This is a genomic window from Gordonia sp. LMA484 (assembly GCF_058129505.1).
Map to the genome: position 1 here is coordinate 2988672 of NZ_CM176700.1, position 57671 is coordinate 3046342.

Sequence of the window (57671 nt, forward strand, 5' to 3'; positions counted from 1 at the left end):
ACGTGGATGTAGGTGGATCTACTCCGACTCCGACGTCCTCGGATGGTCCGCAGATCAAGTCGTTGCAAACTTCGACAGCCTGGACTCGTACAAGAAGGACAACTTGATCTTTAATTGGAGAGATGATGTGGTAATTGATGGGCGCAAAGTTGGCGTCGCATCAGTCAATTCACTCAATTGCTTCACGTATGTCCAGTCGCAGAATGCTGGAGTTACGACCGGAGTGAGCTACATAGGCTCGCCCGAGCCACCCGTGGCCGAGGTGTGTCAACGTGCTATCGATTTGACCCGCGCGACAATCGATCTTATCCCACGATAGGTTCGTCGCTGAGGTATCGAAGACCGCCACCCCATCACGGCTCATCCGGCAGCCGCAGCTCCGGCTTCTCGAGCTCCTCGATGTTGACGTCCTTGAAGGTGATGACACGGACCTGCTTGACGAAGCGCGCGGGCCGGTACATGTCCCACACCCAGGCATCGGACATGCGCAGCTCGAAGTAGATCTCGCCTTCGGTGTTGCGGGGCACCAGCTCCACGGCATTGGCGAGGTAGAAGCGCCGTTCGGTCTCCACCACGTAGGTGAACTGACCGACAATGTCCTTGTACTCGCGGTACAGGGAGAGTTCCATCTCGGTTTCGTACTTCTCGAGATCCTCAGCACTCATTCGATAAGCCTATCGTGGTCGGGTCGGGGCCGGAGGTCACGCGGGACGCGACATTCCGGTAGGACATGCGGTGTTGCGGGGATGGTCCGTGACGGTCGATGCAGGCCATGTGGTGGGCGGTGCTGTACCCCTTGTGAACTGCGAAATCGTACCCTGGCAGGTCACCGTCCATGGCCACCATGATGCGGTCACGGGTCACCTTCGCGATGATGCTGGCAGCAGCGATGCAGGCGGCCGCACCGTCTCCCCCGATCACCGGCAGCGAGGGCACGGTGAGCCCGGGGACGACGAAGCCGTCGGAGAGCACATAGCCGGGCGTGACGTCGAGGCCGGCCACCGCCCGGCGCATGCCTTCGATGTTCGCGACGTGGATCCCGATCCGGTCGATCTCGTCGGCGGGTATCACCACCACACTCCAACTCAGCGCGTACTTGGTGATCGCCTTGTACAGGGTTTCACGTACCGCTTCGGTCAGTCGTTTGGAGTCATCCAGATCCGCGAGTGACGCCAGCTGAGTCGGTTTGAGCACACACGCCGCCACCACCAGGGGGCCTGCGCAGGCTCCCCGGCCCGCCTCGTCGACGCCGGCGACCGGGCCGAGCCCGTTGCGCTGCAACGCGAACTCGTAGGTTCGCAGGCTGGCGGCCCGGCGTATCGGAAACCGCGGCGGCCAGCGGCTCATCGTCGTAGTCCCCACATCATTCGACCTGCGCCGTCATAGCTGGGGGTTATACGAGGACACACCACCGATTCGCGAGAAGGGATAGATGATGAAACGAACCTTGCCGCGGATGTCGCTGACCGGGACGGTGCCCTGGTACTCGTCCTCCATGTGGAATCGGGAATCGGCCGAATTGGCGCGGTTGTCCCCCATCACCCACACGTTGCCCTCCGGCACCTTGATCGGACCGAAATCGGGTCCGTAGCACGAGTTCGGCTGACCGTCCGGACCCGCAGCGAACTCGTTGCCGGCGGCCACGTCCTGGGCCTGCAGCGTCTTGTCCACATAGGGTTCGGTCAGCGGCTTGCCGTCGACCTTCACACCTACATTCTCGGCGTTGTGGCACTCGACGGTCTGTCCTCCCGTCGCGATCACACGCTTGACGAGATTGTTCTCGTCAGGCGGTGCGAAACCGAACCAGGAGAGCGCATTCTGGATGCCGTGCACCACGGTGTTGTCCGACCGCGGCGAGAGCCATGCGCCGTCCCAGGACTCGGTCGGCGCCTTGAACACGACGACGTCGCCGGGATGCGGCTCACCGAAGCGATAGGTCAGTTTGTCGATCACGATCCGGTCGTTGCTGCAACCCGCACAACCATGCAGGGTCTGCTCCATCGACTCCGACGGGATCACGTACTGCCGTCCCACAAAGGTCTGTAGCAACCAGGTCAGCAGAAGAACGCAGCCGATGATGATGACGGCTTCGCGCAGCAACGAGCCACGCTTTTGCGGTTTGTCCTTCTTGCTGTGCCAAGGGCGCTCGTCCGGGTTGTCGCCGTCCGGACCCCGGTCCCGCTCCTCGGCAGAGGAGGTGTCCGCAGTCGGTCGCTGCCAGTCGGAATTTGAGTCGCTACCCGAAGAATGAGTGTCGGCCACGTCGTCAGGGTAGACGCGTCAGCGCTTTTCCTTGATCTTGGCTGCCTTGCCACGCAGATCGCGCAGGTAGTAGAGCTTCGCGCGACGCACGTCACCGCGGGTGAGGACGTCGATCTTGGCGATGTTGGGGCTGTGCACCGGGAAGGTGCGCTCCACGCCGACACCGAAGGACACCTTGCGCACGGTGAAGGTCTCGCGGACGCCACCACCCTGGCGACGGATCACGACGCCCTTGAACACCTGGACGCGTTCCTTGGTGCCCTCGATGACCTTGACGTGGACGTCAAGGGTGTCACCGGGTCCGAATGCGGGGATGTCGTCGCGGAGCGACTGCTTGTCGAGGAAGTCGAGGGTGTTCATCGTGGTTGGTCCAATCTGGCGTTCGCGTGAACAGAGGAACCTGGCGGCCCCGCACCCGACCTCCCGAGTAGATCGGGTGGTCACCTGTGGGGTTCGACCGGTTCGTGCTCCGAGTCATGGGTTGTGCCCGGGCCGCGTCCCGCCGAAGTACTCTTTCGGGCGGGGACATCGTCGCCAGGCAACCCGACTATTGTGCCAGATAGACCCCTGTGCGGCGAAATCGCCGGTGGCGGCGGCGCCGGATGAACCACCTGATCGAGGCGATCCTCGGTGGCCGCCCGCACATGTGGCAACACATCAGGTGTCCCGGCGATCAGGTCCTGCACGAAGATCTTCGCGCGGATGAACGGGCGACGCAGCTTGCGCTCCCGTTCGATGGCCCGTTCCAGTTTGCGTGGACGCGACAGATACCGCCACCGCGCCCACGGCGAGGTGGGGCGCGCCAGACGGATGACCCCGACGATGAGCAGCGGCCATGCGAAGACCCCGACGACCCCGGTCCACACCTTCCCCTTGAACACGACGACCGCGGCGAGTCCGAGATTGATCACCGCCGCGACGACGTCGATGACGACCGTCCGGCCCACCCGGACATCGCGAAGAGCATCGAAGTAGAGGTCGAGTGGCCGGAAGCCGAGCAGGATCATGCCGGTGGCGGCAACGGCGATGAACACCGCATCCACCGACGTGCGGCCTTCATGTGACCAGTACACATCGCGTAGGTAGAAGATCAGCGCGAACTCGTCGAGGATCAGTGCGGCGCCGATCCCGAACAGTCCGGCCAATGCCGACATCGCCGCCTGGTCGTCGCTCAACCCGAAAGCGATGAGTCCCAGTCCGGACAACAATGTCAGGACCACCCCGAACACGACGTGATGCACATGGGTGTCGCCGGAGGTCACATTCGAGAACCACCACCGAGTATCGGCGCGGATCAGGCGCACGCTGATCCGGATCACGATGAACCCGATGATCAGTCCGAGAAAAAACACCAACAGCGGAAGGCGACCACGCTCGATGATGTCGTGGTTCATCCAGTCCCCGGCTCGATGCGAGAGCCAATGGTGCACTACACCAGACTAGGGCGTCAGACACGCCCCCGTGGGCCGCCGCTCAGCCTGCGTACCGGCTCAGCACGCTCTCCACCGCGGCAGGCCCCCGAAAGGCGACCGCCGCCTCGTAGGCGGCCTCACGCAGCCGGTCGCGTGGCTCGCGGCCCGCGGTGCCCGCGCCGATCACGTGGGCCACGCAGTTGAGTGCTCGCGCCTGGAAGAACGCGCGGTCGCGCGCATCGAGATCGCCTCGCCGTCTGGCCGCAAAAGCGCGTTGCTCATACTGCGCGAGCAGGCTGTTCACCTGGAGCTGACCGCTCGCCGACACCGTGCCCCGCTCGCGCAGTTCGGTCAGCGCGGCCGTGACGTCGGTGCTGTCTCCGATGTCGACGGCCGACATCACCGTGATCGCCAAGAAATACAGGCACTGCCGTAGGTCTTCCGCGGGTACTCGCTCGACCAGATCGCCGAGACCACCGCCCATCCGAGCGATCCGACTGTTCATGCCTCGTCCACCCGGACATCACCAGCGATGTCGAACACAGGGTCGTGAAAATCGCTCGGCGCGATCAGTTCGGCATCGAGATCGGTGAGCGCCGCGAGGGTGCCCGGCTCCATCGGCGTCGCCGCAGCGATGGCCGCGAGCATGGCGCCCGACCGGTTCATGTGGTCGACGATGGCCAGTTCGGCTGCACGGCCGTTGCCGACCAGGATCTCGTCGGCGGCGATTCCCACGCCCTCCCGCTCGTAGGGGTAGGGGTCGTCGCTGCCCACGACGACGGTGCGCGACCCGTCCGGTCCGAGTCCGATCCCGATCGCCATCCGCACCGCCCCGGCGACCGACGCCGGCAATCGCGACTGCAGCTGCGCGGCGCGGCGCTGCAACCATTCGGTGTCGGCGGTGGACAGCGCCGACACGTCGTCCCGTTCGGTCGCGGCGTGCCCCCCGGCGAGCGCCCCCGCGCCGGCGGCCAAGCCGCCCATCGCCGAGAAGGGCATCATGCCACTCGTGGCCGCAGGAGTCGGTTGATCACCGTCGTCATGACGATCCCCGGCCTTCTCGGCCTGTCCGGTGAACTCCTCGCCCGCCGCGGTCAGCGCCAGACGTCCGGCACCGGCAGCCATCACCCTCGCCGAGTCGTCGCCCAAGGTGGTCAGCAGATCGCCCCGCAGCCGCTCACGATCGGCCACCGACGCGACCACAGCCATCTCGTTGTGGGCGTGCACCGCGGCGTCCGCGTAGTCGTCCAATGCGGCCGCAGCGGCCTCGAGCCGCGTGACCGCGCGGTCGACGCCGGTGCCCGGAGTCCCGCTCAGCAGACGTTGCGCAGCGACGACGCCGTCGTGAAAATGACCCGATCCGCGCGCGAGATCGCGGTGGGCGGCAGCGATGTCGTCGGCCGCGACGGACGCGCGGGCGGCGAGATCACGGCACCGTGCCGCGGCTTGGCGCAGAGCCGGCACGTCGGCCGTCGGCCAGACGCCGGGCGCAAGGTCGTCGGCCAGCGCCCGGACCTCGGGCGGCACAGGTACCGGTACCGGGCCGGCGGATGATGCGGCGGGTCCCGTCATCGTGCACCCGAATCCAGCCGCAGGCCCAGGTCGCGGTCGGTGCCGCCGATTTCGCGCACTCCCCGGGCGATCAACGCCTGGTGATGGGATGTCGCGGTCCGTGCGTCGCCGACCGAGGAAGCGACATCGGCAGCCAACTGGGAGAATCTCCGACGGAAGGCGCGTGCGCCGTCATCGACACCGATCGCTGCGTCCGCCTCGCCGAGCACAGCGCTCACCTCATCGACAAGGCGTCCGAGATCGGCGGCGGCCGCCGACATCCGCGACGAGAGTTCGATCATCGCGGAGACGTCCGTCTGTAGTCGCGCGCCGGCGCGTCCTCCTGCTGTTTCCGGTGTCGGCATCCCGTCACCGACCGGCCCTTCACTCATCCAACTCCCCCTGATGGTCTCGGTCAGGCGTGCCGCTCAGCCCGAATGTCGGCGTAGTCGGGTGAGGGTTGGACGGCCGCAGCCAGGATCTGGTTCCGTCGGTCATGCAGATGCCGGTCGGCTTCGGTGACCAACGCGGTGATCTGAGCCGACAACTGCTCGGCGCGGTAGCGGCGCATCGCGCGCGGGTCGATCTCCAGGTCCACCAGCAGTCCGCGGGCATCCACGGTCACCGACACGAGTCGATCAGTACTCACCGCACGGGCCGTCATCTGTGCCATCGCGTCTCCGACCCGACTGAGCTCGGCACGCTGCCGTGACAGTTCCTCGAGCATGTCCGACCACCGATCCACCATGAGCCCCCTCCGCCGGTGCGACGATCCTATCCGGCGGTGTTGCCGGGCACGTCGCGGTGGGCCGAACCGTCGTCGGCGCCGCCGCCGGCCAGCAGGTCAGGACGTCGCTCTCGGGTACGCGCCAACGACTGCTCGTGACGCCAGGCAGCCACCTTCGCGTGATTGCCGGACAACAGGACCGGCGGCACCTCGAGTCCGCGCCAGGTCTCCGGTCGGGTGTAGCTCGGACCTTCCAGCAATCCGTCGGAGAACGAATCCTCTTGGTGTGATTGGGGATTGCCCAACACTCCGTCGATCAACCGGACGGTCGCCTCGATCATCGCCATCGTCGCGACCTCACCGCCGATGAGGACGAAATCCCCCAGGGAGACCTCCTCGACGCGAACACGTCGTGACGCATCGTCGAAAACCCGTTGGTCGATTCCCTCGTAGCGCCCGCAGGCAAACACCAGGTGCTGCTCGCGACTCCACCGCTGCGCCGTCTGCTGGGTGAACGACACCCCGGCCGGCGTCGGGACGACCAGCAGCGCATCGTCGGGACACACCTCGTCCAGGCACGGACCCCACACGTCGGGCTTCATCACCATGCCCGGGCCGCCGCCGTAGGGGGAATCGTCGACGCTGCGGTGCACGTCGTGGGTCCAGTCGCGCAGATCGTGCACGTCGACACTGATCCGCCCCTTGTCGATCGCCTTGCCCAGCAACGCAACTCGCAGCGGCGTCAGGTATTCGGGAAAGATCGAGACGACGTCGATACGCACCGTCACGCCTCGGGGTCGAGCAGGCCGTCCGGCGGATCGATGACGAGGCCGTCCGCTGTCACGGTGGGCACGATCTCACGGACGAACGGTATGAGCACCTCACGGCCATCCGGGGTTCGGACGGCGAGAATGTCGTTGGCCGGCAGGTGCAGCACCGACGACACCGCGCCGACCTCGGCACCCGTCACGGTCGATACCGGCAGACCCTCGAGTTCGTGGTCGTAGAACTCGTCGGGATCGGACCCGGAGTCGACCTCGGAACTGTCGATGAGGAACAGGGTGCCCCGCAGCGCGTCCGCGGCGGTGCGGTCGGCCACCTCGTCCAGCGACAGCAACAGCCGCCCGGCGTGTTCCCGGGCGGCTGTCACGGTGAAATTCTTCTCGCCCCCACCGCGCGGCAAGCGTGCACGGAGGGCGGTTCCCGGCGCGAACCGCGCGTCGGGATCATCGGTGCGGACGTCCACGACGACCTCGCCCCGCACGCCGTGCGATTTGGCCACACGGCCAACCACGAGATCCATCGCGGAGCGTTCGCTCAGCGGTCGGTGTCGACGATGTCCACACGCATCCCACGGCCACCGATGCCGGTGACCAGGGTGCGCAGGGCAGTCGCGGTGCGGCCGTTGCGGCCGATCACCTTGCCGAGATCATCAGGGTTCACATGAACCTCGACCAGACGTCCACGACGGCCGGTGATCATCTCCACCCGCACATCGTCGGGGTTGCCGACGATCCCGCGGACGAGGTGTTCGACGGCGTCGGCGACAACTGCGCTCACGCGTCCGCCTTGGCGTCGCCCTCGGCGGCCGGGGTCTCGTCGGCAGCTGCCTCGGCAGGCGCCTCGTCGGCCTTCTTGGCAGCCTTCTTCTTCGGCGTGGTGGCCTCGGCGACCGGGGCGCTGTCGGCCGCGGCCAGGGCGGCGTTGAAGAGGTCCAGCTTGGACGGCTTGGGCGCCGGGGTCTTCAGGGTGCCCTCGGCACCCGGCAGGCCCTTGAACTTCTGCCAGTCTCCGGTGACCTTGAGGATGGCGGCGACCGGCTCGGTCGGCTGCGCGCCGACTCCCAGCCAGTACTGGGCGCGCTCGGAGTCGACCTCGATCAGGCTCGGCTCTTCCTTCGGGTGGTACTTGCCGATGGTCTCGATCACCCGGCCGTCGCGGCGGGTCCGAGAATCAGCGACGACGATGCGGTACTGCGGGTTGCGGATCTTGCCGAGACGGGTGAGCTTGATCTTGACTGCCATGTCTTCTTCCTTCAGTGGTCACTGCGCAATTCAGCGATCCGCCCGTGTGGCGAACCCGGTTTTGCGATCTGTTCCGGTGTGACCGTCGGTCGGTACGTAACCGGGTCCGACGAACCAGCGTGCAATTCTGCCAGACGAGGGGGTCGGACCGGAAATCGTCATCTGCGCCGAAGGCGCGACAGGTACCGGCCGAGCACGAGAAGGTGGGGCGGGTTCGACATGTGGTTACCCACCCCGCTGAAGGTAACCACATGTCCGCGCACTCGACCGCTGAGGTCTCGACGCCCGGTCTCGTCGGCGGCCCTCCCCTGACCTGCTGCGACGTGACACTGGGCGTGGTCTCAGACGCCCGCGAACCCTGCAACGCTACGGCTACTTTACCAGCCGGTAAGTTAGCAAAACCAGCTCGCCGAACGTGGTTTACATCACACGAATAGGTCACATTCGTGCCGCCGAACTGGGATTTTCCGCGGCGTGACGCCTAGGAGATGGTTAGCCCGGAGCAAACGATCGAGCGAGGGCGACGCAACGTGGTCAGGTCTTCGCGGGGATCGTCGTGCAGAACGATGAAGTCGGCCCGGTCGCCCTCGCCGAGCAGTCCCGCGCCGAGCCACTCGCGGGGCGCAACACTGGCCGCGCGCAGCGCCGCCTCGGCACCGAAGCCGACCGCCGCCATCGCCTCGATCTCGTCGACGATGCGCCCGTGCTCGACGAAACCACCCGCGTCGGTGCCGGCGAACATCTGCACACCTGCCTCGCGTGCGGCGGCGAACACGGCCTCGGCGTTGCTGTACAGCTTGCGCATGTTGGCCTGGTAGCTCGGGAACCGGTCCGCGCCGTCGGCGATGCCCGGGAAGTTCTCCACCTGGATGAGGGTGGGCACCAGGGCGATCGAGCGTTGCACCATCGCATCCATCAGGTCGGTGGTCAGGCCGGTTCCGTGTTCGATGCAGTCGACGCCTGCGTCGATGAGATCAGGGAGGGCGTCCGAGCCGAACACATGCGCGGTGATCCTCGCCCCTTCGGCGTGCGCCGCGGCCACGGCGGCCCGGAGCTGACCAGGGGTCCACAGCGGTGCCAGATCCCCGACCTCGCGATCGATCCAGTCGCCGACGATCTTCACCCAGCCGTCTCCGGCCCGGGCCTGCCGGGTCACCTCGTCGGCGAGTTCGTCCGGATTCTCCAGGTCGATTCCGTAATCCCGCAGGTAGCGCTTGGGCCGCGCGATGTGCTTTCCGGAACGCAGGAAGCGCGGGCATGACGGGTCGGCGTCCAGGGGGTGGGTGTCCAGCGGGGATCCGACCTCTCGGATGAGCAAGGTGCCCGCCCGCGCGTCGGCCCGCGCGTACTCGCGGGCGCGGTCGATCGTCACACCGAGCCCCGGCGCGATACCGACGTGGTTGTGCGCATCCACCAGGCCCGGGATGATCCAGCCGTCGTCGATGACCGTGTGCGCCGATGCCACGGGCTCCCGGGTGATCGTGTCACCGACCACCCAGAGGTCCAGCTGTTCATCGGTGAACGGATCGCGCCCCCGGTAGTGCCGTACCTGATCGTCCGTGGTCGCTGCGATCCCCAATGAACTGGCCTCCGCGTCTACTTCTTCTTCGGCTGCTGGAACTGTGAGACGTCGATTCCCTCGAGCCCCGGCGGGAGCTCGTCGAGACCGGCCGGCATGTTCGACAGGTCGGGGAAACCGCCTGGCATCCCGGGCATTCCGGCCATGCCCGGGAACCCGCCCCGCACCTTCGGTGGGGTCGGCCCCCGGCTCTTGCCCTTGCCCTTCTTGCCCTTGCCCTTCTTGCGGTTGACCTTGCGGCCGCCGCCCATGCCCATCCGGCCCGACATCTGCGACATCATCTTGCGGGCTTCGAAGAATCGGTCGACGAGCTGGTTGACCTCGCTGACCGTGACTCCCGATCCGTTCGCGATGCGCAGCCTGCGCGACGCGTTGATGATCTTGGGGTTGTCGCGTTCGGCCGGGGTCATACCGCGGATGATCGCCTGCACACGGTCGAGTTGCTTGTCGTCGACCTGTGACAGCGCGTCCTTCATCTGACCCGCGCCGGGCAGCATGCCGAGGATGTTCCCGATGGGGCCCATCTTGCGGATCATCAGCATCTGGTCGAGGAAGTCCTCGAGGGTCAGGTCACCCTGGGTGATCTTCGCCGCGGCCGCTTCCGCCTGTTGCGCGTCCCAGTGCTGTTCGGCCTGCTCGATGAGCGAGAGCACGTCGCCCATACCGAGGATCCGGCTCGCCATGCGGTCGGGATGGAACACGTCGAAGTCGTCGAGCTTCTCCCCCGACGACGCGAACATGATCGGTCGGCCGGTCACCTCGCGGACCGAGAGCGCCGCGCCGCCGCGGGCGTCACCGTCGAGCTTGGTGAGCACGACGCCGGTGAAGCCCACACCCTCCTGGAAGGCCTCGGCCGTGCTGACCGCGTCCTGACCGATCATCGCGTCGACGACGAAGAGCACATCGTCGGGTGAGGTGGCCTCGCGGATGTCGGACGCCTGCCGCATCAGCTCTTCGTCGATACCCAGACGGCCGGCGGTGTCGATAACGACCACGTCGTAGTGCTGCGCCGTCGCCTCGGCCACACCGGCACGGGCCACCCCGACGGGGTCGCCCGAGGTGACACCGAGCTCACCCGCCCCGCCGACACTCGTACCGGGATGAGGCGCGAAGACCTTGACGCCCGCCTGCTCACCGACGATCTGCAACTGGGACACCGCTCCGGGGCGCTGCAGGTCACAGGCCACGAGCAACGGGGTGTGCCCCTGCTTCTTCAGCCAGTGACCGAGCTTGCCTGCCAGTGTCGTCTTACCGGCACCCTGGAGGCCGGCCAGCATGATGACCGTCGGCGGCTTCTTGGCGAAGCTGATGCGCCGGGTCTCGCCGCCCAGGATGCCGACCAGTTCGTCGTTGACGATCTTGACGACCTGCTGGGCCGGGTTGAGCGCACCCGAGACCTCGGCACCCTTGGCCCGTTCCTTGATCTTGGCGATGAAACCGCGCACGACCGGGAGCGAGACGTCGGCCTCGAGGAGCGCCAGACGGATCTCACGGCAGGTGCGGTCGATGTCGGCGTCGGACAACCGGCCTTTGCCGCGAAGGTCCTTGAGGGCACCGGCCAACCGATCGGAAAGCGAATCGAACATTCCTCTAGTCTTCCATGCTCGCGGCGAGAAGCTGATGCCGTGGCCTCGGTCAGCTGATGGGGACCCCGGATCGCGCCGTGCCGCCGTAGCCCTCCGGACCGTCTCCGCCGTTCTCGGACCGGGGTTGCGGGGGTGGGCAAACGGAGATGACGTCGTCGGCGAGCGCCGTACGTGCGGCTTCCCCGTCGTTCGGCAAGAGCAGGCAGAAAGTGTCGATGACGGTGTTGCCCAGGGTGGTCACCTTGGCCCAGCGGACCTGGGCCCCGTGCCGTTCGATCACGGCGCTGACCCGGCTCAACAATCCGATCCGGTCATCGGTGCGCAGTTCCATCAGGATCGCGCCGTCGTCGGTCCCGGCGTAACTCTGGGATTCCTCGCCGACGACCGGCTCTACCCAGAGGACCCGCGGCGGGGCGACGGCGAACAAGGCCGGGACGGCATTCTTGGGATGTCCACCGCCGTCGACTGCCGGGTCGGTGCTGCCGGCCGATGCCGCGGCACCCGCCACGCCGGGTACCGAGGCGATCGTCGGGATCGGCGATTCGGCCTCGCGGGCGTCGAGCCGCGCGATCACATCGATCTTGCCGTCCACCGCGGCCATCAACTGCTGCCGCATGAGCCCCGCCTCCGGCGGGCTGCCGAACAGCGGGACCACGACAAACGTGTTGACCGCACTGCCCGCATGACCCTGCACGGTCGCCGCGTGCGACCGAAGTCCGTTGAGCCCGAGGACACCGGCCATCTTGGACAGCAAGCCCGGCACGTCGGGCGCCACCATCGTCACCCGGAAGGTGTGGGAACCGTCCGCGGGCTCCATCTCCACCGAGTACCCGCCGGCCTCGGCGAGCGCGATCAGTTCCGGCGACAGCGGATCCGGCCGCGCGAGTTCATCGCCGTCGATCAACCGGAACGCGCGACGCACGAGATCGTTGATGAGCGAGGCCTTCCACTCACCCCAGACTCCCGGCCCGGTTGCGAGCGAGTCCGCCTCGGCGAGCGCGGCCAGCAGCTCCAGCAGCACGCGGTTGTAGCCGAGGGTCTGTGCCACCGATTCCGCGGTGGCGGGGTCGTCGAGGTCGCGTCGGGTCGCGACGGTCGGCAGCAACAGGTGGTGTCGCACCATCTCGGACAGGATTGTGACGTCCTGAGGCCACAACCCGAACCGGTTGCCGACCTGGATGGCCAGGTCGGCACCGACGATGCTGTGATCGGCTCCGCGTCCCTTGCCGAGATCGTGTAAGAGCGCGCCGAGGACGAGGAGATCCGGTCGCGACACCCGGGTGGTCATCGATCCGGCGTGGGCGGCGGTCTCCACAAGGTGACGATCGACCGTCCAGGTGTGGATGGCGTCCCGGGGTGGCAGGTCGCGGACCGCTCCCCACTCCGGTAACAGCCGGCCCCACAGACCGGTACGGTCGAGGGCCTCGATCGGGTCGACCATGTGATGCCCGGAACCCAACAACACCAACAGGTCGCTGAGCGCCTCCCCGGGCCACGGCTCGCGCAGCTCGGGCGCGTAGTCGGCCAGGCGGCTCAACGTCGACGCACTGATCGGCAGGCCGGTACGTGCCGACGCCGCCGCCACCCGCAAGATCAGACCCGGGTCCTTACTCGGAATGGCGTTGCGCGCCAACACGATCTCACCGTTGTGCTCGACCACTCCCTCGTCGAGCGGTCGCCGGATCGGTGACCGCCGCAACTTCGCCAGGCCGCGTCGGGGCAGCGCATTGCCCGCCGTACGCAACCCGACGTCGATGGAGTAGCTGATGGTGCGCGCCGAGTCGCTGATCACCCGGGCGAGATCGAAGCGATCCCCGATCCGCAGCGCGGCGCCGATCTCGTCGGCGTCCTGCGCACGGACCTGCTCGCGGGGGCGTCCCGCGATCCGATGCAGTTCGGTCCGGATGTCGAGGAGCCGGCCGTAGGCCACCTGCGGACCCGCACCGGGCGAATCGGGGCGCAGACTGGCCATGCCATCGGTGAGCTGGGCGATCGCCAAGGCACCCAGCAGCTGCACATCACGCAATCCGCCCCGCCCGTTCTTCAGGTCCGGTTCGGCCCGGTGCGCGATGTCGCCGGCGCGACGCCACCGGTCCTGCGCATGCGCGACGACCGCAGGGAACCGATCGCGGATCTCGGTGCGCCACTGCTGACGCACCCCGCTGATCAGCAATGCGGACAGGTCCTCGTCACCCGCGATGTGGCGTGCCTCCAGCAATCCCAGTGCCGCGCTGACGTCCTCGGCGGCCACCTGCAGCGCCTGCGGAACCGTCCGAACACTGTGATCCAACGGAATGTTGGCGTCCCACAACGGATACCAGAGTCCGTCGGCCACCTCGGCCACCTGATCCGGCGGCATCGCATCGTGCAGCAGGATCAGGTCGAGGTCTGAGAACGGAAGCAGTTCGCCGCGTCCGAGCCCACCGACGGCGACGATGGCGTAGCCACTGTCGGACCGGACCCCCAATTCGGCGCCCTTGCTGGTCAGCCAGAACTCGTGCAGATCGACGAGCACCTGCCGAAGTCCGGGCGCGTCGAGCTTGCCCGCCCGACCGGACTCCAGGAGCTGCCGGCGTGTCGCCGCGAGATCTGTTGCTGCCACGAGGGTTTCGCACTTCCTTTGTGATGGACGCGGCCCCGCGCCTGAAACGTCAGACGCGGGGCCGTGTACTTGTTGTCCAAGAGGGCATCTGCCCCGATCTCAGAGCGCGTCGGCGCCGCGTTCTCCGGTTCGCACGCGTACGACCGATTCGACCGGTGAGACCCACACCTTCCCGTCACCGATCTTTCCGGTGCGGGCCGCCTCGACGATCACGTCGACGACCTTGTCCACCGCCGCGTCGTCGACGACGACCTCGACACGTACCTTGGGTACGAAATCGACCGAGTACTCGGCGCCGCGGTAGACCTCGGTGTGACCCTTCTGCCGTCCGTAACCCTGGACCTCACTGACGGTCATACCCAGGATTCCGGCCTGTTCCAGTCCGGCCTTGACGTCCTCAAGCGTGAACGGTTTCACGATTGCGGTGATCAGCTTCATGAGTTATCCCTCTCCACGAGAGTCAGCGTAGTGGTGAATGTGTGAGGTTTCATGCCAGTTCATATGCCGTCTCCGCATGTTCGGCCTCATCGATGCCGCCGTGCTCGTCCTCGGTGCTGACCCGCCAGCCGAGCGGCTTGAGCGCGAGCGCGATGATCGTGGTCAGAATTCCGGTGAATGCCAATGCGAACAAGGCGATCACGAGCTGCACGACCAACTGCTTGTAGTCGCCGCCCCAGAACAGACCGGTGTCCTTGGCGAGGAAGCCGATGCCGATGGTTCCCCACAGGCCCGAGACCAGGTGCACACCCACGACGTCGAGCGAGTCGTCATAGCCGAACTTGAACTTCAGCCCGATGGCCAGCGCCGAGAGAATACCGGCGATGACGCCCAGGATCATCGATCCGACCGGGGTGAGAGCCCCACACGCGGGAGTGATGGCGACCAGACCGGCGACGATGCCCGAAGCGGCTCCGACGCTGGTCATGTGCTTGTCTCGGAAGCGCTCGACGGCGAGCCAGCCGATCATCGCGGCTGCGGTGGCGGCGGTGGTGTTCACCCACACCATGCCCGCGGTCATGTCCGCGGCGAGTTCCGAACCGGCGTTGAAGCCGAACCACCCGAACCACAGGATCGCAGCGCCCAACATGACGAACGGGATGTTGTGCGGACGGTAGGCGGTCTTGCCGAAACCGCTGCGGATACCGATGATCAGCGCGAGCACGAGACCGGCCATACCGGCGTTGATGTGGACCACGGTGCCGCCGGCGAAGTCGATCGGAGCGACGTTGGCCTCCCCATCGGTCGACCCGAACATCCACGACGCGAAGCCCGTCTCGGCGCCCGACATGATGCCACCGCCCCACACCATGTGGGACAGCGGGAAGTACACGATGGTGGCCCAGATGACACTGAAGACCAGCCAGGTCGAGAACTTGACTCGTTCCGCGACCGAACCGCTGATCAGGGCAACCGTGATCACGGCGAAGGTCAGCTGGAATGCGAGGAACACGAACGACGGAATCGATCCGCCGCCGGTCACGACCTTGTCATCCCCCATGGTGTCGGCCAACTGGCCGGAACCGAACAGAGCAAACGGATTGGAGAACATCCCCCAGATGTCGTCATCGCCGGTGATGCCGTTGCCGAAGGACATCGAGAATCCCCACAGCACGTACACCACGCTGACCGTGGCGATCGACCCGAACGACATCATCATCATGTTCAGGACCGACTTGCCTCGAGAAAGCCCCCCGTAGAAGAAGGCCAGGCCCGGTGTCATGAAGAGCACGAGCGACGCGCTGGCGAGCATCCAGGCGGTGTCACCTGTATCCGGTACGCCAAAAGCGTCTTCTGGCAGCGCCAAAAACACTGTATAAACCTCCCTAGAATGCGCCGACGGCTCGGCGCCTCCAAAGAGACTGTCCGTACTCGGTTTCATCCGTGGTGCCCTGATGTTTCCGGAACGTGAACCAGTGGGCGCTTTATATTGCGGCTACGTAAAGTCGCAGTTCGGACCTCAGCCCGTTCTCAGGGTCTCCGAAGCATCTGGCGCAGGCGGTTCACAGTCGTGAAACACGTTGGCACTACAGCAAAGCGTCGACGAACGCTTCCGGTTCGAACGGTGCCAGATCGTCGGCGCCCTCACCGAGCCCGACGAGCTTGACCGGCACACCGAGTTCCTCCTGCACGTGGAAGACGATGCCGCCCTTGGCGGTGCCGTCCAGCTTCGTCAGCACGACACCGGTGATGTCGACGACTTCGGCGAACACGCGCGCCTGCGTGAGTCCGTTCTGTCCGACCGTCGCATCGAGTACCAGCAACACCTCGTCGACCGGCGCCTTCTTCTCGACGACCCGCTTGACTTTGCCGAGTTCGTCCATCAATCCGGTCTTGGTGTGCAGTCGCCCGGCGGTGTCGATCATGACGACGTCGACACCGGTGTCGATGCCCTTGGCGACCGCGTCGAACGCCACCGAGGCGGGATCGGCCTGTTCCTTGCCGCGCACCACATCGGCACCGACCCGCTCGCCCCATGTCTGCAGCTGATCGGCGGCGGCGGCGCGGAAGGTGTCGGCGGCACCGAGCAACACCCGGCGCCCGTCCGCCACCAGGACACGTGCCAGTTTGCCTGTCGTGGTCGTCTTGCCGGTGCCGTTGACGCCGACGACGAGCACCACGGCGGGTCGACCGGCATGCGGCAGGGCCCGGACCGAGCGATCGAGCTCCGGCCAGAGCTGGTCGACGAGGACCCGTCGCAGCAGCGCCCGCGCCTCGTCCGCGGTGCGCACGTTGCTGGTCGCGAGTTCACTCCGCAGGCGATCGACGACGGCCATCGTGGCGGTCGTGCCGAGATCGGCCATCAACAGCGTGTCCTCGATCTCCTCCCAGCTCTCCTCGTCGAGGTCGCCGGCACCGAGCAACCCGAGCATGCTCTTGCCGATCGCGCCCTGCGACCGCGACAGCCGACCCCGGAGGCGGCCGAGACGTCCGGCGGTGGGCGCGATCTCCTCGCGACGTTCCGGTGCGGGGGCGACCTCGGGCTCGGGTTCGACCACCGGAGTCGGTTCCGGTGCCGGGGCGAGCTCTGAGACCGGAGCCTCCGGCTCCGCCTCCACGGTTCCGGCGTCGATGCCGGTCTCCAGCGTGCCGGATTCCAGGGTGTCGGATTTCACCGCGCCGTCCGTGACGGAGGAGGTGTCCTCGTCGACCACGGGTGACTCGAAGAGCTCGGCCGGGGTCTCCGGCACCTCGACGGACGTGTCCGCTTCGGTCAATCCAGGGGTGTCGACTCCGGCCGTGTCGGTATCGTCCGTGTCGGTATCGGGCAGCGCGACGTTCTGGATGCCGCGTCGGACCGAGTCACGCGGAACCGACGCATCGTCACCGACGCCCGGCTGTCCGTCGACCTCGGTTCGTTCCACCGGCGGTGTCGGCGCGCCGGGCGCGGCAGGCGGCTCGACCGGTTCCGGCGGCTCGGCCAGGCCGACTCCCCCGGCGCCGCCCTGGCTGAAGCTGAAGCCCGTGCCGGCCTTGTAACCCCCCGATTTGTCCACCTGTGGGGTCGTGCCGTCGATCGGCCCCTGCTTCGACGTGTCATCGGACAGCGAGATCCGTCGGCGACGGGACAGCGCCACGCCGCCCGCGACCAGTGCGATGAGCACGAGAACCGCGATGACTATGCCGATGATGATCTGGGTGTTCACTGAGGATTCGCCCCTGTCGGTTGTGCGGTTCGATCAGCCGGTACCGGTGATCGATCGAACCGCGTTCACTTGTGGTCGGTCAGGTCGGGTCGGGTGTCGGGCCGACCGGGATGTCGACGCCGCGCAGCCGCTGGGAGATCACCGTGGTGATGCCGTCGCCGCGCATGCTGACGCCGTACAGCGCGTCCGCCACCTGCATGGTCGGCTTCTGGTGCGTGATCACGATCAGCTGGGAGCGTTCCCGGAGCTGCTCGAACAAGGCGATCAGGCGGCGCAGGTTGGTGTCGTCGAGTGCCGCCTCGACCTCGTCCATCACGTAGAACGGTGAGGGTCGGGCCCGGAAGATCGCCACCAGCATGGCCACCGCGGTGAGCGACTTCTCCCCACCGGACAGCAGCGACAGCCGCTTCACCTTCTTACCCGGCGGCCGGGCCTCCACTTCGATGCCGGTGGTCAGCATGTCCCCTGGTTCGGTCAGGATCAATCGTCCCTCGCCGCCTGGGAACAGCGTCGTGAAGACCTCCGCGAACTCGCGCTCGACATCGGCGTAGGCCTCGGTGAACACCTGCAGAATCCGCGCGTCGACCTCCTCCACCACCGAGAGCAGATCGCGGCGGGCCGCCTTCACGTCCTCGAGTTGCGCCGACAGGAAGTTGTAGCGCTCCTCGAGGGCGGCGAACTCCTCGAGCGCCAGCGGGTTCACCTTGCCCAGCGTGTTGAGGTCCTTCTGGGCCTTCTTGGCCCGGGTCTCCTGTGTCGCCCGGTCATAGGGCAGCGGCGCAGGTGCGACAACCGATTCACCACGGGCTTTTGCCTGTTCGTACTCGTGCATCTCGAGCGCCGACGGCGGCATCGGTACGTCGGGACCATACTCGGCGACGAGGTCGTCGGGGGCGATGGCGAACGACTCGAGGATCTGTTCCTCGAGCTGCTCGATGCGCAGTGCGGCCTGTGCGCGCGCCACCTCGTCGCGGTGGACCGCGTCTTTGAGAGTGTTCAGTTCGGCATTGAGTTGAGCGGACTGGTTCTTCAGCTCGTCGACCGTCGCGGTGCGTTCGATCCGTATCCGTTCGAGCTCATCGCGGCCCGCCTGCGCCGACTGCACGGCCAGCGACAACCGTTGGGAGACCTCGGCCCCGGCCGCGGCGACCGCGGTGGCCACCGATGCCGCATGACGCCGTGCCCGGTCCTGGCGCTCCGCACGCACGCGTGCCTCCCGTTCGCGCTGCGCCGCTCGCCGCAGCGAGTCCGCCCGACCGCGAACCGAGGCCAGGCGCTCTTCCGCGGTCCGCAGCTGCAGGCGTGCCTCCATCTCCGTGGCACGGGCCGCGGAGACCGCCTCGGCGGCCGCGGTGCGGGTCATCTCGTCGGAGACCTGGGCCGGTTCCGTATCCGACTCGTCGCGCGCGTAGCGGAGCCGTTGTTCGAGTTCATGCAGTTCGGACAGCATGCCCGCACGACCCTCTTCGGCCTTGTCACGCTGTCGTGCCAACCGGTCGGCCTCGGCGCGTGCCGCACGGATCTCGTGCCCCAGCCGGGCCATCTGCTCGTAGGTGCCGCCGACGTTCGCATCGGATTCGTGCAAAGCGGCCAGCGCCTCTTCGGCACTGTCACGTCGGCTGACCTGTTCGGCGAGCGCACCGTCGAGAGCCGCCTCGATCTCCTCCTGGCGCCGGCGTGCGGCGGCCAGTTCGGTGGTCGCTGCGTCGATCGACGACTGGACCTCCAGGGTGGAGGGTCGACGCGACGAGCCGCCCTCGATGGAACCGGGGCCGATGCGGTCGCCGTCGCGGGTGACCGTCCGCACCCGATGGCGCTGGGCGATGTCGAGCCCCTGCTGCGGTGTGTCGACCAGGACGGTGTCGGCGAGCATGAGATCGACGGCGGGCCGGATGGACGGCGGGCAGGTGACGACGCTCGTGGCCCAATGCGCCCCGTCGGGCAGGGTGATCTCGTCGTGTGTGGGCGCCTCCGGCAGACCACCGAGGATCAGGGCGGCACGGCCGCCGTCACCGGACTTGAGTGCGTCGAGAGCGTGGATGGCGGCGAGGGCATCGACGGTGGCGATCGCGTCGACCGCCGGTCCCAGGGCACCGGCGATGGCGGTCTCGAACCCGGATTCGACGGTCAACAGTTCTGACATCGGTGCCACGAGACCGTCCGGTGCGTTCTCCAACAGCCAGGCGCCGCCGTCGTTGCGTTCCAGACCCATGGCGAGCGCCTCGATCCGCGCGCTCAACGACGCGACCCGTTGCTCGGTCTCGCGTTGCTCGGTCTGCAGCGACGACACCCGTTCGTTGGCCTGGTTGAGCGCCGTCACCGAGCGTTCGTGATGCTCGTCAAGTCCATGTTCGGCGGCCTCGTACTCACCGAGGGTCGCGGCCGTCGCATCCTGCTGTGCCTGTGCGGCCTCTGCCCGCTCGTTGGCCGCCGCGATGGCAGTGGTGACGCGGGCCGTCTCCGCGTCGACCGATTCGGACTTCGTCCGGAGGTTGTCGACCTGCCCTTCCAGACGTGCGAGCCCCTCGCGACGGTCGGCGATGGCACGCACGGCGGCCAGGTGAGCGCGTTCCGCCTCGGCGGCCGCCTCCTCGCTGCTCGACAGCTCCGCCTGCACGGCCTCGAGGTACTCGGCGGCGGTGGTGACGGATTCACCGAGCTCTGCCTCGGTGAGCGCAGCTGCCTCGGCTTGTCGTTCGAGATCCTCGGGGTCGGGTCCGCTATTCGTTGTGGTCGGCTCGTTGAGGTAGCGACCGCGCTCGGCGGCCACCCGACAGGTCGCGTCCACCCGTTCGGCCAGCGCCGACAGGCGGAACCAGGTCTGACCTGCCGCGCTCGCCGCAGGCGCGACCTCGGCCAGTTGCTGTTCGTGCTCACGCAACTGTTCGGTCACGTGGTCGAGGCGCGCGGTCACCTCGTCCTGACGACCACGCACCTCGTCCTCGACGGCGTTGTGTTCGGCCATCTCGGTTCGTCGCGTCACGAGGTCGTCGGCGGCCAGCCGGAGCCGGGCATCGCGCAGATCGGCCTGTACGGTCTGGGCCCGTCGCGCCACCTCGGCCTGCCGACCGAGAGGCTTGAGCTGACGGCGCAGTTCGGCGGTGAGGTCGGTGAGCCGCGCGAGGTTCGCCTGCATCGAGTCCAGCTTGCGGACGGCCTTTTCCTTGCGCTTGCGATGTTTGAGGACGCCGGCGGCCTCCTCGATGAACGCGCGGCGGTCCTCGGGGCGCGACTCCAGGATCGCGGCCAGGCGCCCCTGCCCGACGATGACGTGCATCTCGCGACCGATACCCGAGTCGCTGAGCAGTTCCTGGACGTCCATCAACCGGCAGGAGCTTCCGTTGATCTCGTACTCGCCCGCGCCGTCACGGAAAACGCGGCGGGTCACCGAGACCTCGGAGTATTCGATGGGCAGCGCACCGTCGGAGTTGTCGATGGTCAGGGTCACCTCGGCGCGGCCCAGCGGCGGGCGCCCGGAGGTCCCGGCGAAGATGACGTCCTCCATCTTCCCGCCGCGCAGCGCCTTTGCCCCCTGCTCCCCCATCACCCAGGTCAGGGCGTCGACGACGTTCGATTTACCCGACCCGTTCGGCCCCACCACACAGGTGATCCCCGGCTCGAATCGCAGCGTCGTCGCCGACGCAAACGACTTGAAGCCCTTGAGGGTGAGGCTCTTGAGGTGCACGACGGTACAGAATACTCACCATCGCGTGGTGAGGACGGCAGCACACGGACCCGCAGGGCGTTCGGGTCCGATCTACCTCTCGACGAATCCGTGCAGGTCGCCGCGCGCGTCATCAAAACTCTCCACGACGACGTCGACCTTCCCGGGCGTGTCGCCGGAGCGCAGAGCTGCGAGCAGGGCGTCGGCGGCGTCCCGCGGCCCCTCGGCGATCACCAGGACCCGCCCGTCGGCCAGATTGGCGACGTAGCCGACGAGTCCCAGCTCGCGTGCGCGCGATCGGGTCCACCACCGGAATCCCACGCCCTGCACCATGCCGTGGACGTGCGCGGTGAGCCGGACGTTGTCGGTCGGGTTCATGACCGTCAGTCCGTCTCGATGGTCAGGTTCACCGTGGCGCCTGCCTTGATGGTGCGACCGACGGTGCACACGGCGTCGACCGCACGTTCGACGACGATCAGCAGTCGTTGCGCCGCATCGTCGTCGAGTTCGGAGAGATCGATCTCGAGGACCTCGTCGAGGACCGGGTACACCTCGTTCTCGCGGTCGGCTGCACCGCTGACCCGCACGGTGGCGTCGTAGTCGTCGCCGAGGCGCCGCGACAACGGTCGGTCCGACGACATCCCGGTGCAGGCCGCCAACGCGATCTTGAGGAGTTCACCGGGAGTGAAGACGCCCTCGACATCCTCGGAACCGACCAGCACCTCGGCGCCGCGGGAGCTCCGCCCGGTGTAACGACGGGTGCCGGTGCGCTCGACCCAGAGGTCGGTGTGTGCGTGGTGTGCCGTGCCGGGATTCTGTGCGGTCTGTTGCTCGATCGTCATGGTCGCTGCTCTGATCCTTCTGTTCTGGTGCCGGTACTGGAGGGTGCGATGTCCACAACGCGAACGCCGACGTTCTGCTTCCGCCGCTCGGCGCGCTCGCGGCGCTGGCAACGCGGGCAGTAGTACGAGCTGCGGTTCATGAACTGTTCGCGGCGCATGATCGTGCCGCAGCGCCGGCACGGTTCCCCGGCGCGGCCGTAGGCGTTCAGCGAACGTTCGAAGTAACCCGACTGGCCGTTGACGTTCACATACAGCGAGTCGAACGACGTGCCCCCGACCACCAGGGCATCGGCCATCACGTCGGTCACCGCCGCGATCAGCTCGGTCACCTTGGCCCGACTCAGCCGGTCGGTCAGGCGGGTACCGTGAATCCGACTGCGCCACAACGCCTCATCGGCATAGATGTTGCCGACGCCGGAGATCACGGTCTGATCGAGCAGGGCACGTTTGATCTCGGTGTGTCGGCCCCGGATCGCGGTGACCACCCCGGCGAGGTCGAAAGCCGGATCGAACGGATCGGGAGCGATATGGGCGATCGATTCCGGCACCCTGGGGTCCGATGATCCGGTGGTCGGCTCGGCGTAGTCGTCGACATGCCAGCCGCCGAAGGTCCGCTGGTCGACGAACCGCAGCTCGTTGCCGTCGTCGAGGGTGGCCCGGATCCGCAGATGGATGTGATCGGGCGCTCCGGCCTCGGTGATCAGCATCTGGCCACTCATCCCGAGGTGGACGACGAGGGGGAACGAGTCGGGCTCCTCGCCGAGGTCGAGCCACAGGTATTTGCCGCGTCGGCGGACTCCGGCGACCCGGTTTCCCACGAGTCGGCCCACGAGGTCGTTTTCCCCACCGAGGTGGCGGCGAACGGATCGGGGATGCGCCACTTCCACCGACACGATTCGTCGATCCACGACATGATCCGCGAGACCCCGGCGCACGGTCTCGACCTCGGGCAGCTCCGGCACGTCAGCTCACCGTCAGCTCGACGCGGCGCGGTCGGTCAGCGCCTGCCACGCCAAGGCGGCGGCCTTTTGCTCGGCCTCCTTCTTGGTCCGGCCCGTGCCCTCACCGAGACTCTCGCCGGCCACCACCGCGACCGCGGTGAATTCCTTGTCGTGGTCCGGCCCGGTCGAGCTGATCTGATAGTGCGGCGGGCCGTGGCCGCCCTCGGCGGACAATTCCTGCAGTGAGGTCTTCCAGTCCAGCCCCGCGCCGAGATGTCCTGCGCGCCCGATGATCTCGTCGAAAAGGCCGAGAATGATCTCTTTGCACGTCGCCAGACCGTGTTCGAGGTAGAGCGCTCCGAACACCGACTCGAGTCCGTCGGCCAGGATGCTGTCCTTGTCGCGTCCGCCGGTCAGTTCCTCACCACGTCCGAGATAGAGGTGGCGCCCGAGTCCGCCGGGTCCGAGGTCGCGGGCGACGTCCGCCAGCGCGTGCATGTTGACCACGCTGGCCCGGATCTTGGCCAGCTCGCCCTCGGACCGGTCGGGGTAGCGCAGATAGAGGCGCTCGGTGATCACGACACCCAGCACCGAGTCGCCCAGGAACTCCAGCCGTTCGTTGGTGGGCAGGCCGCCGTTCTCGTAGGCATAGGACCGGTGCGTCAGTGCGAGCACCAACATCTCGGGCGAGAGCTGCGCGGGCAGTGCCGCGAGCAGATCAGCGAATTTGTCCTGTCCGGCAGCGGACTGACCGGCGTCATCGGTCATGTTCTGTCCATCGGTCACGACGCGTCAGTCTCCGCCCTTGCCCTGCGGATCGTCTTCTCCGGTCTCCGCCGGGGCGAACTTGTCCCGCAGGGCGGCCCACCGCGGATCGATCACATCGTGTGCGTGTCCGGGCTCGGCCACCGCAAGGCGTACACCGCACTCCGGGCACAGTCCCGGGCAGTCCTCCTCGCACAGTGGCGACATCGGCAGTTCGAGTGCTACGGCGTCGATGATCGGCTGTTCCAGGTCGAGCCGGTCATCGACGACCCGGTGCACGTCGTCGGCGTCGGTCGTCTGTTCGGTGGCACTGTCGGGGTAGGCGAAGAGTTCGGTGAGGAAAACGGTGACAGTGCCGTCCATCGGCTCGAGGCATCGTGAGCACTGCCCTTCGGTCTCGCCGCTCACGGTGCCGGTGACGAGCACACCCTCGTTGACCGCCTCCAACCGCAGATCGAGATCGACCTCGGAATCGGCGGGGATCGCGATCATGTCGAGACCGATCCGGTCCGGCGCGACGACGGTCCGGTGCACCTCGTCCATCGAGCCGGCGCGCCGGCCCAGGGAGCGCACATCGAGAACAAACGGACCGCTGTGTGCGCCGGCGCCTTCGGCGGTCACGCGCGCGGACTTGCCATGCCGGCCACCGCCGGAACCCGCCGCGACGCTCCGACTCATTGCTTGATCTGCCACAGTTGCACGATACGCCCGACCTGCGGTCTCTTCGAACGACATCCGGTCGAACACCGACCGGTCGCGCCCGCGCCCGCGATACGAGACTCAGACCGCGAGCGGCGAGCCCTGATCCTCGGTCCGATCACGCCCCGACACTCCGCCGCGCGCAGACGGTACGTCGTCGACGCTGCGGGGGTACTCGACATAGTCGTGCATGCCTGCTCCGGTCCGCAGCTGATGACGGCCACGGTTCACCGAACGCAGTGTCCCGGTGAGGATCTCCTCGAACTCTGCCAGCTTCTCGTCGACGTAGACGTCACAGTCGCCACGCAGACGATCGGCCTCGGCGTGCGCGGCGTCGATGATCCGTTCGGCCTCCGACTTCGACGCGGCGACGACCTCGGTCTCCGAGACCAGACGCTGCTGCTCGGCGATGCCGTCGGCCACCGACTTGTCGTAGCTGTTGTTGGCCGAGTCGATGGTGCGCTGCGCCTCTGCCCGGGCACGTCCGGTGACCGCCTCGAACTCGCGCGCGGCGCTCGTCGACAGCCGGTGCGCCTCGGCGCTCGCGTCCTCCACCAGCTGATGGCCGTGGGCGCCGGCCTCGTCGACCATGCGATCGGCCTGCGCCTTGGCCTCGGCCAGAATGCGATCGGCCTCGGCGCGTGCGTGCGCGAGCACCGCCTCGGACTCCGAATCGGCCTTGGTGATGACGGTCTCGGCGTGATCGCGGGCGTTTCCGACCAGCGAATCGCGTTGATCGAGCACGTCCTGGGCGTCGTCGAGCTCACCCGGGATCGAATCCTTGATGTCGTCGATGAGTTCGAGGACGTCGCCACGCGGAACGACGCAGCCCGCGGTCATCGGGACGCTTCGCGCTTCCTCGACGATGGCGGCGAGTTCGTCAAGCGCTTCAAATACCCGGTACACAGCTACCCCAATCCAGGCGCACGGCCTTGGTCTGCCAGTGAAACTACTGTGACCATTGTGCCGAATGGTGTCCGTGTGAATGATGAGGCTGCAGGGGTGTGTCGCGAGCCGGCGGACACTCGCGCTTTCTGCGCACCGCGCGGTTCGACGCTCAGATCTGGCGTTCGCCCGCCAGCCGCGCCTGCAGACGTTCGTGGATATGAGGTGACAAGAAGGGCGAGACATCCCCGCCCAGCTTGGCCACCTCTTTGACCAGCGAGCTCGAGATGTGCGCGAAGCGCGGGTCGGTCAGCAGGAACATGGTCTCCACCCCGGCGAGCTCACGGTTCATCTGCGCCATCGGCACCTCGTAGTCGAAGTCGACAGCCGAGCGCAGGCCCTTGACCATCGTGTCGATGCCTTCGTTACGGAGATAGTCCACGAGCAGTCCCGTCCAACGGTCAACCCGGACGTTGCGCAGATCGGCACATGACTCGCGGATGAGCGCAATGCGTTCGTCGACCCCGAACATGCCGTGCTTGTTCGGGTTGACCACGACGGTGACGACGACCTCGTCGAAGCGCGCGGCGGCTCGCTCGACGATGTAGCGATGACCGATGGTGAACGGATCAAAAGAACCGGGGAAGACGGCTGAGGTCATGCCCGAAATCTACGCGAGCGGATCCGCGCCGGTCAGGGCGCGTCGGCCAGTTCGGCGCTCAGCCGCGCCATCACTTCGGCGACCGGACCGGTGGTCACCGCACGCCACCCCGTCCCTGCCCAGAGGTTGATGTCGTCCGGGTTCCCGGCCGCCCCAGCCGCGGCACGCAAGGGTTTCGTCAGATGGTGGACATGCGGATAGAGCGCGGGCGCTGCCGGGTGCCGGGTCGTGAAACCGTTGCGCAGCGACCGGGCGGAGCGGCCCGAGAACGCCCGGGTGATCACGGTGTCCGGATAGATCCGGTCCAGCAGTGCCCGTCGGTGGGCAGCTCCGGTGCCGGCCTCGTCCACGCACAGGAACGCGGTACCGAGCTGCGCGCCGATCGCGCCGAGCGAGATCATCGATCGGATCCCGGCGCCGTCGGTGATGCCCCCGGCGGCGACGACCGGCACACGCACGGAGCCGAGAACGGCGCGCACGAGTTCCCCGGTCGGCGCCAGAGGTCCACCAGCGGGGTCGGCGGGGTCATCGAACCAGAGTCCGCGATGTCCCCCGGCCTCCATTCCTTGCACGACCAGCGCATCGGCACCGGAGGCAGCCGCCGCCCGCGCCTCGTCGACCGACGTGACCGTCACCGCGACCGGCGCGCCGATGCGCTCGTGAACCCGTTTCACCAACCGGGCGCCCGGATCGCCGAACGTGAAGCTGACCAGCCCCGGCCGACGCTCGGCGAGGAGATCCACCTTTTCTTCGACGTGCTCGTCGCTGTATCGCGGTTCGCCCAGGTCGACGCCGTAGCGGCGGGCCTCGTCGGCGAGTTCCGCGCGGTAGCGATCGAGCTCGATGCGCAGATCACCGCCCTCGACGCCGTCCGTCAGCGGGTCGCGGCCGGACAGGAAGATGTTGACCCCATAGGGCGCGGTCGTACGCCGCTCGACCTCGCCGACGAGCTCGTCCATCGCCGTCGGCGTGAGATATCCGGCCGCGAGCATCCCCAACCCGCCCGCTGCACCGACAGCCGCGACGAGGGCGGGAGTGGTCGGCCCACCGGCCATCGGGGCCGCGACGATGGGCACCCGAACCTCGAGGTCACCGATCCTCATCGGCGCCCCTCCCGCTGTCGAGCACATGTCGGTCACGGGCGGCGACCTCCACCCGCGTATCACCGTAGGTCTTGTGGACCAGCACCGTCAGCCCGTCCGGCCACACGGTCTCGGATGCCCGGGCCGCACGCTCCACGATGACGATGCCGTCGTCGCCGAGCCATCGAGTCGCGAGAACCTCCAGGTCGGCCGTCATGGTCGCGTTGTCGAGGTCGTACGGCGGATCGAGAAACGCGACGTCGACCTCTCCGACGCCGGTCGAACCGAGGTAGGAGGCCACCGGCCTGGTCACGACCGTCGCACGATCGGCCACCCCGCACGTCCGCACGTTGGCCGTGATCGCAGACGTGGCACGCCGGTGCGCGTCGACGAACACCGCCCGCGCCGCCCCTCTGGAGAGCGCCTCGAGTCCCAGTGCGCCCGACCCCGCGTAAAGGTCGAGCACCCGAGCCTCGGCGAGGTCGGTGCGCGCGAGGACGATGTTGAAGATCGCCTCCCGCACCCGATCGGAAGTCGGCCGAGTGCCTGCATCGGGTACCGTCAATCTGCGTCCTCGCAGTTCACCCGCAATGATCCTGGTCATCGACACCCATTGTGCGCTACCGCCGAGTGGGACCTGCAGGCCCCTTTTCCCATTTGACGTTCCCTCACGCAACTGTTTGTGACCCACTTCACAAACAGTGGCTGAACTGGGGATTGGAGGGGGTTTCGACGTCCGATTTCGTCGGACGCATGACTTCGCGGATACGCATTGTTAACGTCGAATAAGTCATGAGCCCGATACAAACAAGCACGGCCCCAACAACTGCCCTTGCTGTCGATTATCGGCAGCCCACCGCCGACGACGGCGAAAGATTGTGGGAGATCGCCTCGGACTCAAAGGTTCTCGACGTCAACTCGAGTTACGCCTATGTCCTGTGGTGCCACGATTTCGCTTCCACTTCGATCGTCGCCGAAGTCGACGGGCGTCCGGTTGGCTTTGTCACCGGCTACCGTCGCCAGACCGACCCGTCGACCCTGATGGTCTGGCAGGTCGCGGTTGACGACTCCTGCCGCGGCCATGGTGTTGCCGGAACCATGCTGCACCGCCTCTTCGATCGCTGCCAGCGATCCGGTGTGGTGGCGATGCACACCACCATCAGCCCGGATAACGTTGCGTCGCAGCGCCTGTTCGAGTCGGTCGCGAATGCTCGTGGTCTGCGCTTCGAGCGCCGGAGCCTCTTTGCCGCGGACCACTTCCCGGACGCGCACGAGCCCGAGGACCTGTACCTCCTCGAGCCCGAACTCATCGAACCCTGATATCCACCAACAATAGTCACGCTTTGGACGGCCTCGAGCCCGAGTCGCCGGCATCCTTCGATGTCGGCGCAAGGCTCGTGTGACCGGTCGTTCTCTTTGATCGTCACAACAGAAAAGGGGGAAGTCACATGCAACTTCTCGATCAGACAGTAGACGATTCCATTTTCACCCAGCACGAGTCCGAGGTGCGCAGCTACTGCCGCAGCTGGCCCGCGGTGTTCACCCGCGCCAGCGGCTCGTACATCACCGATCAGAACGGTCGTCAGTTCCTCGACTTCTTCGCCGGCGCCGGTTCGCTGAACTACGGCCACAACAATCCGGTGATGAAAGCTGCTCTCCTGGACTACATCTCGGATGACGGAATCACCCACGGACTGGACATGGCAACGGTCGCCAAGGGTCAGTTCATCGAAACCTTCAACGACAAGATCCTCGCGCCGCGTGGGCTGGACTACAAGATCCAGTTCCCCGGTCCCACCGGCACCAATGCCGTCGAGGCCGCACTGAAGCTGGCCCGCAAGGTGACCGGACGCGAGTCGATCATCAGCTTCACCAACGCCTTCCACGGCATGACGCTGGGATCGCTCTCGGTGACCGGTAATTCGATGAAGCGCGCGGGCGCCGGAATCCCGCTGGTGCACGCCACCCCGATGCCGTTCGACAACTACTTCGGCGGTGTCGTCGAGGACTTCAACTGGTTCGAGCGCGTGCTCGACGACTCGGGCAGTGGGCTCAACCGCCCGGCAGCCGTCATCGTCGAGACCGTGCAGGGCGAGGGCGGCGTCAACGTCGCGCGTGCCGAGTGGCTGCGCGCACTGGCGGAGCTCTGCAAGCGTCGCGACATCCTGCTCATCGTCGACGACGTGCAGATGGGCTGCGGTCGGACGGGCGAGTTCTTCTCGTTCGAGGCCGCCGGCATCAAGCCCGACATCGTCACGTTGTCGAAGTCGATCAGTGGATACGGTCTGCCGCTGGCACTGACGCTGTTCCGGTCGGATCTCGACGTCTGGACCCCGGGCGAGCACAACGGGACCTTCCGTGGAAACAACCCGGCGTTCGTCACCGGTACCAAGACCATCGAACACTTCTGGAGCGACGACGCACTGACCCGCGACGTGCACGCCAAGGGTGATCGCATCCACACCGCGTTCTCCGGGCTCTGCGAGACCTACTCGGGCATCTCGACCCGTGGTCGCGGAATGGTTCAGGGTCTCGTGTTCGACGAGCCCACCGCGGCCGGCAAGGTGTGCGCCCTGGCCTTCGAGGCCGGACTGCTCGCCGAGACCTCGGGCCCGTCTGATGAGGTCGTGAAACTGCTTCCGCCGCTGACGATCTCGAACGAAGATCTCGACCGCGGCCTGGCCATTCTGTCCGAATCTGTCAAGGAGGTGATCGGATGATCGTCCGTACCACAGCTGAAATCACCGGAACCGACCGCGATGTCGCCGACCCCAAGGGCAACTGGGTCTCCAAGCGGATCGTGCTCGGCGGCGACCACGTCGGATTCTCGTTCCACGAGACCACGATCAACGCGGGCTCGGTCAACGAGTTCCACTACGCCAACCACGTGGAAGCCGTCTGGCTCGTCGAGGGAGAGGGCACGCTCCTCGACCGCGAGACCGGCGAGACCTACCCGCTGGCGCCGGGCACCATGTACCTGCTGAACGGGCACGAACGCCACACCGTCACCGCCGACACGCAGATGCGCATGCTGTGCGTGTTCAATCCCCCGGTCGTCGGCACCGAGGTCCACGACGAGAACGGCGTGTACCCGCTGGTGACCGTTCCGGAGCCGAGCGGCAAGCACACCCCGGAAGCCGTGTCAGCGGACTGACCGAGGACTCTCGTAGACTCCCACCGGCCCGGCCGAACCATGCGTTCGGCCGGGCCGGTGTCGTCGTCGGCACCGCTATCCTCGACAGGGTGCGTACCCGATTGCAGATCGGCTGGACGCCGGCCGAACCGACGCCCCTCGATGCCGACATCACCGAGCGGATCGATGACGCGCGCAGGTTGCTCGCCGGGCGGCGGATCGTGGCGCTGACCGGCGCCGGGATCTCCACGGATTCGGGAATTCCCGACTACCGCAGCCCGGGCGCCCCGGCCCGCACCCCCATGACCCTCGAGATGTTCCTGTCGTCGCCCGAGTTCCGCCGCCACTACTGGGCCCGCAACCATCTGGGGTGGCGACACATGGACGCGGCGCGACCGAACGCGGCCCATCACGCACTCACCGACCTGCAGCGCCGAGGCCGACTCACCGGCGTGATCACGCAGAACGTCGACATGCTGCACACCAAGGCGGGCACACGTCGCGTACTCGAACTGCACGGATGCTACGGCCGGGTCCGCTGCCTGGCGTGTGACTGGCGGATCTCGCGCCACGGTCTGGCCCGCCGGCTGGACGCCCTCAACGCCGGATTCACCGAACGCGTGCGCGGGCGGGGCGCGATCGAAGTCGCGCCGGACGCGGATGCCAGTGTCGACGACACATCGGATTTCACCATGATCGACTGCCCGCAATGCGGTCACATCGTCAAACCCGACATCGTCTACTTCGGCGAGAGCGTCCCAAAAACGACAGTGCAGCAGGCATTTTCGATGGTCGACGAATCCGATGCACTCCTCGTGGTCGGATCGTCACTCACCGTGATGAGCGGACTGCGATTCGCACGGCACGCGCACCGCACCGGCAAGACCCTGGTGATCGTCAACCGTGGCGCGACCCGGGCCGACGATATCGCCGACCTCAAGATCGACCACCTCGCATCCGTGGTCCTGCCTGCCCTGGCGGCGGACCCACCCGACGACGCCGCGCCGAGTTCGTCCCCCGGTGATCGCCAAACACTCCACCTGCAACCGGAGGGTTGAGCGATACCCGGGGACGAACCGTCGCGCACGAGGCGCCCGGCGATGATCAGATGGCCACGAGGTCGTCGGCGTGGATGACCGGACGGCGAAGATCGGCGGGCAGCGCGGAGGTGGACCGGCCGGCCATCAACGAGATGTCGTCGGAGTCGTAGGCGACGACGCCACGTGCGCGCACCGAACCCGACGGCTCGACGAGTTCCACCACGTCGCCGGCGTAGAAACGGCCGTCGACGCTGACGATCCCGGCCGGCAGCAATGATCGGCGGCGCTCCGCGACCGCCTTGACGGCACCGTCGTCGAGCACGAGCCGACCGCGGGCATCCGCGGCGTGCCGTACCCAGAAGCGTCGCGCCGACAGTCGTTCATCGCGCCCGGCGAACACCGTCCCGACCGACGCGTCCGCCAATGCCTGTGCGGCCTTGTCGGCGGAGGCGAGCAGCACCGGCACTCCGGCATCCGCCGACAACCGCGCAGCGGCGAGTTTGGACGCCATCCCGCCGGTGCCCAGCGCGCCACCCGAACCGGCGATGACGCCGTCGAGGTCTTCAGGTCCGTGCACTTCCGGAATCAGGCGTGCCCGGCGGCCATCGGCGCCGACCTTGCGCGGGTCGCCGTCGTAGAGTCCGTCGACATCAGACAGAAGGACGAGGGCATCGGCCCCGGCAAGGTGCGCGACCAGCGCGGCGAGGCGATCGTTGTCGCCGAACCGGATCTCCGTGGTCGCCACCGTGTCGTTCTCGTTCACGACGGCCACCGCGCCCAGTGAACGCAGACGATCCAGCGTCCGTTGGGCGTTGGCGTGGTGCGCGCGGTTCGAGATGTCGTCCGCGGTCAGCAACACCTGGCCGACGGTGCGCCCATAGCGGTGGAACGATGTCCCCCACGCATGCGCCAACGCCAGCTGACCGACACTGGCCGCGGCCTGCTTGGTGGCGAGATCCGTCGGCCGCTTCTTCAGGCCCAACGGTGCGATTCCCGCTCCGATCGCACCGGACGACACCACGATGACATCGGAGCCGGCGCGCATCCGCGCTTCCAGCGCGTCGGCGAGACGGTCGAGTCGGGTGCGGTCCAGACCGTCGTGCAGATCGGTGAGCGCCGACGACCCGATCTTCACGACGATGCTGCGGGCACGGGCGATCCGCTCCCGGACGTCGCTCACGGGAGCTCCCGTTCGGTCTCCTCGCCGAGGTCGGGCAATCCGCGGCGCAACCGCCGGGCCTGCTTGCGCTCGGCTGCGCCGATACGCTCGTTGCGATCGAGCCGGACGTCGGTGCCGCGGCCGGTGACCGGTACATCGTCACCCATCGGTGTCGAGGGCTCCCAGTCGAAGGTCACGTCGCCGATGGTCACCGGCGCGCCGGGCTGAGCGCCGAGCTTGACGAGCTCGTCTTCGACCCCGAGCCGGTTCAGTCGGTCCGCGAGGTAACCGACGGCCTCGTCATTGTCGAACTGGGTCTGCGCGATCCACCGTTCGGGCCTCGTTCCGCGCACGATGAACCCGCCGTCGGACTCGGGGTCCGGCGACACCGTGAACTCGGCCTCGTCGATGGCCTTGGGGCGGATCACCTGCCTACGGCGCTGCGGCTTCGGATGGCTCTCGCGGTACTCCGCCACCATGCGGGCCAGGGCGAAGGTCAGTTCCCGCAGGCCCTCGTGGGCCACTGCCGATATCCGGAAGATGGGCCAGCCACGTTGCGCAAGTTCGGGTTCGACGAAATCGGCGAGCTCGGCCGCGTCGGGGACGTCGATCTTGTTGAGGATGATCACCCGGGGCCGCTCGGCGAGATCGCCGAGGCCGTGGTCGGTGTCGAGGGCCGGCTGATAGGCCGCGAGCTCCGCCTCGAGTGCGTCGATGTCGGAGATCGGGTCACGGCCGGGCTCGAGGGTCGCGCAATCGACGACGTGGGCCAGCACCGCGCATCGCTCGAGGTGCCGCAGGAACTCGAGTCCGAGTCCACGGCCGGTCGACGCGCCGGGGATCAGTCCGGGGACGTCGGCGATGGTGAACACGTCACCGGCGGTCTGCACGACACCGAGGTTCGGGGCGAGTGTGGTGAAGGGATAGTCCGCGATCTTTGGTTTGGCAGCCGACAGGACCGACACGAGCGAGGATTTCCCGGCGGACGGGAAGCCGACCAGCCCGACGTCGGCGACGGATTTCAGTTCGAGAACCAGGTCCCGATGCTGGCCCTCCTCACCGAGCAGGGCGAAGCCCGGCGCCTTGCGTGCCTTCGACGCGAGGGACGCATTGCCCAGGCCGCCACGGCCACCCTGTGCGGCCTCGAAGGTCGTACCCTCACCGACCAGATCGGCGAGGATCGAGCCATCGCCGTCGAGGATGACGGTGCCGTCCGGCACCTTCAGCACCAGGTCCTCACCCATCGCGCCGTCGCGATTGTCACCCATCCCGGGCTTGCCGTTGGACGCTTTGGCGTGCGGCCGGAAGTGGAAGTCGAGCAGGGTGTGCACCTGCGGGTCCACCACGAGACGAACGGACCCCCCGTTGCCCCCGTTGCCCCCGTCGGGCCCGCCGAGCGGCTTGAACTTCTCGCGGTGGACCGACGAGCAGCCGTGGCCGCCGTTACCCGCCGCGACGTGGATCGTCACGCGGTCGACGAACCGAGACATCGGTGTACTTCCTCTCTGAAAAAACAAACAGGGCGGGAGGGTTCATCAAGACCCTGCCCGCCCTGTGTAGAGCTCTGCTGCGACGACGTCCACGCGAAGTGGGTAGTCGCCACGGTGCCGGCGTCCGGTCAGACCGACGCGGTCTCCGGGACGATGTTCACCGTCTTGCGGCCACGCTTGGTGCCGAATTCGACCGAGCCCGTCGCCAGGGCGAACAGGGTGTCGTCGCCACCGCGACCGACGTTGACGCCCGGGTGGAACTTGGTGCCGCGCTGGCGGACCAGGATCTCTCCGGCGCTGACCTGCTGACCACCGAAACGCTTCACGCCGAGGCGCTTGGCGTTGGAATCACGACCGTTGCGCGAGCTGGACGCGCCCTTCTTGTGTGCCATCTCTGCAGTCCTCCTGGCAGTACTAAGGCTGATGGGGCCACGGGGCGTGCCCCATGGGTTGATTACTTGATGCCGGTGACCTTGAGGACCGTCAGCTTCTGACGGTGACCCTGGCGCTTGTGGTAGCCGGTCTTGTTCTTGAACTTGTGGATGCGGATCTTGGGGCCCTTGACATGCTCGACGACCTCACCGGTCACCGAGATCTTCGCGAGCTTGTCCGCATCTGTGGTGAGGTCGGAGCCGTCGACGACCAACGCCACCGGCAGGCTCACGCTGGTGCCGGGCTCGCTGTCGATCTTCTCGACCTTCACAATGTCGCCCTCAGCGACCTTGTACTGCTTACCGCCGGTCTTGACGATCGCGTACGTTGCCATCGAAGCTGTCCTCTTTAACTCGTCTGTCGGACCCACGGCGCTGGTTGGCGCACCGCGGGTGTGTGGGTGGTGCGTTCCTGGTGTGGGCCGCAGACGGTCCCGCGGACTGGGCCGGGGAGTCACTGCGGATCACACCAGAGAGCCTGTCGACGGGTTTCACGCGGCGCAGCGGTGCGATCCAGGGTGACCTGGATGTTCCGGGCACAGCGAGAACCCTCCGCCGAAGGCGACCAATCAAGATTACGGGACCGCCGCCGGTCGGGTCAAACTCACCGACACCGGGCCCGACCTGCTCGTTGGCCTGGTCGTTCACTCCTCGCCGGGTGGTGGCCCGGCCGGGCGGCCCGCGGTGCGTCGGCGCGGCCGACGCCGCACGGCCACCGCCGCCTCGGTGGAGGTCGTCTGGCCGGTAGGTCCGAACGTCGTCAACGGAGCGGACTTCGCTCCTCCGTCAGCGGTCATCACCACCGGTTGGGATGACACCGGCGGCGCCGCCGCCTGCCGCACGACTCGACGTCGACGGCGTGCTGTAGCGCCCCCATCGGGCGCGGTCGACGTCTCCGGCCGGCTCGGCGACTCCGCGGGCTCGGCCGACGGCTCCGTGGTCTCGCTCGGCGCCGTCTCGGGCCGGCTCGACGACTCGGCCTGAGCAGCGGCCTTCTCCGGGAGGCCCGACGATTTCTCGGTCTCGGTCGACTTCTTCGCCTCGCCGCGAGACTTGCCGGGCTCGCGCGAAGCCTTCTCCGGCTCGTGGGCCTTGTCGGGCTCGTGGGCCTTGTCGGGCTCGTGGGCCTTGTCGGGCTCGTGATCGCCAGTGGCCTCGTAGTCGTGTTCGCCGTCGTGATCGTGATCGTGTGCGTGTGCGGCCATCGCCCGGAACATCGGATGCTCGGCCGGATTGTGAGCCGGCTTGTGGGCTTCGGCTGCCGGCTCGGCCTTACGGCGGTTTCGCCGTGACCGCTTCGAGCCGCCGCCGTCGCCCTGCGACACATCGTCCTGACGGATCTCCACCGGATTCGCGTGCACCACGATGCCGCGGCCACCGCAATGGGCGCACGGGGTCGAGAACGCCTCCAGCAGACCGGTGCCGAGACGCTTGCGCGTCATCTGCACCAGGCCGAGCGAGGTCACCTCGGACACCTGGTGACGGGTCCGGTCGCGTGCGAGCGCCTCGGTGAGCCGTCGCAGGACGAGGTCACGGTTGGACTCGAGGACCATGTCGATGAAGTCGACGATGATCATGCCGCCGATGTCGCGCAGCCGCATCTGCCGCACGATCTCCTCGGCCGCCTCCAGGTTGTTGCGGGTGACCGTCTCCTCGAGGTTGCCACCCGAACCGGTGAACTTGCCCGTGTTGACGTCGACGACCGTCATGGCCTCGGTGTGCTCGATGATCAGGGTGCCGCCCGACGGCAACCACACCTTGCGATCCAGCGCCTTGGCCAGCTGCTCGTCGATGCGATGCACCACGAACGAGTCCGGTGCATCCGCGTGCGCCTTCTCGAAACGCTCGACACGATCCATCAGGTCCGGCGCGACCGCGCTGATGTAGCGCTCCACGAGATCCCAGGCCTTGTGGCCTTCGACGACCAGCTTCTTGAAGTCCTCGTTGAACAGGTCGCGCACCACGCGGACCAGCAGGTCGGGCTCCTCATACAGTGCCTGCGGCGCGTTCGAGCCCGAGCTCTTCGCCTTCCCGACCGCGGTGTCGATGGACTTCCACTGACCCTCGAGGCGCTCGATGTCGGCGGCGAGGTCCTCGGCGCTGACGCCTTCGGACGCGGTGCGGATGATCACCCCCGCGTCCTCGGGAACGAGCTTGCCGAGGATGCTCTTGAGCCGCTTGCGCTCGACATCGGGCAGCTTGCGGCTGATTCCGGTGGAGGAACCACCCGGCACATACACCAGGTAGCGGCCGGCGAGGGAGATCTGGGTGGTGAGGCGGGCGCCCTTGTGACCGACCGGGTCCTTGCTGACCTGCACCAGCACGTTGTCGCCGGGCTTCAGAGCCTGCTCGATCTTGCGCGACCCACCATCGAGTCCGGCGGCATCCCAGTTGACCTCGCCGGCGTAGAGCACACCGTTCCGGCCGCGGCCGATGTCCACGAACGCGGCTTCCATGCCCGGCAGCACGTTCTGCACGCGGCCGAGGTAGATGTTGCCGACCATCGACGAGGACGTCGCGGTGGTCACGAAGTGTTCGACCAGGACACCGTCCTCGAGCACCGCCACCTGCGTGTAGTCCTCGATCGGCGCCGCATCGTCGTTCCGGTCGGACGAGTTCGCGCCCGGCGAGATCGAGCTGTTGGCGCTGCGTTCGCGGACCACCATCACGCGGTCGACCGCCTCGCGGCGGGCCAGGAACTCCGATTCACTCAGGATCGGCGGCCGCCGACGGCCCGCGTCGCGTCCGTCACGACGCCGCTGGCGCTTGGCCTCCAGTCTGGTCGAACCCGAGATCCCCTGGACCTCGTCGCGCGCCTTCTTGCTCCGCGGCTCACGCTCGTGAACAACGGTGTTCGGCGGATCGTCGGGAGAGCTGTCCTCGGGCTCGCCGCCGCCCTTGCGACGGCGGCGTCGGCGCCGCCGCTTCGACGACGAAGCGTCACCGTCGTCGGCCGAATCGGAGTCGCCGTCCTCGGCGCCCTCCGCCTCGGACCCGGCTTCGCCGTCCTGGTCGGCGTCGTCGGACTCGCCACCCTTGGTGCGCTTGTCCTTGCCCGCCTTGTCCGAGGTGACCTTGTCCGTATCCGCGTCGGACTCGGTGGAGTCGTCCTTGGCATCCCGACCCTTGGGCTTCTTGCCCTTTTTGCCGGACGGCCGCGTGGAGCCTGCCTCGTCGGTGCCCTGCGCGTCGTCGGACTCGTCGTCGGAATCATCCGCGCCCGCGTCTGCTTGATCTCCGCGACCGCGACCGCGACCCCGACGGCCCCGACGACGCCGGCGCGAGGAGCGCTCTCCGCCACCGGACGACTCGTCGTCGTCCGAACTCTCGGCATCGCGGTCGGCGTCGGTGTCCGACTCGGTGTCCTGGGCGGGCCGTGCGGTGCGGGCGGCCGGCTCGACTGCCTGCGGCGAGAGGAACAGCGGCTGTGTGACCGCCGGTTCCGCGGCCGACGGAACGGGAAAGTGCTGGGTTTCGTCAACGGCCGAGAACAGCGTCGGCATCCCGACCTCCGGCGCACGAGGCGCCGCAGACTCGGCCGGGGTCGCCGGCTGGTTGTCCGTTGACGAGGCCTCGCTCGGTGTCTCGATGTCGGCCGGGGTCTCGGCTGCCGGGGCCTCGGCTGCCGGGGTCTCGGCTGCTGGGGCCTCGGCTGCCGGGGTCTCGGCTGCCGGGGTCTCGGCTGCCGGGGCTGCCGGGGTCTCGGCTGCCGGGGCTGCCGGGGTCTCGGCTGCTGCGGGGCTCGCCGGCCCCGTGCCTTCCGGTCCGCTGCTTTCCGGTTCGGCGCTCGCCTGTCCGGTGCTCTCCGGCTGCGCGCCCTTGTCGGTCGCCTCCGTCGGGGCGGTCCCCGATGGGGTGTCGGCGGCGCCCTCGACGCCGGCGGTATCCGCGGCGTCCTCGACGGCCTCGACCGCCGCTTCGTCCACCGCGACATGTTCGCGCACCCGAGCGGCGACGGCCTGGGCGGTCTCGCGGTCAATGCTGGATTGGGGGCTTCGAGTCTCGATACCCAATTCCGCGAGGTGCGCCAGCACCTGACGGCTGGTCAGGCCCAATGTCCTGGCCAGGGCGTGCACTCGAAGCCTGCTGGGGAATTCTTCCGCCGATCCTGACGCTGCGTTCGCGTCAGCCGGCGACCCGTTGTCGGTCACTCAATCTCCTCGAGCCCCCGGGCGCGTCGGGCTGACGCGGCCACGCGAGGGCTTCACTCTGTGTCCCGGTCACCACTGGACCGGTGTTGTGTGGTCTTCGCGCCTTCTCCGCAACCCGGAACTCCTGGTCACGAGGCGGCGCCTTGCGTTGTTTGATGACCTCATCCGGTCGGTGTCTTCCACACCATCGAGGACGGGCCGCGAAGCCCGCTGCCCGGCTGCCGAAGCAACCCGGACATCGATGGGGAAGACACGGGAATCGGGGTGACCGATACCAGAGGCGCCATCCGGTCGGCGGGGACAAAGTGTGTCACCGACAACTGTGCAAGTATCCCACACCGCGAGTCGATCCCCGCACACTACGCGCGTTTGACCGGTGTTCCGGAGCGCGCAGGTGAAGGCCCGAGGGTGCTCTCGCCGTCAGACGCCCAGGTCAGGGAACCACAACGCGATCTCGCGCTCGGCCGACTCCGGTGAGTCCGAGCCGTGCACGAGATTGGTCTGTGTGCTCAGGGCGTAATCACCACGGATCGTGCCGGGAACGGCCTTCTCCACCGGGTCCGTGCCACCCGCGATCTGCCGAAACGCCGCCACCGCGCGGGGCCCCTCGAGGACCGCGGCCACCAACGGACCGGAGGTGATGAACTCCAGCAGGGACGGATAGAAGGGCTTTCCCTCATGCTCGGCGTAATGCCCGCGGGCCACCTCGTCGCTGACCGTCTTCAGCTCCAGGGCGACGAGCTTGAGTCCCTTGCGTTCCACCCGGCTGATGATGTCGCCGACCAGAGAGCGGGCGACGCCGTCGGGCTTGATGAGTACCAGAGTCCGTTCAGTCACCAGCACACCTTAGCGAGTCGCGCACCGAGCACGGCACTGCCGCCGATTTCGACGACGGGTGTCGCGGATCACGAGCAATACTGTCCGTCCACCGCGAAGAAGCCGTAGTTGAACAAGCTGCCGGATCGGGACCTGGGATCGACGATGACCTGGATGCAGCCGCCCGGCGACTTGAGTGCGCCGGCAAGTGCGATGTCGAACTGCGCGGCCAACGCGAGGTTCGCCGGGCGATACTGCTGCGGCACGGGCAACGCCGCGATCGCATCGGGGACCTTCATCGTCGCGGCCCGCTCGGTCAGGTCGTGGGTGGCGAGGTAGCTGTATTCACCGTCGGCGGCAGGCACCGGTGCGTCGGCAACCGGCAGGTCCTCGGGCGCCACGGTGGGCGCCGCAGTGGCGACCCCACCGGTTAACGACGAACCGATGACGGTCAGCGCCAGCGCAGCGGTGGCCCAGGGTCGGCGAAGGCAGGTGATGACAGACAAACTATTCCTCACGTCACGGATGGTCACCGGGGTCAGGGCACAGATGATTGTTCGCCCCCCAGCAGCGACATTCTCACAGTCTCGGGCCTCGAAAAGCGAGCGTCGGGAGGTCACAGTCGGGCAACACCTGTTGCAGGCGCCGAAGCCGGCATCGTCGTTGCCGAACGGACCACGTCAGCCGTCCAACGGTTCCTGCCCCGGCAACATCCCCTTGGCGATCCGGACCTCGACATCATGTTTGATGTAGGCGATGTAGACCCAGACGCACAGGAAGATGACGCCGATCACCGCGATCGACCAGTGCAGGAACCCTCCGGCGATCACCAGGACCTGCAGGCCGATATCGAGCCGGAGCGCATGGCTGCGGCCCTGGAGTCCGGCCGCGACGACATGGGCCGCCACGAGGAATCCCAGATAGCCGCCGGAGACCCAGGACAGTCCTGAACCTATGTTCGCCACGATCGGGAAGGTCAGTCCGAGGACGATGACCTCCAGGATGAGGGTGCCGGCCATGACTCCGCGCAGCCCCTTCCACGGGTCTGTCGCGGGTGGGCTGTACCGAATCGGTTCGCTCACGTGGGCTCCTTGCCGAACAAAGTGCGTGCCGCGCCCGCGGTGACCACCGATCCCGTGATCACCACACCGGCGCCGGCAACGGGTTCGCCGTCGGTCTGTTCGGCCAGACCGATCGCCGTTTCCACGGCATCGGGCAGGAATGGCTTCACGACGACACGGTCCTCTCCGAAGATCGGCAGTGCGATCTCGAGGAGCGACTCGGTGTCGAGCGCGCGGGGCGAGCCGTTGTTGGTCACCACGAGGCTGTCGAACACGGGCTCCACGGCCTCCAGGAAGCCCTCGGCGTCCTTATCCCCGAGCATGCCGACGACCCCGATGAGACGCCGGAAATCGAATTCCTCGGCCAGTGCCTGTGCGAGCGCCGTTCCGCCGTGTGGATTGTGGGCGGCGTCGATGAAGACCGTCGGCGCGCTGCGCACCCGCTCGAGCCGGCCGGGGCTCGCGACGGCCGCGAACCCGGCACGGACGGCGTCGATGTCGAGTTGCCGGTCGGCGCCGGCGCCGAAGAACGCCTCCACCGCGGCGAGCGCGAGAACGGCGTTGGACGCCTGATGGGCACCGTGCAATGGCAGGTATACCTCGTCGTACACCCCGCCGAGGCCTTGGAGCCGCAGCATCTGCCCACCAACCGCGGTCACCGAATCGAGGACGGTGAACTCCGAATCCTGCCGCGCGACAGCGGTGTCCGCCTCGACGGTCTGTCGGAGCAACACGTTCATCACGTCGGGTTCCTGCACCGCGATGATGGTGACGGGGTCGGTCGCGACGAGGTCGTCACCGCGGGCCTTCTTGATGATCCCGGCCTTCTCCCCCGCGATCGCGGCGAGGGTGTCGCCGAGATAGTCGGCGTGGTCCATGGCGATCGGGGTGATCACGGCCACCGTGGCATCGATGACGTTGGTCGCGTCCCAACGCCCACCCATCCCCGTCTCGACGACCGCAACGTCGACCGGCGCCTCGGCGAACACCGCGTAGGACATCGCCGTCAGCACCTCGAACTTGCTCATCCGCGGGCCACCGGACGCGGTCGACGAGTCGTCGACCATCGTGATGTACGGCTCCAGCTCGCGGTAGGTGTCGATGTAGGTGCGGGCGCTGATCGGTCTGCCGTCCACCGAGATCCGCTCGGTGACGCGCTGCAGGTGCGGGCTGGTGATCCGGCCGGTGCGACGATGCAGTGCGGTGAGCAGTGCGTCGATCATCCGTGCCACCGACGTCTTGCCGTTGGTCCCGGCGATGTGGATCGCCGGATAGCCGTGCTGCGGCGACCCGAGCAGGTCCATCAGGGCCGAGATCCGGGTCAGGGACGGTTCGATCTTGGTCTCGGGCCAGCGGGTGTCGAGCTCGGCCTCGACCTCGGCGAGCTCGGCCAGCGTGGCGGCGTCGTCATGCGGACCGTTGCCCGCCGACGGCGGCCGGTCCTCGTCGTCGCCGGGTTGATCATCCGAGTAACCGTCGTCGGCGGCCGCATCGTCGGCGTAGAGATCGTCGGGCGCGCCCCCGCGACCGGCGAGCAGCGACCCCAGATCGGTCGGCAGCGGCGCAGCGCCGAGCGGATCGACATCGAAATCGTCATCACCGCGGGGATCGGCGCCGAGATGGTCCCGGTCGATCTCGTCGATGTCCTCGTCATCGGCGCTGCCGTGGCCGATGTCGCGCGGGCTCACGAGCCGCTCAACGCACTGAGGGCGGCTCCGAGACGTTCGACTTCCTCGGTCGCCACCTTCTGTCGCTGCCGGATCTTCGCCACGACAGGTTCGGGCGCCTTCGAGAGGAACTGGTCGTTGCCGAGCTTGGCGGTGGTGCTCGACAGTTCTTTCTCGGCCGCAGCCAGATCCTTGGCCAGACGCTTGCGCTCGGCCTCCAGATCGACGGTTCCCGATGTGTCGATCCGCACCGTCACGGTTGCCGCCGAGAGGCGGACATCGATCGTCGCGGTGGCGGCGAAATCGTCGTCGGCACTCTCGAGACGGGCCAGCGAGTCGAGGTACGGCCGGGACGGGGTGAGGCCGGCGAGGTCGAGTCCGTCGATCTCGGCCGCCACCCGCTGCCCCGGCCGCAGCCCCTGATCGCTCCGGAACCGTCGCACCTCGGTGATGAGGCGCTGCAGATCGTCGATGTGCTGGGCGGCGGCAGCGTCGGCAACGACGCTGCCGGCCTGCGGCCACGGAGCCACGACCACCGATTCCCCACCGGTCATCGACTTCCACAGCACCTCGGTCACGAACGGCATCACCGGGTGCAACAGGCGCAGCAGCTTGTCGAGCACGGCGCCCAGCACCAGCGACGTCGTCCGCGAACGTTCGTCGTCGTTCTCGGCAAACTGCACCTTGGCGAGCTCGAGGTACCAGTCGCACACCTCGTCCCAGGCGAAGTGGTACAGCGACTCACAGGCCTTGGAGAACTCGTAGCTCTCGAAACCGGAATCGGCCTCGGCGAGAACCGTGTCGAGCCGACCGAGTATCCATCGGTCCGCCTCGGTCAGCGCGGTGGCGTCCGGCAGCTCACCCAGTACCGCCCCGTTCATCATCGCGAACTTCGTCGCGTTGAACAGCTTCGTCGCGAAGTTGCGCGACGACTGGGCGTGGTCCTCGCCGACAGAGATGTCGCTGCCCGGGTTCGCTCCGCGGGCCAACGTGAAACGCAGTGCGTCGGCGCCGAAGCGTTCGACCCAGTCCAGCGGGTCGATGCCGTTGCCCTTCGACTTCGACATCTTGCGGCCGTGTTCGTCGCGGACGAGGCCGTGCAGGAACAGGTTGTGGAAGGGCACCTTCTTCTCGCCGTCGAATTGCGGGGCGACGTAGGTGCCGAACATCATCATCCGGGCCACCCAGAAGAACAGGATGTCGTAGCCGGTGACGAGAACCGATGTCGGATAGAACTTCTCGAGATCAGTGGTCTTCTCGGGCCACCCCAGGGTGGAGAACGGCCACAGGCCCGACGAGAACCAGGTGTCGAGGACGTCGGTCTCCTGGACATAGCCCTCGGGCACATCGTCGTCGGGCCCGACACAGACGATCTCGCCGTCGGGGCCGTACCAGATCGGGATCCGATGACCCCACCACAGCTGGCGTGAGATGCACCAGTCGTACATGTTGTCGACCCAGCCGAACCAGCGCGGCTCCATCGACGTCGGATGGATGACCGTCTCGCCGTTGCGGACCGCGTCGCCGGCCGCTTTCGCCAGGGTCTCGACCTTGACCCACCACTGCATCGACAGCCGCGGCTCGATCGGCTCCCCGGTCCGCTCGGAATGGCCGACACTGTGCAGGTAGGGGCGGACCTCCTTGACGATGCGCCCCTGGTCGGCGAGCGCCTCGCGCACCTTGACCCGCGCCTCGAACCGGTCCATCCCGTCGAACGGCGTCCCGGTTCCGGCGATACGCGCCTCGGCGTCCATGATGGTGGGCATCGGCAGGTCGTGGCGCTGACCGATCGCGAAGTCGTTGGGATCGTGAGCGGGCGTGATCTTGACTGCGCCACTGCCGAATTCGGGATCGACGTAATCGTCGGCGATGACCGGGATCCGGCGGTCGACGAACGGGTGCGCCAGCTCCGTCCCGATCAGGTGCGCATAGCGTTCGTCGTCGGGGTGCACCGCGATGGCGGTGTCACCGAGCATCGTCTCCAGACGGGTGGTGGCCACCACGATGTGCGGTTGATCGTCATCGAGGCTGCCGTAGCGGAAGCTCACCAGCTCGCCCTCGACATCGGCGTAGCTGACCTCGATGTCGCTGATCGCCGTCTTGAGTACGGGCGACCAGTTGACCAGTCGCTCGGCGCGATAGATGAGCCCGTCGTCGTACATCTGCTTGAACACCGTCTGCACGGCGCGCGAGAGCCCGTCGTCCATGGTGAACCGCTCGCGGCTCCAGTCGACCCCGTCGCCGAGGCGACGCATCTGGTTGCCGATGTTGTCGCCGATCTCGGCCTTCTCGGTCCAGACCCGCTCGATGAACGCCTCGCGGCCGAGGTCGTCGCGGGTGAGACCCTCGGTCGCGAGCTTGCGCTCGACCATGGTCTGCATGGCGATCGCGGCGTGGTCCATCCCGGGCAGCCACAACACCTCATAGCCCTGCATCCGACGACGCCGCGACAGTGCGTCCATGAGCACATGCTCGTAGGCGTGGCCCATGTGCAACGAGCCGTTGACGTTCGGTGGCGGGATGACTATCGAGAAGGCCGGCCGGTCACTGGTCGCGTCGGCCGTGAAGTAGCCGGCGTCCACCCAGTCCTGATACAGCCGTGCCTCATGCTCGGCGGGATCCCAGGACTTCGGCAGCTCGCGGGTGGGGTCGGGTGTGGTCACCCCACAATCTTAGGGAACGCCCCACCTCACACGTGGAGCCGGTGCAGGTCCTCCGGCGCGTTGACGTTCGTGAGCCACTCCGGGTTGCTCACCGCGACACGATGCGTGTTCAGCGCTTCCAGTGCCGCGAGCATGCGCCGCTCGCCGCGCGCGGTCAGATCGGCGATGATGCCCGCGGCGTCCGTGCGGTAGAGCCCGGCCATCGGGTGATCCCGCTGCGCGTCGGTCGCGATCACCGCCTGCGTCGACGCGGTGACACCACGCAGGAGCTCGTCGACCAGGTCCGCCGAGATCAACGGCATGTCGGTGGCACAGACGAACGCCCACACCGCACCGGCCGCCGCGGCTCTCGACAGCCCCACCGCCAGTCCACCCAGCGGTCCCGTACCGGGGATCTCATCGGTGACCCATTGTGCTTCGGGACCCCCCGTCCCGTACAGCGACTGGTAGGCCGCCGATTCCTCGGCCGCGGCCACCAAAACGGGTTGGCAACGCTCGCCCATGACTCGCACGACCCGGGCGAGCATCGGCTCCCCGTCCCAGTCCATCGCGGCCTTGTCGCGGCCCATCCGCCGGGAACGTCCACCCGCGAGCACGATTCCCGCCACCTGCTGTCCTACATCCGTTTGCGCCATGGGAACAGTGTCGACGAACGTCACGGCGCGTGGGGCAAGATGGTGAATATGAGTGCCCGCCAGTCCCGCGACGAAACCCCCATCACCGAGCCGGAGGACGTCCACACCGGCCACATCAAGGACTATGCGGCGGGGGTGCCGGCGGTCGCGGTCGCGTTGCAACGCGGGTTCGAGCAGATGGGGCCGCTCCGCACGGCCCGGACGTTCGCCAAGCTGAATCAGCGGGACGGGTTCGACTGCCCCGGCTGTGCCTGGCCGGAAACCCCTGGTCATCGCAAGCATGCGGAGTTCTGTGAGAACGGTGCCAAGGCGGTCGCCGAGGAGGCCACGAAACGGCGCGTCACCCCGGACTTCTTCGCCACGCACTCGGTTGCCGACCTGCGTGAGCGGTCCGGCTACTGGCTCTCGCAGCAGGGACGCCTCACGGACCCCGTTTACCTGGCACCCGGCGACACCCACTACCGACCGATCGGCTGGGGCGAGGCGAATCGCATCATCGCCGACGAGATCACCACGATGTCCAGCCCCGACGAGGCCGTCTTCTACACGTCGGGACGCACGAGCAACGAAGCCGCCTTCGTCTATCAGTTGTTCGCCCGCAGCATCGGCACCAACAATCTCCCCGACTGCTCCAACATGTGCCACGAATCGTCCGGGACCGCCCTCGGCGACTCCATCGGGATCGGCAAGGGCTCGGTCACCGTCCCCGACCTCGAGGCCGCCGACCTGATCATCATCGCCGGGCAGAACCCGGGGACCAACCATCCGCGGATGCTGTCCACGCTGGAGAAGGCCAAGCACAACGGCGCACGCATCGTCGCGATCAACCCGCTCCCCGAGGCCGGTTTGATGCGGTTCAAGGATCCGCAGAAGATCGGTGGGGTCGTGGGCCACGGTGTGAAGCTGGCCGACGACTTCCTCCAGATCCGGCTCGGCGGGGACATGGCACTCTTCCGCGGCGTCGCGCGACTGCTCCTCGACGCAGAGCGGGCCGCACCCGGCACCGTGTTCGACCACGACTTTCTGGACAACCGTTGTGCGGGCGTCGACGACTATCTCGGGCTGCTCGAGGACGTCGACTTCGCCGACATCCTCGAGGCCACCGGATTGACCCGCGAGACGATCGCCGACCTCGCCGAGGCCGTCGCATCGTCGGAACGGATCGTGCTGTGCTGGGCGATGGGGCTGACCCAACATCACCACGCCGTGGCCACCATCGGCGAGGGCACCAACGTGCTGCTCCTGCGCGGCATGATCGGCAAGCCCGGCGCGGGCCTGTGCCCGGTACGTGGGCACTCCAACGTGCAGGGCGACCGCACGATGGGCATCTTCGAGAAGATGCCCGAGGAGTTCCTCGCCGCCCAGGATGCCGAGTTCGGCATCGCGAGCCCGCGCAGGCCCGGCTTCGACACGGTGGCGGCCATCGGCGCGATGGCACGTGGTGAGGTGCGCCTGTTCTTCGCGATGGGGGGCAACTTCGTGTCCGCGGCTCCGGACACCGAGTACACCCGGGCGGCGCTGGCCAAGTGCGCGTTGACGGTCCAGGTCAGTACCAAACTGAACGAATCGCACCTGGCCACCGGGCGCGCCGCACTCATCCTGCCCACCCTCGGCCGCACCGACAAGGACGTCGTCGACGGTGTCGCACAACAGGTCTCGGTGGAGGACTCGATGTCGGTGGTGCACCTGTCCCGGGGTTCGCTGCCCCCGGCGTCGAAGGAACTGCACAGCGAGGTGGGCATCATCTGCGATCTCGCGACCGCAGTTCTCGGCGCCGACCACCACGTCGCGTGGCAGCAACTGCGCCGCGACTACGACCTGATCCGCGATCACATATCCCGGGTGATCCCGGGTTTCGAGGACTTCAACATCCGCGTCCGCCTCAGTGACGGATTCGTGCTCCCCCACCCGCCGCGGGATCGGCAGGAGTTCGCCACGCCGAACGCTCGTGCCAACTTCGCGGTGAATCCGCTTGAGTGGGTTCAGGTTCCCGACGGCCGGCTGATCCTGCAGACGCTGCGCAGTCACGACCAGTACAACACCACGATCTACGGGCACGACGATCGCTATCGCGGCATCAAGGGCAACCGCCGGGTCATCATGCTCAACCCGGAGGACATCGCGGAACTGGGACTACGGGCCGGCGGTCACGTCGACATCGTGTCGGAGTTCTCCGGATCCGACGGCCTGGAGGAACGGCGTGTGGACGGATTCGAGGTGGTGGCGTACTCGACACCGCGTGGCAACGCCGCCGCCTACTACCCCGAGACGAACCCGCTGGTCCCGCTGGGCTCGGTCGCGAAGGGCTCGAACACGCCCGTATCGAAGGCGGTGGTGATCCGACTGGAGCCGAGCACCGCGAAGCTATCTTCCTAGGCACACGCAAGAATCCCGAACACACGCGATGCTCTGCGTGTGATCGGGATTTCTGCGTGTTGGTCGACCGCGGGTCAGGCGCTCTTGTCGCGCCGCTCGTCGCGGCTGTCCTTGCGGGGCACGATGGTCGGGAGCACGTTGTCGCTCACCGTCTCCCCGGTGACGACGACCTTCTCGACATCGTCACGGCTCGGGATGTCGTACATCACCGGTAGCAGGACTTCCTCCATGATCGCGCGCAGACCACGTGCACCGGTGCCGCGGTGGATCGCCTGATCGGCGACGGCTTCGAGGGCGTCGTGGCTGAACTCCAGCTCGACATTGTCCATCTCGAACAGCTTCGTGTACTGCTTGACCAGCGCGTTCTTCGGTTGGGACAAGATCGAGACCAGCGATTCCTTGTCCAGATTGGTCACCGAAGCGACGACGGGCAGGCGGCCGATGAACTCGGGGATCAACCCGAACTTGATCAGATCCTCCGGCATGACCTCGGCGAAGTGATCGGTGGTGTCGACGTCGTCCTTGCTGGTCACTTCGTTGCCGAAACCGATGCCGCGCTTGCCGATTCGCTCGGAGACGATCTTCTCGAGGCCGGCGAACGCACCGGCGACGATGAACAGGACGTTCGTCGTGTCGATCTGGATGAACTCCTGATGCGGATGTTTACGACCGCCCTGCGGCGGCACCGACGCCTGTGTGCCCTCGAGGATCTTCAGCAGCGCCTGCTGCACGCCCTCGCCGGACACGTCGCGGGTGATCGACGGGTTCTCACTCTTGCGCGCGATCTTGTCGACCTCGTCGATGTAGATGATGCCGGTCTCGGCGCGCTTCACGTCGTAGTCGGCGGCCTGGATCAGCTTGAGGAGTATGTTCTCGACGTCCTCACCGACGTAGCCCGCCTCGGTCAGCGCCGTGGCATCGGCGATCGCGAACGGCACGTTCAGCATCTTCGCCAACGTCTGGGCCAGGTAGGTCTTGCCACAGCCGGTGGGGCCCAGCATCAGGATGTTCGACTTGGCGAGCTCGACGGTCTCGCCGGTGCGCGAGTCCTTCTTCTCCCCCGCCTGGATGCGCTTGTAATGGTTGTAGACCGCGACGGCGAGGGTCCGCTTGGCGGTGTCCTGACCGATGACGTAGTTCTCGAGGAAGTCGCGGATCTCGACCGGCTTGGGCAGCTCGTCGAGTTTCACGTCGCCGTTCTCGGCCAGCTCTTCCTCGATGATCTCGTTGCACAGGTCGATGCACTCATCACAGATGTACACACCGGGCCCGGCGATCAGCTTCTTGACCTGCTTCTGACTCTTCCCACAGAAAGAGCACTTCAGCAGGTCGCCACCGTCTCCGATTCGTGCCATCTCTTGTAAGCACCTTCCTTGTTGCTCCGGTTCTACCGACGGACCTCTTCCGCGGGCAGCCGGGCATGGGTCACCGGTCGGCAATCGGGTCGCCCAGTAACTCGACGGTACCCGCGTGCCGCTCGAACTTCGACCGATAAGGGAAATGTCGCAGCCCTGGATTCGATCGTCGTCCGTTTATCTGTTTGTCAAGGTCACCTGCGCACCTCGTGCACCGGCGACAACACCGGCGCAGATGTCAAGGATGAACCCCGGCGCCGACGTTCGGCACGCACATCGACCCGGCGTGTCGGAGCCGATGTGCGAGCCGACGCGTCAGTGGTGGGACTTCTTGAGTGACTTCTTGCGGTACTCGAAGACCTCGTCGATGATCCCGTACTCCTTGGCCGCGTCGGCGGTGAGGATGTTGTCGCGGTCGGTGTCGCTACGGATCTTTGCCGGATCCTGGCCGGTGTGGCCCGCCAGGATCTCGTCGAGCCGATTACGGATGCGCTCGATCTCCGCGGCCTGGATCTCCAGGTCGGACACCTGGCCCTGGTAGGCACCACCGGTACGGGGCTGGTGGATCAGGATCGTCGCGTTCGGCAGCGCCGCACGCTTGCCGGGCGTACCGCCCGCCAGCAGGATGGCCGCGGCGGAGGCGGCCTCACCCAGGCACACCGTCACGATGTCGCAGTGCACGTACTGCATCGTGTCGTAGATCGCGAGCATGTCCGGCACGCTGCCGCCCGGAGAATTGATGTACATCGTGATGTCGCGGTCGGGATCCTGCGATTCGAGGACGAGCAGCTGCGCCATCACGTCGTTGGCCACCGTCTGGTCGATCGGCGTCCCGACGAACACGATGCGCTCCTCGAACAGCTTCGCGTAAGGGTCGTATTGACGCTGACCGTTCGGGGTGTGCTCGATGAACTGCGGAAGGATGTATCGCGCCTCGATGCTGCGCATGGCGAGCGCCGACGCGGGAATCCCGGCGGCGACGTCGGCAGGCAGAGACTCGAGCGATGAGTTGATCAATTTCTGCTCCGATGTGTGAGATGGCCTCGTGGACGGATGGTCAGGGAGGGTTCAGGGTGCCGGGGTGACCGACGCCGCGCGCGTGACCACGTGATCGACGAGACCGTAGTCCTTGGCCTCCTGCGCCGTGAACCACTTGTCGCGGTCGGCGTCGGCCTCGATCTTCTCCAGCGGCTGCCCGGAGAACTCCGCGTTGAGGCGGTTCATCTCCTTCTTGGTGGCCGCGAACTGCTCCGCCTGGATGGCGATGTCCGCTGCCGTTCCACCGATACCGGCCGACGGCTGGTGCATCATGATGCGCGCGTGCGGCAGAGCATGCCGCTTGCCCGGTGTGCCGGCCGCCAGCAGGAACTGGCCCATCGACGCCGCCATGCCCATGGCGTAGGTCGCCACATCACATTCGGCGAGCTGCATGGTGTCGAAGATCGCCATACCCGAGGTGACCGAACCGCCGGGCGAGTTGATGTAGAGGTTGATGTCGCGCGTGGGGTCCTCGGCCGCGAGCAGCAAGATCTGGGCGCACAGCCGATTCGCGATGTCGTCGTCGACCTGGGTGCCGAGGAAGATGATGCGCTCCCGGAGGAGTCGTTCGAAGACAGAATCGGTCAGATTCAGCCCGGACGCTCCCGAACTCATCGTCGGTGTGTGGATGGTCGGCTCACTCACTGTTCCTACCTTTGCCTGTCGTGGTGACGTGCGGTGGCTACCGCGTCCGCCCGTTGTCGGGTCCAGCTGTTTCCCGTGATGCCCCGAAGCCGTCACGGCGGGTTCATCACGGCGGGTCTCCCGATGTCCTCACCGACACTAACCAATGCCGCCCGATGGACAGTCCCGATGACACCCGTCTTCGCTGAGAGCAGAACAGCCGGCGACGGGTACGACGACCCGGCTCCGGCTGTTCTGTACAACTACGTGGCGCTTCTCAGCTCTCGTCGTTCTCGTCCGACTCGTCGTCGGCGTCCGGCTTGCCGAAGAACTCGTCGGTGTCCACGGATGCGCCGCTGCTGTCGGTCACCGTCACATCCGAGACGATCCCGGCCAGTGCCTTCCCGCGCCGGACGTCGGCGTAGACGGCGCCGACCTGGCCGGCGCTCTGCAGCTGCTGGATGAACTCCTGCGGCTGCATGCCGTAGCGCTGGGCCTGGAACAGGATCTGCTGGGTCAGCTCGTCCTGACCGACCTCGGTCTCCTGCTGCTCGGCGATCGCGTCGAGCAGGAGCTGCGTCTTGACCGACTTCTCGGCCTCCGCGCGCGCCTCGGCATCCCACTCTTCGCGGGTCTTGCCCTGGGCCTCGAGGAACTTCGCGACCTGCTCGTCGTCGTGGCCCAGTGCGTGGACGATCTGATGCTGCTGGCCCTCGACCTCGTCGGCGACGATCTTCTCCGGCAGCGGGATCTCGACCTTCTCGAGCAGCTCCTCGAGCACCTTGTCACGGATGGCGTTGGCCTGTTCCATCTTCTTCGACTGTGCGACCCGCTCGACCATGCTCTCGCGCAGCTCCGCGACGGTGTCGAACTCGCTGGCCATCTGGGCGAACTCGTCGTCGAGTTCGGGCAGCTCGCGCTCCTTGACCGAGTTCACGGTCACCGCGACCTGGGCGTCCTCACCGGCGTGATCGCCGGCGACCAGCGTGGTGGTGAACTCCTTGGTCTCGCCGGTCTTCATCCCGACGAGCGCTTCGTCGAGGCCCTCGATCAGCTGACCGGAACCCACCTCGTGCGACAGCCCCTCGGTGGAGGCTTCGTCGACCGCCTCACCGTCGACGGTGGCGGCCAGATCGATCGAGACGAAGTCCCCGTTCTCGGCGCCACGGTCGACGCCCTTGAGGGTGCCGAAGCGCTCGCGCAGTCCGTCGAGCTGCTCATCGACCGCGGCGTCGTCCACCTCGATGGCGTCGACCTGCACGGCGAGCGTCGAGTAGTCGGGGAGCTCGATCTCCGGGCGGACGTCGACCTCGGCGGTGAAGGAGACGGGGTCGCCGTAGACGAGGTCGGCGAGATCGATCTCGGGCTGACCGATGGCCTTGGTTTCGGTCTCCTCGACGGCCTGCGAGTACTTCGACGGCAACGCGTCATTGACCACCTGGGCCAGGATCGAGTCCCGGCCGACGCGTGCCTCGATCAGCTTCGCCGGCGCCTTACCCGGCCGGAAACCCGGGATGCGGATCTGCTGGGCGAGTGACTTGTAGGCCCGGTCGAACTCGCCGGACAGCTCCTCGAACGGGACTTCGACATTGAGCTTCACTCGGGTCGGGCTCAGCTGCTCGACGGTGCTCTTCACGCCTGCTCCTAACATCTGCATTTCTGCGTCGGGGTAAATGACAAGTCTCGCGGTCGGTTGACCTGAGTCGGGATGACAGGATTTGAACCTGCGACCCTCCGCTCCCAAAGCGGATGCGCTACCAAGCTGCGCCACATCCCGGTCGACCCGGATCGCAGCACTCATCGGAGACCGATGGAACGCAGAGCAGGGCCAACAGAAGATAGTACGTGTCGCCACGCCGACCACCTAAACGGGTGCAACGTCGCGCGGACGCGGACCGGCCCGGACGACGCGGACGCGAGGCGATTTCAGGATCTTCCAGAACACCGGGTACAGTCTTGGGCGCACGCGACGCCGGTGGCGATCCCACGGGTGAAGCGGGCACGCGGGTGTAGCTCAATGGTAGAGCCCTAGTCTTCCAAACTAGCTACGCGGGTTCGATTCCCGTCACCCGCTCCAGCAGGTCAGAGGCAGTATTGCCTCTGACCTTTTTTCTTGTCCAGAAGGCCGACGACTTCAGCGCACCTTCGCCGGGCCGCGACACATCCGGCCGGCGTGGCACTCACTGTGATCCACACCACTTCGGGCGTAGGCTGGGGTCATGTCTTCCAGCCACACCAAGAGTCAGCGCAAGTGTCCGAGCTGCGGAGCGAATCTCTATGTCCGTAAGGACGTCGCACCGTCGGACGCCGGCCCGGGCCGCGTGGACGTGATGCTGGTCTGCCGCGACGAATCCTGCTCCGAACCGGCACGCCACCTGCGCACCGAGCACCCGCAACCCGCCTGACGAGCCCGGTTTTCGATCATCGACGCGTGCCCCGCACGGCACGCGATAAGCGTGTGGTCGCCCTCGTCGACCATCGCGGGTGCACTCACCCGGCCCAGTGACAGGTGCCTGCAGTCACCCCTCGGCCGGGATCGTCTCCGACGCAGCGATTGATTTTCGGCGGGAATCGTCGATGATGGAACCGAATGATGGTCGCCTTGGGGGTCAAGCACCGTCGTGAAAACCGACAGCTCTGCTTGTTTTGGGGGAAATCATGCGCTCGATTCGCTTTGCCGATGGCTCACCACCGACCCGACACCGACGATCACGTCTACTGAAGGGGCTGGTCGCCGCCGGCGCCGCGATGACGGTCCTCGCGGGCGGTGTCGTGGCGGGCACCGGCGAGGCAACCGCCGACAACGTCGCCCTGCCGACGCCGTTACCGGATCATTTCTACGCCGCGCCGCGAAACATCGCGAAGTATGCGCCGGGAGACATCATCGAGGTCCGGGGCAAACCCAATCCGCCGGCGTTCTTCGACGTCCGCACCTACCAGCTCAAGTTCCGTTCATCGGACAGCCAGGGCAAGCCGATCGCGGCGGTCACCACCGTGCTGGTGCCCAACCACAAGAAGGTCAACGGCCCGCTGCTGTCGTTCCAGCACATCATCAACGCCACCGGCCTCGAGTGCGCGCCGTCGCAGGCGCTCTGGACCCAGGACCCGAATCTGATGATTCGCGAGGCCCCCGGCCTCAATGTGGCCCTGCAGCGCGGCTGGACGGTCGCGATCCCGGACCACCTCGGTCCCCGCAGTGCGTACGGCGCGGCCAAGCTGGGCGGGCAGATCACCCTCGACGGGATCCGCGCAGTCCAACGATTCACGCCCGCGCACGTCGCCAAGAGTCGAGTCGGGATGGCCGGCTACTCGGGAGGCGGGATGGCCACCGCGTGGGCGGCGGCACTGGCCCCCACCTATGCGCCTGACCTGAACATCGTCGGCGCCGCCTACGGCGGTGTACCGATGAACCTGATCAAGATGGCCGAGGGCCTCGGCTACAGCACTCCACATCCGGCGTTCGGTCTGGCCTTCGCGGCCGCGATCGGCGTCTCCCGTGAGTACCCGCAGCAGATCCCGATGCTGAAGTACCTCTCACCGCTGGGCTGGCAGATGTACCAGGGCATGCGCAACGCGTGCACCAACGACATCTTGGCGCTCGGCGCCGGACACGACGCCAAGCAGGTCACCATCGGCGGCCGCGCGATCTTCGACAACCCCGCGGCCCGTCGGGTGGTCGAGGAGAACAGCCTGTCGCTGTACAAGGGCCTACCGCGGACACCGATCTTCGAGTGGCACAGCCCGACCGACGTCCTGATCCCGGTCTCGTCGATCGATTACACGTTGAACCGGTACTGCCGGGCCGGACGAAAGGTACAGCGGTTGGCGACACCGTCGCCCGACCATCTCTCGGCCGCAGTGATCGGGCTCCTCCCCGCGTTCGGGTATCTGACCGATCGATTCAACGGACTGCCGGCGCCCAGTAACTGCTGAGTCAAAAGGTCTCGGAGGGGTAACGGGAGCACATCAGACGGGCAACGCGCCGATTGTGACCGTCGTCACAAATGGCGCGTTGCCGGCACCGATCACCACGTGATATGTACCGCGAGTGGATCAATCGACGCCCGTTTGCCATTTGTTCGACTTCCCGGCTTTGGCTCGATGACAACGTTTGTGTAACGATGGTTGAGCGCTCCGGGGGATGCGCTTCAGTACCTCAAACTGCAAAGGTCTCTCTGTGTTGACTTCGAAGCCTTCTCGTCGCCGTCGCGGCGCGACGCGACGCGCGGTGGCCACCGTCATCGGTGTGGCCGCCGTGATGCTGACGCTGCCCATGGCCGCCGGCGCCACACCCGTCACCGTGATCCCCGGGCTCCCCCCGGTCGAGGTCCCCGACGTACCCGGTGCGCCCCAGATCCCCGGGGTGCCATCGACGCCGAAGAGCACCACACCCACGCCGAAACCGACTCCGTCGACACCGGAGACCCCCAAGGGTCCGGCCATCCCGAATGTGAAGACGTCGACCGGCTGGATCGCTCTCGCCGAGGATGCCACCCACCAGATCACCTGGTGGCACAACGGCAATCAGGTCAAGACGATGCCGATCTCCATGGGATCGAACGAGCATCCGACCCCGAACGGCGTCTACCACACCAAGGAGAAGTACCGCGACATGTACATGGATTCGTCCACGTACGGCGTACCGGTCGACTCGGCGGAGGGCTACCGCACCTACGTCGAGTACGCCACCCGCATGTCGTGGGACGGCATCTTCATCCACGCCGCACCCTGGTCGGTCGAGCAGCAGGGCCGCAGCAACGTCAGCCACGGCTGCATCAACGTGAGTACCGCGAACGGCAAGTGGGTCTTCGACAACATCCCGCGCGACACACCGATCGTCGTGCGCGGCACCGTCGGACCGAAGTACGTCCCCGGTAGCTGATCCAGACACCATCGACGGGTCGGGCCCGGACGGTCATCACACCGTCCGGGCCCGACCCGTTTGTCGACCACGCCCCTCTCCGGGCCGCAAGGTCAGCCCAGGACGGCGGTACCCGCGTCGAGGTCGAGCCGATGCCCTTCGGCACGGACCCGGGCGATGGCCCGCATCTTGTTGACGGCGTCGAGTGCGGCCACCTTGTATCCCTCGGCGAGCGTCGGGTAGTTGAACACGGCGTCCACGAGATAGTCCACGGTCCCCGCCAGACCCATCACGGTCTGACCGATGTGGACCAACTCCGCCGCGTTGCTCCCGAACGCGTGGACGCCGAGCACCGTGCGGTTCTCGGCGTGTATCAGCAACTTCAGCAGCCCGTACGAGTCGCCCATGATGGCGCCCCGCGCAAGTTCCCGATAGCGCGCCACCCCCACCTCGAACGGGATGCTCGCCGTGGTGAGCTGGTCCTCGGTCTTCCCCACGAAACTGATCTCCGGGATGGCGTAGATGCCGATCGGCTGCAGGTCCTCGTTGGTGGCCCCGACCGGTTCGTCGAATGCGTGGTAGGCCGCTCTGCGGCCCTGTTCCATCGAGGTCGCCGCCAGCGCCGGAAAACCGATGATGTCGCCCACGGCATAGATGTGCTCGACAGTCGTGCGGAAGTTGTCGTCCACCTTCAGCCGTCCCCGGGCATCGGCGGTCAGCCCGGCGGCCTCCACCTTCAGTTCATCGGACACGCCCTGTCGCCCTGCCGAGTACAGGACCATGTCCGCGGGGATCTTCTTCCCCGACTCGAGGATGGTCAGGGTGCCCGACGGATGGGTCTCGACCGTCTTGACGTGTTCACCGAAGCGGAAAGTGACCCCGCGCTCACGTAACTGATACTGCAGTGCCTCCACGATCTCGCGGTCGCAGAAGTCCAGCATCGTCGGACGCTGCTCGATGACGGTCACCTTGGTCCCCAGCGCCGCGAACATCGACGCGTACTCGATGCCGATGACCCCGGCCCCGACCACCACCATCGACCCGGGCACGCGGTCGACGGACAGGATCTGATCCGAGTCGACGACGGTGGTGCCGTCGAACTCGACGCTCGCCGGTCGCGCGGGCCGTGTTCCGACCGCGATCACGAAATGGTCGGCGCTGATGTGCTTGAGGTCGCCGGTCGCGTCCTCGATCGCGATCCCGTGTGAATCGACGAAGTGCGCGCTGCCGATGAACATCGCGACGTTGTTGCGGGCCAACTGATTCTGGATGACATCGATCTCTTTGCCCACCACGTGCATCGTGCGGGCGGACAGGTCGCTGACCGTGATGTCCGATTTCAACCGATACGACTGTCCGTAGAGCTCACGCTGATTGAGGCCGGTCAGATAGAGAACAGCCTCACGGAGCGTCTTGGACGGGATCGTGCCGGTGTTGATGCAGACGCCGCCGACCATATGGCGGCGCTCGATGATCGCCGCGCGTTTGCCCAGCTTCGCTGCTGCGATCGCCGCCTTCTGTCCGGCCGGACCGGAGCCGATGACGACGAGGTCGAAATGATCCACGATGATGTCTCCACTCGATCGGACGAGACGGGCGCACACGCGCACCCATGGATCAGTTTCACCCGCGCGGATCGTCCCCGGGCCCGCAGAAGCAGACTGTTAGACGGGATTTAACACCCACGAATCAAACGGCGAGTCGGTGGAGCGGCATCGGACAGAATCCGCGGTGTCAGGCGGCGATCCCGGCATCCGTGGCAAGCACCGAACAACCGATCGGCGAGAAGGTCGCTCGCACCTGCAGCCATCGTGCGAGGGCCTCACAGCCGGTCGTGTCGGGGTCGGTCGCCGACGTTCGGCGATACGGCTCACGACTGTAGGAGGTGTGACGTCCGCCCCGCCGATTGCGCACCACCACACCGCCCCAGGTGAGGCGGTCGGGTAGGTAGCCGACGACCTCTCGCACCGCCGTGGACAACCGTCGGAAATCGCGCCACATCTGGGCAGGTCCGGGCGAGGTTCGGTGCGCATTCTGAAACCTGTTGTTCCGCAGCATGTTCCACAGCTGCGCACACCAGTCGCGCAGCCGCCCCAACGCCAGCGCCGCGGTGAGGTCGGCGACGTCACGGATGAAGGAATCAGCGGTCGCATTGCAGATCATGTCCTCCGGGGCACCCACCCAACAGGTCGCGACCTCCGGCGGCAGAGCACAGCCCGGTCCGGCCACGCCCCAGCCCGTGCAG

55 protein-coding genes and 2 tRNA genes (2 of these 57 cut by a window edge) are annotated in these 57671 nt (G+C 67.0%); 10 read left to right on the top strand and 47 right to left on the bottom strand.

All coding sequences use genetic code 11. The features are described 5' to 3' along the window. Positions 1-319, top strand: partial view of a DUF3558 family protein gene (locus tag AC4AMJ_RS13145; RefSeq protein WP_489918246.1) — the 3' portion only. It extends 314 nt beyond the left edge of the window; 319 of the gene's 633 nt are visible here — the last part of the coding sequence; its start codon lies off the left edge, out of view; it ends in the stop codon at positions 317-319. A 34-nt stretch (positions 320-353) separates the two neighbouring features. Here the strand turns inward: AC4AMJ_RS13145 and AC4AMJ_RS13150 are convergent, their stop codons facing one another. From AC4AMJ_RS13150 to rsmD, 29 genes are all read right to left on the bottom strand, one after another. Then, entirely contained in the window at positions 354-665 is a 312-nt protein-coding gene (locus AC4AMJ_RS13150) for a DUF2469 domain-containing protein (protein ID WP_489894505.1), read from the bottom strand. Continuing rightward, positions 655-1347 carry a ribonuclease HII gene (locus tag AC4AMJ_RS13155; protein WP_489894503.1) on the bottom strand — a complete coding sequence of 231 codons (693 nt, stop codon included), beginning with the start codon at positions 1345-1347 and terminating at the stop codon, positions 655-657. The genes AC4AMJ_RS13150 and AC4AMJ_RS13155 overlap by 11 nt, the downstream gene beginning before the upstream one ends. 33 nt (positions 1348-1380) lie before the next feature. Continuing rightward, positions 1381-2262 carry a signal peptidase I gene (lepB, locus tag AC4AMJ_RS13160; protein WP_489918247.1) on the bottom strand — a complete coding sequence of 294 codons (882 nt, stop codon included), beginning with the start codon at positions 2260-2262 and terminating at the stop codon, positions 1381-1383. An 18-nt stretch (positions 2263-2280) separates the two neighbouring features. Further along, positions 2281-2622: a 50S ribosomal protein L19 gene (gene rplS, locus AC4AMJ_RS13165; protein WP_223373955.1), complete on the bottom strand. Its 342-nt coding sequence runs from the start codon at positions 2620-2622 to the stop codon at positions 2281-2283. An 80-nt stretch (positions 2623-2702) separates the two neighbouring features. After that, complete coding sequence (locus AC4AMJ_RS13170) at positions 2703-3656, bottom strand: hypothetical protein (protein ID WP_489918248.1); 954 nt, start codon at positions 3654-3656, stop codon at positions 2703-2705. A gap of 79 nt (positions 3657-3735) precedes the next feature. Next, complete coding sequence (locus AC4AMJ_RS13175) at positions 3736-4179, bottom strand: hypothetical protein (RefSeq protein WP_489918249.1); 444 nt, start codon at positions 4177-4179, stop codon at positions 3736-3738. Beyond that, entirely contained in the window at positions 4176-5246 is a 1071-nt protein-coding gene (locus tag AC4AMJ_RS13180) for a hypothetical protein (protein WP_489894495.1), read from the bottom strand. Before AC4AMJ_RS13180 ends, AC4AMJ_RS13175 begins: the two co-directional genes overlap by 4 nt. Next, entirely contained in the window at positions 5243-5617 is a 375-nt protein-coding gene (locus AC4AMJ_RS13185) for a hypothetical protein (protein WP_489894493.1), read from the bottom strand. Before AC4AMJ_RS13185 ends, AC4AMJ_RS13180 begins: the two co-directional genes overlap by 4 nt. A 23-nt stretch (positions 5618-5640) precedes the next feature. Continuing rightward, the gene (locus AC4AMJ_RS13190; RefSeq protein WP_489894491.1) at positions 5641-5973 is read right to left on the bottom strand and encodes a YbaB/EbfC family nucleoid-associated protein; all 333 of its coding nucleotides are present in this window, start codon (positions 5971-5973) and stop codon (positions 5641-5643) included. Positions 5974-5999: 26 nt separating this feature from the next. Continuing rightward, the gene (gene trmD, locus AC4AMJ_RS13195; protein ID WP_489894489.1) at positions 6000-6734 is read right to left on the bottom strand and encodes a tRNA (guanosine(37)-N1)-methyltransferase TrmD; all 735 of its coding nucleotides are present in this window, start codon (positions 6732-6734) and stop codon (positions 6000-6002) included. Between the two features lie 2 nt (positions 6735-6736). Continuing rightward, complete coding sequence (rimM, locus tag AC4AMJ_RS13200; RefSeq protein WP_489894487.1) at positions 6737-7255, bottom strand: ribosome maturation factor RimM; 519 nt, start codon at positions 7253-7255, stop codon at positions 6737-6739. Positions 7256-7269: 14 nt separating this feature from the next. Further along, positions 7270-7512, bottom strand: coding sequence for an RNA-binding protein (locus tag AC4AMJ_RS13205; RefSeq protein ID WP_489894485.1), 243 nt, complete (start codon positions 7510-7512; stop codon positions 7270-7272). Continuing rightward, positions 7509-7976 carry a 30S ribosomal protein S16 gene (gene rpsP / locus AC4AMJ_RS13210; protein WP_489894483.1) on the bottom strand — a complete coding sequence of 156 codons (468 nt, stop codon included), beginning with the start codon at positions 7974-7976 and terminating at the stop codon, positions 7509-7511. Before rpsP ends, AC4AMJ_RS13205 begins: the two co-directional genes overlap by 4 nt. Before the next feature lie 481 nt (positions 7977-8457). Then, positions 8458-9555, bottom strand: a complete 1098-nt coding sequence (locus AC4AMJ_RS13215) for an amidohydrolase family protein (protein WP_489918250.1) — start codon at positions 9553-9555, stop codon at positions 8458-8460. A gap of 17 nt (positions 9556-9572) precedes the next feature. Then, positions 9573-11141 carry a signal recognition particle protein gene (gene ffh / locus AC4AMJ_RS13220; protein WP_489894479.1) on the bottom strand — a complete coding sequence of 523 codons (1569 nt, stop codon included), beginning with the start codon at positions 11139-11141 and terminating at the stop codon, positions 9573-9575. Positions 11142-11190: 49 nt separating this feature from the next. Beyond that, positions 11191-13743 (bottom strand): [protein-PII] uridylyltransferase, encoded by a 2553-nt coding sequence (locus tag AC4AMJ_RS13225; protein WP_489894477.1) that lies wholly within the window; start codon positions 13741-13743, stop codon positions 11191-11193. A gap of 99 nt (positions 13744-13842) precedes the next feature. Then, positions 13843-14181, bottom strand: a complete 339-nt coding sequence (locus tag AC4AMJ_RS13230; RefSeq protein ID WP_005176661.1) for a P-II family nitrogen regulator — start codon at positions 14179-14181, stop codon at positions 13843-13845. A gap of 49 nt (positions 14182-14230) precedes the next feature. Continuing rightward, the gene (locus AC4AMJ_RS13235; RefSeq protein ID WP_489894473.1) at positions 14231-15493 is read right to left on the bottom strand and encodes an ammonium transporter; all 1263 of its coding nucleotides are present in this window, start codon (positions 15491-15493) and stop codon (positions 14231-14233) included. A gap of 274 nt (positions 15494-15767) precedes the next feature. Further along, positions 15768-17387 carry a signal recognition particle-docking protein FtsY gene (ftsY, locus tag AC4AMJ_RS13240; protein WP_489918251.1) on the bottom strand — a complete coding sequence of 540 codons (1620 nt, stop codon included), beginning with the start codon at positions 17385-17387 and terminating at the stop codon, positions 15768-15770. 79 nt (positions 17388-17466) lie between these two features. Then, entirely contained in the window at positions 17467-21072 is a 3606-nt protein-coding gene (gene smc / locus AC4AMJ_RS13245; RefSeq protein WP_489918252.1) for a chromosome segregation protein SMC, read from the bottom strand. A 72-nt stretch (positions 21073-21144) separates the two neighbouring features. Further along, positions 21145-21429: an acylphosphatase gene (locus tag AC4AMJ_RS13250; RefSeq protein WP_489918253.1), complete on the bottom strand. Its 285-nt coding sequence runs from the start codon at positions 21427-21429 to the stop codon at positions 21145-21147. A gap of 5 nt (positions 21430-21434) precedes the next feature. Beyond that, entirely contained in the window at positions 21435-21893 is a 459-nt protein-coding gene (locus AC4AMJ_RS13255; RefSeq protein ID WP_489918254.1) for an OsmC family protein, read from the bottom strand. Beyond that, complete coding sequence (gene mutM / locus AC4AMJ_RS13260; RefSeq protein ID WP_489918255.1) at positions 21890-22855, bottom strand: bifunctional DNA-formamidopyrimidine glycosylase/DNA-(apurinic or apyrimidinic site) lyase; 966 nt, start codon at positions 22853-22855, stop codon at positions 21890-21892. The genes AC4AMJ_RS13255 and mutM overlap by 4 nt, the downstream gene beginning before the upstream one ends. A 12-nt stretch (positions 22856-22867) precedes the next feature. Continuing rightward, a complete protein-coding gene (rnc, locus tag AC4AMJ_RS13265) occupies positions 22868-23602 on the bottom strand; it encodes a ribonuclease III (protein WP_489900839.1) in 735 nt (244 codons plus the stop codon). A 24-nt stretch (positions 23603-23626) separates the two neighbouring features. Continuing rightward, entirely contained in the window at positions 23627-24142 is a 516-nt protein-coding gene (locus tag AC4AMJ_RS13270; RefSeq protein WP_489900838.1) for a YceD family protein, read from the bottom strand. Between the two features lie 237 nt (positions 24143-24379). Then, a complete protein-coding gene (locus AC4AMJ_RS13275) occupies positions 24380-25204 on the bottom strand; it encodes a DivIVA domain-containing protein (protein ID WP_489894461.1) in 825 nt (274 codons plus the stop codon). 151 nt (positions 25205-25355) lie between these two features. Then, on the bottom strand, positions 25356-25844 hold the full coding sequence (gene coaD / locus AC4AMJ_RS13280) for a pantetheine-phosphate adenylyltransferase (protein ID WP_489894459.1): 489 nt from the start codon (positions 25842-25844) through the stop codon (positions 25356-25358). 32 nt (positions 25845-25876) lie between these two features. Then, entirely contained in the window at positions 25877-26947 is a 1071-nt protein-coding gene (locus tag AC4AMJ_RS13285) for a nitronate monooxygenase (protein WP_489918256.1), read from the bottom strand. Further along, positions 26934-27530: a 16S rRNA (guanine(966)-N(2))-methyltransferase RsmD gene (gene rsmD, locus AC4AMJ_RS13290; RefSeq protein WP_489918257.1), complete on the bottom strand. Its 597-nt coding sequence runs from the start codon at positions 27528-27530 to the stop codon at positions 26934-26936. The genes AC4AMJ_RS13285 and rsmD overlap by 14 nt, the downstream gene beginning before the upstream one ends. 188 nt (positions 27531-27718) lie before the next feature. Between rsmD and ectA the strand changes: the two genes are divergently transcribed. The 4 genes from ectA to AC4AMJ_RS13310 all read left to right on the top strand — a co-directional run bounded on the left by ectA (position 27719) and on the right by AC4AMJ_RS13310 (position 31117). After that, the gene (ectA, locus tag AC4AMJ_RS13295; protein ID WP_489894453.1) at positions 27719-28246 is read left to right on the top strand and encodes a diaminobutyrate acetyltransferase; all 528 of its coding nucleotides are present in this window, start codon (positions 27719-27721) and stop codon (positions 28244-28246) included. 128 nt (positions 28247-28374) lie between these two features. Beyond that, positions 28375-29646, top strand: a complete 1272-nt coding sequence (ectB, locus tag AC4AMJ_RS13300) for a diaminobutyrate--2-oxoglutarate transaminase (protein WP_489894451.1) — start codon at positions 28375-28377, stop codon at positions 29644-29646. Beyond that, on the top strand, positions 29643-30080 hold the full coding sequence (locus tag AC4AMJ_RS13305) for an ectoine synthase (RefSeq protein ID WP_489918258.1): 438 nt from the start codon (positions 29643-29645) through the stop codon (positions 30078-30080). Before ectB ends, AC4AMJ_RS13305 begins: the two co-directional genes overlap by 4 nt. A gap of 89 nt (positions 30081-30169) precedes the next feature. Continuing rightward, positions 30170-31117, top strand: a complete 948-nt coding sequence (locus tag AC4AMJ_RS13310; RefSeq protein ID WP_489918259.1) for a Sir2 family NAD-dependent protein deacetylase — start codon at positions 30170-30172, stop codon at positions 31115-31117. 46 nt (positions 31118-31163) lie between these two features. Here the strand turns inward: AC4AMJ_RS13310 and proB are convergent, their stop codons facing one another. From proB to mobA, 11 genes are all read right to left on the bottom strand, one after another. Continuing rightward, positions 31164-32279 carry a glutamate 5-kinase gene (proB, locus tag AC4AMJ_RS13315; RefSeq protein ID WP_489918260.1) on the bottom strand — a complete coding sequence of 372 codons (1116 nt, stop codon included), beginning with the start codon at positions 32277-32279 and terminating at the stop codon, positions 31164-31166. Beyond that, positions 32276-33748, bottom strand: coding sequence for a GTPase ObgE (gene obgE, locus AC4AMJ_RS13320; protein WP_489918261.1), 1473 nt, complete (start codon positions 33746-33748; stop codon positions 32276-32278). The genes proB and obgE overlap by 4 nt, the downstream gene beginning before the upstream one ends. 128 nt (positions 33749-33876) lie before the next feature. Next, positions 33877-34140 carry a 50S ribosomal protein L27 gene (rpmA, locus tag AC4AMJ_RS13325; protein WP_489894441.1) on the bottom strand — a complete coding sequence of 88 codons (264 nt, stop codon included), beginning with the start codon at positions 34138-34140 and terminating at the stop codon, positions 33877-33879. A gap of 62 nt (positions 34141-34202) precedes the next feature. Then, on the bottom strand, positions 34203-34514 hold the full coding sequence (rplU, locus tag AC4AMJ_RS13330; protein WP_489894439.1) for a 50S ribosomal protein L21: 312 nt from the start codon (positions 34512-34514) through the stop codon (positions 34203-34205). Between the two features lie 309 nt (positions 34515-34823). Further along, on the bottom strand, positions 34824-38330 hold the full coding sequence (locus tag AC4AMJ_RS13335) for a translation initiation factor IF-2 N-terminal domain-containing protein (RefSeq protein WP_489918262.1): 3507 nt from the start codon (positions 38328-38330) through the stop codon (positions 34824-34826). A 420-nt stretch (positions 38331-38750) separates the two neighbouring features. Next, positions 38751-39167 carry a nucleoside-diphosphate kinase gene (gene ndk / locus AC4AMJ_RS13340; protein WP_489894435.1) on the bottom strand — a complete coding sequence of 139 codons (417 nt, stop codon included), beginning with the start codon at positions 39165-39167 and terminating at the stop codon, positions 38751-38753. A gap of 68 nt (positions 39168-39235) precedes the next feature. Further along, entirely contained in the window at positions 39236-39664 is a 429-nt protein-coding gene (locus tag AC4AMJ_RS13345) for a hypothetical protein (protein WP_489918263.1), read from the bottom strand. Between the two features lie 162 nt (positions 39665-39826). Beyond that, on the bottom strand, positions 39827-40165 hold the full coding sequence (locus AC4AMJ_RS13350; protein ID WP_489900837.1) for a DUF4233 domain-containing protein: 339 nt from the start codon (positions 40163-40165) through the stop codon (positions 39827-39829). Between the two features lie 59 nt (positions 40166-40224). Further along, positions 40225-41745 (bottom strand): bifunctional tetrahydrofolate synthase/dihydrofolate synthase, encoded by a 1521-nt coding sequence (gene folC, locus AC4AMJ_RS13355; protein WP_489918425.1) that lies wholly within the window; start codon positions 41743-41745, stop codon positions 40225-40227. 146 nt (positions 41746-41891) lie between these two features. Then, entirely contained in the window at positions 41892-44537 is a 2646-nt protein-coding gene (locus tag AC4AMJ_RS13360) for a valine--tRNA ligase (protein ID WP_489918264.1), read from the bottom strand. A gap of 26 nt (positions 44538-44563) precedes the next feature. After that, on the bottom strand, positions 44564-45172 hold the full coding sequence (gene mobA, locus AC4AMJ_RS13365; RefSeq protein ID WP_489894429.1) for a molybdenum cofactor guanylyltransferase: 609 nt from the start codon (positions 45170-45172) through the stop codon (positions 44564-44566). Between the two features lie 48 nt (positions 45173-45220). On the opposite strand from mobA, the gene AC4AMJ_RS13370 reads away from it, so the two are divergent. Continuing rightward, a complete protein-coding gene (locus tag AC4AMJ_RS13370; protein WP_489918265.1) occupies positions 45221-47548 on the top strand; it encodes an FdhF/YdeP family oxidoreductase in 2328 nt (775 codons plus the stop codon). Between the two features lie 74 nt (positions 47549-47622). Here AC4AMJ_RS13370 and clpX read toward each other — a convergent pair whose 3' ends face one another. From clpX to AC4AMJ_RS13395, 5 genes are all read right to left on the bottom strand, one after another. Continuing rightward, positions 47623-48903, bottom strand: coding sequence for an ATP-dependent Clp protease ATP-binding subunit ClpX (gene clpX, locus AC4AMJ_RS13375; RefSeq protein WP_489894425.1), 1281 nt, complete (start codon positions 48901-48903; stop codon positions 47623-47625). A gap of 315 nt (positions 48904-49218) precedes the next feature. After that, positions 49219-49920, bottom strand: coding sequence for an ATP-dependent Clp protease proteolytic subunit (locus tag AC4AMJ_RS13380; protein WP_489894423.1), 702 nt, complete (start codon positions 49918-49920; stop codon positions 49219-49221). 51 nt (positions 49921-49971) lie between these two features. Continuing rightward, positions 49972-50586 (bottom strand): ATP-dependent Clp protease proteolytic subunit, encoded by a 615-nt coding sequence (locus AC4AMJ_RS13385; protein WP_489894421.1) that lies wholly within the window; start codon positions 50584-50586, stop codon positions 49972-49974. A 256-nt stretch (positions 50587-50842) separates the two neighbouring features. Further along, on the bottom strand, positions 50843-52201 hold the full coding sequence (gene tig, locus AC4AMJ_RS13390; RefSeq protein ID WP_489894419.1) for a trigger factor: 1359 nt from the start codon (positions 52199-52201) through the stop codon (positions 50843-50845). A 67-nt stretch (positions 52202-52268) separates the two neighbouring features. After that, positions 52269-52342, bottom strand: a tRNA-Pro gene (locus tag AC4AMJ_RS13395). Positions 52343-52568: 226 nt separating this feature from the next. Here AC4AMJ_RS13395 and AC4AMJ_RS13400 point away from each other — a divergent pair. The 4 genes from AC4AMJ_RS13400 (at position 52569) to AC4AMJ_RS13415 (ending at position 55447) form a co-directional block, all read left to right on the top strand. Then, positions 52569-52642: transfer RNA gene (locus AC4AMJ_RS13400), tRNA-Gly, on the top strand. A 142-nt stretch (positions 52643-52784) separates the two neighbouring features. Continuing rightward, positions 52785-52970 (top strand): hypothetical protein, encoded by a 186-nt coding sequence (locus tag AC4AMJ_RS13405; protein WP_489894240.1) that lies wholly within the window; start codon positions 52785-52787, stop codon positions 52968-52970. Positions 52971-53313: 343 nt separating this feature from the next. Further along, positions 53314-54498, top strand: coding sequence for a lipase family protein (locus AC4AMJ_RS13410; RefSeq protein ID WP_489900831.1), 1185 nt, complete (start codon positions 53314-53316; stop codon positions 54496-54498). A gap of 208 nt (positions 54499-54706) precedes the next feature. Then, positions 54707-55447: a L,D-transpeptidase gene (locus AC4AMJ_RS13415; protein WP_489918266.1), complete on the top strand. Its 741-nt coding sequence runs from the start codon at positions 54707-54709 to the stop codon at positions 55445-55447. 92 nt (positions 55448-55539) lie between these two features. Here AC4AMJ_RS13415 and sthA read toward each other — a convergent pair whose 3' ends face one another. Both sthA and AC4AMJ_RS13425 read right to left on the bottom strand, forming a co-directional pair. After that, positions 55540-56991, bottom strand: a complete 1452-nt coding sequence (sthA, locus tag AC4AMJ_RS13420) for a Si-specific NAD(P)(+) transhydrogenase (RefSeq protein ID WP_489894236.1) — start codon at positions 56989-56991, stop codon at positions 55540-55542. A 169-nt stretch (positions 56992-57160) separates the two neighbouring features. After that, positions 57161-57671, bottom strand: the 3' portion of a protein-coding gene (locus AC4AMJ_RS13425) for a PE-PPE domain-containing protein (RefSeq protein WP_489894234.1). The gene runs 425 nt beyond the window's last position; 511 of the gene's 936 nt are visible here — the last part of the coding sequence; its start codon lies beyond the right edge, outside the window; its stop codon occupies positions 57161-57163.

Excerpts from the sequence above, each read along its gene's own strand:
- AC4AMJ_RS13150 (WP_489894505.1), bottom strand. The coding sequence starts at position 665 with ATGAGTGCTGAGGATCTCGAGAAGTACGAAACCGAGATGGAACTCTCC.
- AC4AMJ_RS13155 (WP_489894503.1), bottom strand. The coding sequence starts at position 1,347 with ATGAGCCGCTGGCCGCCGCGGTTTCCGATACGCCGGGCCGCCAGCCTG.
- rplS (WP_223373955.1), bottom strand. The coding sequence starts at position 2,622 with ATGAACACCCTCGACTTCCTCGACAAGCAGTCGCTCCGCGACGACATC.
- AC4AMJ_RS13170 (WP_489918248.1), bottom strand. The coding sequence starts at position 3,656 with ATGAACCACGACATCATCGAGCGTGGTCGCCTTCCGCTGTTGGTGTTT.
- AC4AMJ_RS13175 (WP_489918249.1), bottom strand. The coding sequence starts at position 4,179 with ATGAACAGTCGGATCGCTCGGATGGGCGGTGGTCTCGGCGATCTGGTC.
- AC4AMJ_RS13180 (WP_489894495.1), bottom strand. The coding sequence starts at position 5,246 with ATGACGGGACCCGCCGCATCATCCGCCGGCCCGGTACCGGTACCTGTG.
- AC4AMJ_RS13185 (WP_489894493.1), bottom strand. The coding sequence starts at position 5,617 with ATGAGTGAAGGGCCGGTCGGTGACGGGATGCCGACACCGGAAACAGCA.
- AC4AMJ_RS13190 (WP_489894491.1), bottom strand. The coding sequence starts at position 5,973 with ATGGTGGATCGGTGGTCGGACATGCTCGAGGAACTGTCACGGCAGCGT.
- rimM (WP_489894487.1), bottom strand. The coding sequence starts at position 7,255 with ATGGATCTCGTGGTTGGCCGTGTGGCCAAATCGCACGGCGTGCGGGGC.
- rpsP (WP_489894483.1), bottom strand. The coding sequence starts at position 7,976 with ATGGCAGTCAAGATCAAGCTCACCCGTCTCGGCAAGATCCGCAACCCG.
- ffh (WP_489894479.1), bottom strand. The coding sequence starts at position 11,141 with ATGTTCGATTCGCTTTCCGATCGGTTGGCCGGTGCCCTCAAGGACCTT.
- AC4AMJ_RS13230 (WP_005176661.1), bottom strand. The coding sequence starts at position 14,181 with ATGAAGCTGATCACCGCAATCGTGAAACCGTTCACGCTTGAGGACGTC.
- AC4AMJ_RS13235 (WP_489894473.1), bottom strand. The coding sequence starts at position 15,493 with ATGCTCGCCAGCGCGTCGCTCGTGCTCTTCATGACACCGGGCCTGGCC.
- AC4AMJ_RS13250 (WP_489918253.1), bottom strand. The coding sequence starts at position 21,429 with ATGAACCCGACCGACAACGTCCGGCTCACCGCGCACGTCCACGGCATG.
- AC4AMJ_RS13255 (WP_489918254.1), bottom strand. The coding sequence starts at position 21,893 with ATGACGATCGAGCAACAGACCGCACAGAATCCCGGCACGGCACACCAC.
- rnc (WP_489900839.1), bottom strand. The coding sequence starts at position 23,602 with ATGACCGATGACGCCGGTCAGTCCGCTGCCGGACAGGACAAATTCGCT.
- AC4AMJ_RS13270 (WP_489900838.1), bottom strand. The coding sequence starts at position 24,142 with ATGGACGAGGTGCACCGGACCGTCGTCGCGCCGGACCGGATCGGTCTC.
- coaD (WP_489894459.1), bottom strand. The coding sequence starts at position 25,844 with ATGACCTCAGCCGTCTTCCCCGGTTCTTTTGATCCGTTCACCATCGGT.
- AC4AMJ_RS13285 (WP_489918256.1), bottom strand. The coding sequence starts at position 26,947 with ATGAGGATCGGTGACCTCGAGGTTCGGGTGCCCATCGTCGCGGCCCCG.
- rsmD (WP_489918257.1), bottom strand. The coding sequence starts at position 27,530 with ATGACCAGGATCATTGCGGGTGAACTGCGAGGACGCAGATTGACGGTA.
- ectA (WP_489894453.1), top strand. The coding sequence starts at position 27,719 with ATGAGCCCGATACAAACAAGCACGGCCCCAACAACTGCCCTTGCTGTC.
- ectB (WP_489894451.1), top strand. The coding sequence starts at position 28,375 with ATGCAACTTCTCGATCAGACAGTAGACGATTCCATTTTCACCCAGCAC.
- AC4AMJ_RS13305 (WP_489918258.1), top strand. The coding sequence starts at position 29,643 with ATGATCGTCCGTACCACAGCTGAAATCACCGGAACCGACCGCGATGTC.
- obgE (WP_489918261.1), bottom strand. The coding sequence starts at position 33,748 with ATGTCTCGGTTCGTCGACCGCGTGACGATCCACGTCGCGGCGGGTAAC.
- rpmA (WP_489894441.1), bottom strand. The coding sequence starts at position 34,140 with ATGGCACACAAGAAGGGCGCGTCCAGCTCGCGCAACGGTCGTGATTCC.
- rplU (WP_489894439.1), bottom strand. The coding sequence starts at position 34,514 with ATGGCAACGTACGCGATCGTCAAGACCGGCGGTAAGCAGTACAAGGTC.
- AC4AMJ_RS13350 (WP_489900837.1), bottom strand. The coding sequence starts at position 40,165 with ATGGCCGGCACCCTCATCCTGGAGGTCATCGTCCTCGGACTGACCTTC.
- mobA (WP_489894429.1), bottom strand. The coding sequence starts at position 45,172 with ATGGCGCAAACGGATGTAGGACAGCAGGTGGCGGGAATCGTGCTCGCG.
- AC4AMJ_RS13370 (WP_489918265.1), top strand. The coding sequence starts at position 45,221 with ATGAGTGCCCGCCAGTCCCGCGACGAAACCCCCATCACCGAGCCGGAG.
- clpX (WP_489894425.1), bottom strand. The coding sequence starts at position 48,903 with ATGGCACGAATCGGAGACGGTGGCGACCTGCTGAAGTGCTCTTTCTGT.
- AC4AMJ_RS13405 (WP_489894240.1), top strand. The coding sequence starts at position 52,785 with ATGTCTTCCAGCCACACCAAGAGTCAGCGCAAGTGTCCGAGCTGCGGA.
- AC4AMJ_RS13410 (WP_489900831.1), top strand. The coding sequence starts at position 53,314 with ATGACGGTCCTCGCGGGCGGTGTCGTGGCGGGCACCGGCGAGGCAACC.
- AC4AMJ_RS13415 (WP_489918266.1), top strand. The coding sequence starts at position 54,707 with ATGCGCTTCAGTACCTCAAACTGCAAAGGTCTCTCTGTGTTGACTTCG.